This is a genomic window from Shewanella sp. DNRA4 (assembly GCF_012843185.1).
Lineage (GTDB): Bacteria > Pseudomonadota > Gammaproteobacteria > Enterobacterales > Shewanellaceae > Shewanella > Shewanella xiamenensis.
This window is the reverse complement of the sequence record NZ_JABAIP010000022.1, coordinates 1-57,671: the sequence shown is the minus strand read 5'-3', so window position 1 is coordinate 57,671 and position 57,671 is coordinate 1. Positions and strand designations below refer to the sequence as shown.

Sequence of the window (57,671 nt, the reverse complement as noted above, 5' to 3'; positions counted from 1 at the left end):
TTAGAAATCGATGATGATGTGCCCCGCACCCGAGGTTACGATAGAGGCGATTTTGGTAATAGTGAGTTTGCTTACACTGTAATGGGTAGCGTTGGTGTTGATTTAACGCCCAAATTAAACGTGAACTTAGCTGTGCAAACTTGGAACGATGGCGACCAATGGCTTGAAAATCAATATCGCTTCAGCATGAGTTACGATACGGATTACTGGGAGAAGGGGAGTCAGTGGTTACTGTATGTGGAACACACTGAATACAATCTAGACCACTATGCCAAGGAGAGTGTGCATTCACCTAATTACTTGCCTATTCTGCCTTGGGATAACGATACCTTAGTGCGTTTTAGCTTAGTCGTACCTTGGTAGACGGTTATTTTTGCGTTAAGTGCTTTTTAACTAACGCGATCATCGCCTGTGCCGCAAAGGACAATACTTGTTCTTTGCGCCAAAATAGCGATAACTCCCAGCGCAATTCGTCACTCGCCAGTGGAATATTGACCACCCCCGCCACACTATAACGCCGCGCGATTGAGCGCGGCAGTATCATCACGCCAGTTCCCGCAGCCACCAGTGCGATACCAAAGTCCGCTTGGCTAACACGGGTGATATTTTGAGGTGAGAATCCGGCTTGCTGACAGGCGTTGAGCACCAATTGATGCAGGGTGTATTCAGTCTCAAACATCACTTGTGGCTCATTGATTAAGTCATGGACTGAGAGTATTTCCCTGGTAGTGAGGGGATTTTCCTTGGGCAGCACTACCACCATGGGATCGTTAAACACTCGAATGCCGTCATAGCCATCATCAAGGTCGATTATGCCAGTGGCCAGTTCTATTTCGCCCTTTTGAATTGCCAGCGTTTGCTCAACGCCACCACGGACTAACAAGTGCATTTCGATTTGTGGGTACTGCTGGCGATACTTGGCAATAATAGGGGCAAAAATTTCAGCACTGCCGAGCGGCGCGAGACCGAGTTTTAATTCACCCGCAGTCAAACTGCGCTGGGCACTGAGTTCGGCCAGCATACGTTGGCGTCCGGCCAATAACTCCTTACCATGGCGATAAACCACTTCTCCTGCTTGGGTGAGTTTGACCTGAGTGCCACGTTTGCCGCGCTCGAGTAGTACCAAATCGAGTTCTTCCTCTAACTGGCGCAGCGCCTTGGAGAGGGCGGGTTGGGTGAGGTGAACTTTTTCGCTGGCCTTACCAAAACCGCCAGCATCGATGATCTCGATAAAATAGCGCAGCACTTTGAGATCCATTCTCGCCCCTATAATGCATTCTTAAAATTCATGGATTACATGCTTAATATTCATTTTTTTTATTTAATAGGCAAGCCTAAAATAATCCCATAGTAACTTTTGGTGTAAATCGAGAAACCGCATGTCTTTCCTACAAGCCGCAATACGTCGATGCCGTCATGGGGCTTTATTGTTAACTCAAATTGGCCTCTTTTGTTTATTGTCTTTTGCCTGCCATTGGTTTGCCTCTTGGGCGCATTCACCAGTGCCTGGTAGTGTATTAGGTTTAGGTCTGTTGCTGATTTTGTTAGCGACTAAGTTAATCCCTGAAAATGCCGTGCAGCTCGGCGCGGCTTGGCTTATCGGTGAGCTGCTGCTGTTTTTTATTCCGCCGGTCATCTCGGTCATTAAATATGAAGGCCTGTTTGAGCAATATGGGCTGAATATTCTCTTCACCTTAGTGATGGGCAGTGTGTGCGTGATGGTGGGTACGGGATTTGTGGTTGACAGAGTGTTTCGCTTCGAGCGTCAGCTCAATATCAAAAAGCATGCGCGTCGCCATGCTAAGGCCGTGTAATGTCGAGCGTTAGCTTAAGTCCTGCGGTTGTCTCTGAGTTAGTGTTTTCGCAGACGGGATTGGCACTTATCAGCTTGTTATTAACACTATTTTGTTATTTTGCGGCGAAGCGTTTGTATAAGCGCCACCGGGTATGGTGGTTAGCGCCGATTGTACTTGCGCCTGTAGTGATCACGCTCTTGGTGTTTAATCTCGATATTCCGCTGCCAACTTATTTTGAATATACCCATTGGTTAATGGCAATGCTTGCTCCGGCGACAATCGCATTTGCCTTGCCGATTTATCGGGAGCGTAAACTCATTCGCCAATATCCGCTGACCATTGCCCTTGGCGTGATGGCTGGACTGTTGCTGGGCATGGTGTCGAGCTGGCTATTAGTGAAATTTGTGCCTCTACCTGTGGAGCTTGCAAAGAGTTTGTTGGTGCGTTCGGTCTCTACGCCCTTTGCGATGGAGGCCACAAGCGCCTTTGGCGGTGTGCCAGAACTGACCGCCATGATGGTGCTCATCACCGGTATTATCGGCATGTTAGTGTGCGAGCCGCTGTTCAAGCTGATGCACATTCGTACGTCTTTAGGTAAAGGCGTGGCCTTGGGCGCTTCGGCCCACGGTGCGGGCGCTGCCAAAGCCAGTGAGTTAGGCCAGCAAGAGGGCGTCATTGCCAGTTTGACCATGATTTTTATCGGGATTGCTATGGTGCTGGGCGCGCCCGTATTTGCCGTGATCTTCAGTTAGTGTGAGTTAGTGATTTGCTGGGTTGCGTTAACCCTCCCCACCTTAATTGTGATTTTGTTTGTTTAAATGATGTTGTTTTGCCTCTTAGGGCGCTAACCTCTGCTTGGGTTATGCGCCCATTTTTTTAGCTGACGGCGAATGTCGAGATGTCATGATGATGAAATTGAATAGGGATATAGGATGGATCAGCAAACACGCGTATCGAATGTGACATTGAGACCCATAGAACAAGATGATCTGGAGTTGATCTTTACTCATCAGCAGGATCCGATTGCTTGCCAATTGGCGCAGTTCCCCTCGCGGGACCGTGAGGCGTTTTACCTTCATTGGCAGCAAAATATCCTTGGGCAGGCGTCGGTACTGGCACGGGGGATAGAAGTCGATGGCTTGCTGGTTGGCAATATTGGCCATTGGCATAGGGATGGTCAGGCGATGATTGGTTACTGGATTGACCGCGCATTTTGGGGGCGCGGGGTCGCAACCTTAACCTTGAGAACATTTTTACCGTTAGTGACCTCAAGGCCGCTCTTTGCCCATGTGGCACAGCATAATGTTGCATCCCAGCGGGTGTTGCTGCGCCATGGATTTGTAAAGACGGACAGACTCATTCAAGAGGAAGATGATACGGCGCCATTATTTGAATTTGTGCTGAGTTAAGGCTTAAACAAGCTATACAGCCAATAGCTGAAACATTTATAGAGAAGATTGGATTTATTTTTTACAGACAAATTATTTGAAAAATCTATTTAGATAAGCGAGTCTTATCGTAAATTCAGATTTATCAACCCGACTTTAGTCTAGTATGTGATGGCTTGATCTCATTGGCTAACTCAATGAAACTCTCTAGTTAATCACCTTCTACTAAAGTATGGATAGTTAAATAATGTTAATTTTCTTCTTATGTCTTGCGCTCTTAGTGCTGGCATACAAGTTTTATAGTCCGTTTGTTGAACGCCAAGCTGGGATTGATCCTAAAGCGCAAACACCCCAAGCAAGATTCGAAGATGGCGTGGACTATGTGCCCGTTCACCCCGCCAAAGCGTTTTTAATCCAATTTTTAAACGTTGCCGGTGTCGGGCCGATTTTTGGCCCTATTCTAGGGGCTTTATATGGCCCAGTGGCCTTACTCTGGATTGTGTTAGGCAACATTATCGGCGGCGCGGTGCACGATTATTTCTCTGGGGTGTTAAGCATAAAAGAAGATGGAAAGAGTCTGCCTGAAATCGCGGGCCACTATTTTAACATCTATTTTAAAGGCGTGATGCTGCTGTTTACTGCGATGTTACTCTTTTTCGTGGGCGTGGTGTTTATCATGAGCCCTGCAGGACTACTCAGTAATCTCGATTATTTTAAAGATACTATTTTTGGCAATAACACCTTCTGGGTATTAGTGATTTTGGCCTATTACTTCTTAGCCACTATGCTGCCAATCGATAAGATCATCACTAAGCTGTACCCCGCGTTTGGCCTATTAATGATCGTGATGACCACTTCGATTGCAGTGGCTCTCCTCATCAATGCACCGCAGTTACCCGAAATGGGCGATGTGTTCGCGTACTTCAACCACAGCCATTACAACAATGAGTTATTGGAACCTAACCCCGATGGTTTACCGATTTGGCCATTACTGTTTGTAACTATTACCTGTGGTGCTATTAGTGGTTTTCATTCAACTCAAGCACCTATCATGGCACGCTGCCTGACAAACGAGAAATACGTTCGCCCAGTTTACTACGGCGCTATGGTGGCTGAAGGTGTGGTGGCTTGTGTATGGGCGACTGCGGGGATTGCGGCCTTCCCGGGCGGATATGTTGAGCTTAAGAGCTTACTAGACCAAGGTGGCCCTGGCTTAGTGGTTAACCAAGTGGCTACGAGCTATCTTGGGGTATTAGGCGGCGTGATGGCAATTATTGCGGTCGCTGTATTTCCGATTACCTCGGGAGATACCGCGTTTAGATCGCTGCGTTTAACTATCATTGATGCCTTTAACATTCCCCAGAGTATGCGTAACCGTTTGCTGGTAGCGGCGCCTATTCTGACCATCGCTTACTTTATGACCAAGATCGACTTCTCCTTGATCTGGCGTTATTTTGCTTTCTCAAACATGCTGCTATCGACCAGTGTGCTATGGTTGGCGACAAAATATCTGTTCGATAGAGGCAGTTTTCACTGGATAGTAAGCTTGCCTGCGATTGCGGGCACCTGTGTGACAGTGTCTTACATTGTTACCGCAGGTATTGGTTTAGGTTTACCTCAATCCCTGAGTCAACCTGTGGGCATCGCAGTGGGGGTGGTGTGTTTAATCGCCTTGATTATTGCTCACAACAAACGCAAAACAGTAATAGATACAAAGTTATAACTTAATTGGGTTTATGACCATAAAGGGCTGCATTTTGCAGCCCTTTTTAATACTATTTTCATAAACTGGCGTCAGTATTGAATATTGTCACTGTGACATATTCCATTGCGTCGAAATTATGTTAGATTCTGGCGAACTGATGAAGATAGAGTTATTGTTATCACTGTCATCAACAGTTCTCCACAGGGCAGTCACTGCAATAATGCTTACTTTTGCAGAGAAGTGTCAGGAAGTTACACCAATTCAGAGTCTGCTTATGCAACCCAATTTATTTCCCGAACAAAGACATTTAAATCCTGAGCCGATGGTGATGCCATCGGTAGAAGCTCAGTCTACTCGTAGCCGCTTACAACGGATGGTTGGCAGCGTACTGCTCACCTGTAGTGTGTTGTTAAGCTTATCTGCTTGTGCAGCGGGTAAAGCCAGTGCGCCGCAGGAAGAAGAGTTTAGCTACGCTTGGTTAAAAGGCTATGCCCATACGCTGGCGACAGAGTCCTATGTAAGCCACAAGGGTGAGTTACCAAAAAGCTTACAGGGCATGAGCTGGGATGATTACCAGCAATTCCATTTCAAGAAAAAAGCCGCACTGTGGCATGAAGATGATTCGGAGTTTCGCGCCGAATTGTTCCACTTAGGTCTGTATTTCGATACACCAGTGCACATTTACCAATTGGAAAATGGCAAGGCTAAACTGATTGAATATTCTCCTTCTATGTTCGATTACGGTAAGTCGAAGGTAAAGGGTAGCCAGCTTCCTAAAGATTTAGGTTTTGCAGGCTTTAGAATGCAGTTCAACACTGACTGGCAACGTGACGTTGTCGCCTTCTTGGGCGCAAGCTATTTCCGCGCGGTCGGTCAGGAAATGCAATATGGTCTTTCTGCCCGTGGTTTGGCGGTTGATACTGCGTTGCCTAAGCCTGAAGAATTTCCGATGTTTACCCGTTTTTGGTTAGAGAAGCCGCAACCAGGTTCTAATATTGCGACTGTGTACGCTCTGTTAGATTCACCAAGTGTAACTGGTGCTTATCGTTTCGATATCGAGCCGGGTGAGCGTTTAAAAATGAAGGTTGATGCGGCGATTTATCCGCGTAAGGCTATCGAACGTTTAGGCGTTGCACCACTGACAAGTATGTTCATGGTCGGTGAGAACGATCGCCGTACAGGTTACGACTGGCGTCAAGAGATCCATGATTCAGATGGACTTGCCATGCATACTGGGTACGGTGAATGGATTTGGCGCCCACTGGGCAATCCAAGTAACTTGAGATTCAACGCCTATAGCGATGAGAATCCAAAGGGCTTTGGGTTAATGCAGCGCGACCGTAATTTCGATCACTACCAAGATGACGGCGTATTCTACGAGAAGCGCCCAAGTCTGTGGATTGAGCCAACAGGTAATTGGGGTAAAGGTTCGGTGCAGTTAGTTGAAATTCCAACACTGGATGAAACCTTCGACAATATCGTGGCTTTCTGGAATCCTGCAGAGCCCATTCAACCAGGCCAAGAGTTACTCTATAGCTACAACATGTACTGGGGCGGTACTCCACCTGTGCAGTCACCCCGTGCCCGCGTAGTGGATACCTTTACTGGTATTGGTGGCGTAGTTGGTCAAAAGCGTAAATACTATAGCAAGCGCTTCGTGATTGATTTTGCTGGTGGTTCTTTACCAATGCTGGGTAAAGATACTCAAGTGAAAGCGGTTATTTCAACTTCACAAGGCCGTGTGGAAATCGACTCTGCTCGCCCACAACATGCGATCAATGGTTACCGCGCTATGTTTGACCTCGTGCCGCCAGAGGATAGCGTTGAGCCGATTAACCTAAGAGTTTACTTAGAAGTAGATGGTCAACCTTTGTCTGAAACGTGGATGTACCAATGGACACCACCGCCGATGAACGAACGTGAACTGCATAACGCAGGTCATCTACAGTAAGCTATATGGGTGAATCAAAACGCCAGCCTCAGTGCTGGCGTTTTTGCATCAAGCGATTTGTTAATTGCAAGTTGGATTCAAAGTTATTGAGCACTAATTCACTTTTTGAAAATCTAAATAATTTTTCACTGTCAAATACCCAACCTTGGGCGTAATCTGTGGCGTCCTCGTCATAGGTTCGCGATTTATGTTTGAGATATTTACCTCTATCGGCTTTGGTTGGTCGGTGGCTTTAGTGCTGGCAGTGTTATTTGTGTTGGCCTACGAATTTATCAATGGCTTCCACGATACCGCCAATGCTGTTGCGACGGTGATCTATACCAAAGCTATGCCTGCAAATTTAGCGGTGGTTTCATCAGCCCTTTTTAACTTTGCGGGAGTGTTACTTGGCGGACTTGGCGTAGCCTATGCCATAGTACATCTTCTTCCCGTTGACTCCTTGTTGGAGATGGACTCTACCCAAGGGCTGTTGATGGTGTTTTCGCTATTATTTTCCGCGATTATTTGGAATTTAGGCACCTGGTACTTTGGCATTCCAGCCTCTAGCTCCCATACCTTAATTGGTTCGATTATGGGGGTTGGTGGCGCATTTGCTTGGATACATCACCAGCCTATATTGCATGGTATTAATCTCACTAAAGCCACGCAAATCATGTTATCTCTGATTATTTCGCCCACCCTTGGTTTTGTGCTGGCTGGAGCACTGCTATTGCTGATGAAGTTCATGTGGCAAAAGCATAAGATCCACCGTACGCCCGATGAACAATTTCAGATTAATGGTAAACGCCATCCACCATTTTGGGCGCGCGTCAGCCTGATAGCTTCGGCCATGGGGGTGAGTTTTGCCCACGGCTCGAATGATGGGCAGAAAGGCATAGGTTTAGTGATGCTGGTGCTTATCTGTATGGCCCCAGCGTATTTTGCCCTCGATATGAGCAGCCAGTCCTATGATTTGGCAAGGACGCAGGATGCAAACCGGCGGATTATGGCTATTTATAGCCGCAATCAAGCGATAATTAGCGATTTAGTTGATGTAAAAGCGCAGCTTGAGGCGAGTGATGAGCTGTTGAGTCATTGTTCGGCACAGACCGTGTTACCCGCGATGTCGTTGCTTGATCGCCGTTTGGATAAGGCGAATAGTTTTCAAGATATGACGGTAGAAGAGCGCCGTGAAGTGCGTAGGTTGTTGCTGTGTATCGATGATACCGCTCGTAAAGTGTCTAAATTAGACTTACCAGCCAAGGAGTTAAGCTCTTTAGCTAAATGGCGTAAGGATTTGACTAAATCGACCGAATACGCGCCGCTTTGGGTGATCGTGGCGATTGCGACTGCCTTGGGTTGTGGCACGCTTGTGGGCTGGCGGCGAATTGTTTATACCGTGGGAGAAAAAATAGGCTCGTCTGGAATGACCTATAGCCAAGGTATTGCTGCGCAGGTGACGGCTGCGGCTTCGATCGGGATTGCCAGCGTCACGGGGATGCCGGTTTCAACGACGCATATTCTGTCTTCGGCGGTTGCGGGTACTATGGTTGCCAATCGCTCTGGGCTGCAAAGCCAAACCATTAAGCAAATTCTATTGGCATGGGTACTCACGCTGCCTATTACGATGTTCTTGTCGGCATTGGTCTTTATTCTCGCTAACTCAATTTGGGGCTAAGCTGAAGTTGATATGCAGCCTCTACCAAGAGAGTTGCATTTGCGCGGTAGGATCTGCCAATGGTGGTGTGTGTAACTTGATTGTTGGTAAGCAAATCTCAGCGGCGATTTGCTGCTGTAACTGCTGATATAAACGAACTGCGAGCTCTGGAGCCGTTTGATTGTCGGGTGTATGGATAAAAAGATAGGGTTCTCGACCTTCTTTAATCCAGAGGGGAAGTTGCTGTAACCAATTTTTGAAAAAGCTATCGTTGTTTTTGATCTGTAACTTATCGTTATTGGCGGCTAAGGCTTCGATAGTGCCATCGGTTTGTCCGATAAAGCGAACCACTGGTGCATTTGCAGTTGCGATAGCATGTACGGGCAATTGTGGTTTTTTCTTATGGGCATCAATAATTGCTTCGCTAGCGGGCGGTAGGGCAAACAAGGGCCGACTGTCCATAATGATGCGATTTACCTGTTTATCCATCAGCAAGCGGTTTAGTGCTCGCTCAGCCTCGCCCTTCGCAAAAAAGGCTAAATGCCGTACTTCAACGCCATAGGTCAAGCCTTGGGGAAGCATTTCTAAAAAATGCGCCAAGGTTGTTAGTTGCTCCGGGCCAAAGTAGGCGGGAAGTTGGATCTTCCATAGCCCAGTTTTTTCAGCCAAGGGCGACATCACCCGAAAGAATTCCATTAGTTCCTGCTGACAATGTTGCAGCTGTCTTTGATGGGTGATGAGCTGCGGTAGTTTAAAGGTAAAGCGAAAGTCATCTGGTGTTGCGCTGTGCCAGTTCATCACTGTTTGTGTATTTGGCGTGGCGTAAAAACTGGTATTTCCTTCTACAGTGTTAAAAATGGTTGCGTAGCGGGCTAGGCGATCGGCTTGCTTAGTTGTTGCACCATAAACACTGCTTTGCCAATGCTGATGAGACCACATTGCAAGCCCTAGGCGAAAATGATTTGCTTGGTGTGAAGGTGACTTAAGCGCCGTCAAAATAACTCCAGATATAACCAACTAAATTTGAATTGGCTATTGTGCTCAAAGAGTTTTATCTCAGTCAAATACTAAGCATCTTGCGGATGCTGTTATTGGGTTAAGCTAATGTCCAATCCGGCTTTATGTATGGAATGTTGTAATAGTGGAACTGCCATGCTAATTAACCTACTCTAATAGTATGATATTATGTACTATTAACCTTAATCATCGAGTATTCGCGCGTTGGTTCTATACAGGGATGCAAAGCTTAGCTGCAATAGTCAGTTAGCTATTCTCGTTTTGTCTGCAGGCGTGGTGGGAGAGTCGTGTGAAAAACGAAGGTTATACTTCACTTGGTCGCTTTATTGATTTGCTATTAGATGCCATCTGTGTGGTGGATAAATCGGGGCGATTTGAATTTGTGAGTGCGGGTGCTGAACGTATTTTTGGTTACACGCCAGATGAAATGATTGGTATGCAGATGTTGGATTTGGTTTTACCAGAAGACCGTGAACGTACGCTTGCTGCGGCCAATGAAATTATGACAGATCACTATAAAATCGATTTTGAAAATCGTTATATACGCAAAGATGGCAGCATAGTGGATATTCTGTGGTCAGCCCGCTGGTCTGATGAATATCAACAACGCGTTGCGGTGGCTCGCGATATTACCAAAAATAAAAATGCTGAGCGTCGGCAAGCCGCGTTATACGAGATTTCTGAGGCGGTTCATGTGGCCGAGGATTTGTTATCCCTCTATAGTCATATCCACCAGATCATTGCAAAACTTTTACCCGCAGAAAATTTTGCTATCGCGCTTTATGACCAAGATTCAAATCAATTAGATTTTCCTTACCAGTTATCGGTGTCCGAGCAAAATATCGCATATATCAGTAATGCTAATTATTTTGCTGAGCAGATCATTCAAACGGGACAATCCTTACTCTTTTGTCCCATGTCGAATACGCTTTCATCGCCATTAGCAGTAACTTTTAAAGATTGCTGGCTCGGCGTGCCGTTGAGATTGCACAAAGGGGTGATTGGCGCGTTGATCATGCATAGCAACCCAGGTTCGAGAAGCTATACTACACAGGATTGTGAATTGGTGGAGTTTGTCTCGACTCAAATTGCGTTCGCCATCGAACGTCGTCAAATGTTGGCTCGCTTAGAGCAGATAGCACTCTACGACCAGTTGACTCATCTACCCAACAGAGAGTTATTTTACGATAGGTTTCAGAAGGCTTTATCTCGAGCGCATCGAGAGTCGAGTTATTTCTCTTTACTTTATCTAGACTTAGATAAATTTAAATGGGTTAACGATACCTACGGACATAGTGTGGGAGATTTGTTGTTACAAATTACCGCGCAGCGGCTTCTTAGCTGCGTGAGAGTTTCTGATACGGTCGCGCGTTTTGGTGGCGATGAATTTGTTATCTTACTGGAGCGAGTTGATTCTGCACACAATACCTTGCTCGTTGCTCAAAAAGTGCTGGATATATTGAATCAGCCTTTTGAACTTGTAGAGCAGCAAATTCATATTTTTCCAAGTATTGGTGTCGCTTTGTATCCTGAGCATGGTAAAGATGAACAGCAACTTATTTCCTGCGCCGATGCTGCCATGTATAAGGCTAAAAAGAATGGTGGTAATCGTATTGAGTTGGGGTATCAAGGTTTGAAGGGAAAGCACTTATAGGCCAGTGTTAAGACTCTAACTAAAACCCGCTGTAACGAAAATCGCTACAGCGGGCGTTTATATCAATGCAACAAGTGTATTTATAGTTTAAAACGTGACACTTCCTGTTGCAGTGAGGCGGCTAAGTGAGCCAACTCCTGTGACTGCACCATCGCACTTTGGGCCTCAATAGAGAGGTTTTCTGAGACTTCACGAATTGATTCGGTATTGCGATTAATTTCGCTAGTCACAGAGGTTTGTTCCTCTGCGGCCGTTGCAATTTGGCTTGCCATATCAGATATCTCATTAATTGCTTTGCTTATCTGCAGCAGGCTCTCACTGGCTGAGTTAGCATCAGCCACACTCGTTTCTGCCATATCATGGCTTTGAGTCATGGATTTTACGGCTTTGCCAGCTGTTTGTTGCAAGGTTTCAATCATTGCCTGAATTTCTTGGGTTGATGAGTGAGTGCGTTGCGATAATACGCGAACTTCATCGGCAACCACGGCGAAACCGCGACCTTGCTCACCTGCGCGAGCGGCTTCAATGGCTGCGTTTAACGCAAGCAAGTTGGTTTGTTCTGCAATCCCACTGATCGTTAATAGAATGCTATTAATTTTTTGTGAGTGCTCATTCAGCTCGCTGATAATACGTCCTGCGGTATCAACCTCATTTGCTAAGTTACGAATAGATTGCTGACTTTGCATCACTTGTTTTTGACCATGATTCGAGAGGCTCACGGCATTTTGCGCTGTTTGCGCTGTATGTTCGGCGTTGCTGGCAATCTCTTCTGTGGCGCTGGCCATTTCGGTGACTGCAGTGGCGACCATCGTCACTTCGTCCTGCTGAACCGCAATGCGTTGGCTGTTATCTGCCGCAGACGCACTGCTGCCCTTAGCTTGGTATTCAAGTTGGCCCGCAATATTGTGCATTCTTGAAATCATGCCGTGTAGACGTTCGACAAAGCGGTTAAAACCTGAGGCTAAGATCCCAATTTCATCATGGCTGTTTGCGGTATGAATTCTCACCGTCAGATCGCCATCGCCCTCTGCGATATCATTTAGTGCCAAAGCAACTCGTTCTAAGTCTTTGAATTGCATTTTGAAGATTGCGACTAATACTAAACCAAACATTACCAGTAACCCAGCGCCTACGGCGGACATCCACCAAGCGAGCGTAGTCGCTTGCGACATGATTTCTTGTTTGTTCATCACAAATATTAACGCCCAGTCGGTCGACGGAACGGTCGCTACATAGACTAACTGGGTCTCACCATCTAATTCACGCTCTTCCATAGTATTGGCATTGGCGCGTTGTGATAGCCAGGTGGGGGTAAAATCAGAGTCAATAGTAGTAAGTTGTTGATTATTTAACTTACTATTGGGGTGACTAATAATTAGTCCTGTGTTGTCAACCATCAGGGTGTAGCCATTACCGGGGACTTCAAGCCGCTGTACCGCATCGGTGAGTTGGTCAATGGTAAGGTTTGCCGCGGCGACACCGAAGAGTTGGCCCGCAACCATCACTGGCTCAGCGATAGTCACAACTTGTTTTTTAAGGGTGGCGCTGACATAGGGAGCAGTCATAACCATGCTATTAGCGGCTTTGGCATCCATATACCAAGGGCGGACACGTGGGTCATAGTTTGCGGTATTGAGCGCTGGATCTTGGCGGTACATGTTGCCTTGCTCATCACCAAAATAGGTGAGTGCAAACCCCATTGCATTATGTGCTTGTAATAAATAAGGGGTAATTTGTACACTCGGGTCAGCCTCTATGGTCTTTTTAAGGCTTGTAATGGCTGTTTTTCTATCTTTCATCCACAGTCCAATACCTTCGGCAAAAGTATTCGCTAGTTGATCAATCTCACCTTGGGTATTGCCTATAGCATGATTTCTAATGACGTAGCTTGAAATACTAACCAGTACTGCAACAGTGATGAATACGGCTAAGAGACTACTAAAAAGTAGGCGAGTTTTAAGTGTTGAACGCATATTCTATTCCTTTAAATTCCGCTAGCAACCTAACGTTAATAAAGTATAGCGGCTGAAATAGCTAAAGCATTAATGGTTGATCATTCAGATTTGATAAAGTTGTGGCAGCGAACCGTATTTTGTTTTGTATAAGTATTTCAACAGTTGCTTATATCATGGTGAACTTGTTTTATTGCACAGTTTTGAAAGACTTTTTAGCATAGTATTCCTTAAGTGTCATAAGCAAGTACACCCAAACATAAGTAAGAGAGTAATATAGATGAAATGGAATTTTCCTCGCTGGTGCTTTAATCCTTGGTTACATTCATGCTTAATCTTTCTTTTACCAATACTTTTAGCGAGTACAATTTATCCTTGGTTGACGGCCTATAGCATAGAAAAAAAGTTTAATCGTGATTTTGATGAAATAACACTTACTTTTGCAAATGGTGTTGATGATTTTAAGCAAAAAAATATTGAACGGGCATTTGCTAAATTATCTTTTACCTGCAATGAAGATGATATTGCGTTACTCAATAGTCAATCCTTGAGCCCAGCAATGGTTCGTTTTATCCAGCTAGAACTTGCCGATGGTAAAAAATGCTCCAATATCGGTCCGCCAGTCAATTATCATCTTGACCGATCTCGAAGTTTATTTGTTGGCTCACAACAGGTCGATATTGCGACAACGGTCGCGGCCACCGATCGTGCTCGTAGTCTTGCCTATGCTTTTCATTTAGGTGAGCAGAAGTTAGTCGTGCTGACTAATAGCTCTGTTTATAACGAAACCCTATCTAACCTTTGCCACGGTTGTTATCAATTACTCATCAGTTATCAAGGGCTTTCCCCATGGTTAGGGGGACAGAAAATCTTGATGAAAACCAAAGCGTTATCAAGGAATCTCGTTATATTAAAACGTTAGATGTCACCTTAACCTTAAAGGCGGGTGATGATCTCTACTGGCAAGAAGCTTATCGCATTGGTGTCGTACTCTTTATTGCAGCGTTAATTGCAGCATTTTTAGCTGTGATTTTTTATTGGAACTGGCAATCTGCCCGGGTGTCGCTTGGTATGTTGCTGCAAAAAGGAATGAGTCGAAAAGAATTTATTCCCTATTATCAGCCCATTATCGATTGCCGTTCAGGCAACGTTGTTGGGCAGGAGATGCTGGTACGTTGGCGTCGATTTGATGGTGTATTAGTCCAGCCCAATCAATTTATTCCCTATGCTGAGGATTCGGGGCTCATATTACCGATCACCGATTTATTGCTAGATCAGGTGTATCGCGATTTAGCTCAACTAAAAGGCTGGGTAAGCATCAATATTGTTGCGCAGCACTTAGAGTCTGGCTTGCTGAGTCAATGGTTCTCTTTAAACCGAGATCCCATGGTTAAGCGGATTGCATTTGAGCTGACGGAGCGCAAACCTATCACTCAATTTGAGCTAGCCTTAGCTGAAATAAAAGCCGTTTTACCATTGTGCCATGACTTTAAACTGGATGACTTTGGTACGGGTTTTGGCGGTTTTAGCTATTTACAGCGACTTGGAATTAATAGTATCAAAATTGATAAGATGTTTATCGATACCATTGGTACGAAAGATCTTAAAGGTGCGGTGCTCGATGCCATTATTGCCTTTGGACACGAGTCGAATATGGAGATGATTGCCGAAGGCGTGGAAACCCAAGAACAGGTAGATTATTTAGCGGCTAAAGGGGTGTATCAACATCAGGGCTATTTTTATTCTAAGCCACTACCATTGAAAGAGTTATTACATTTTTATCTACAGGTTTCCCATGTAAGGTAAAGATCAAGGCAAAAAGAAGAGGCTCATCAGAGCCTCTTCTTTTTCAACTCATTATCAGTGGGTCATTTTATTTTTGATTAGCACGCAACGCTGCTCTGCTTGACGCGTTTCTAATAAAGTACGACGGCTAAGATTAGATAAGCCTGTTTGGCTGTCTAATACTTTATCCAAGGCGGTAATACTATTGTAATTACAGTCGGTTGGGATCAGGTTACGGCTGTAGCTACGCATAAACACTGGGCCCTTTTTGTCCATATCGGCTAAGTTTGCGAGGCGCTCTTCGGCGGTGGCTGCGCTTAAGAGTTTTTGCTCAGCAGGATAAAGGTTTTCCATGATGATGCGCTGTTTAGCAAACGGTAGGGCATCGGCGTGGACTTTACTCAACCAGCGACGTTTTGCGGCAGCTTCAGGACGGATCACTTGAGCAGCTAATGCTGCTTTTTCCCCAGAATCTGAGTTATCGCGTGCTATTTCCCGTGTTATACGTTGCTGCGCATTCGGGAAGTCGTAGCGATTAAGCTGGATTATGATAGCCCAGCGCAGATCTTGATCTAAAGTTAGCCCTTTGATTTTAGTTGTGCCGTCTAGCAATTGCGCTAAATGACGTAAACTGTCACGATCGCTGGCTAATTGGATATAGGCATCGAACCAGCGGCGCTGGAAGTCATTGTCCCCTCGACTCTCCATGGTCTTACGAAGGCTCATTTGCGCTAAGCCTTTGACTGCATTTTCAGCATAGTTTTGCTGAATAGGCGCGATCTGCGCGAGGTATTCTTTACTGCGTAGCAAGCTAGAAATAATTTGGCCGACCACAGTGTAGTCATTCTCCGCTGGGGCGTTGACGAATACTGTGCTGAGGTATTGATCTAAACTCAGGTTGCCCTCACGTACACTGTCCCACAAGCTTTGCCATAACATTGAGCGCAATAGCGGATCTGTAACTCGGCTTAACTGTTGCTTGGCGGTATCGAAGGATTTTTCATCGAGTTGCACCTTCACAAAGCCCCAATCATCATAGTTGGGGTAAACCAGATCGGGGCAACGCTCACCGACTAATAGTTTCACCTCGGTACGCTCGCCCTTGTAGGTTACTGGTACTGTGGTCTCATGCCTTAAATCGAAACGTCCTTTAGTAAACAGTGCAATTTGGACTTTTTGCTCCCTCAGTGTCGGTAGTTCGCTGCTAGCGGGATATTGCAATAGGCTAAATTCGCTAATGCGGTTACCGTCGCAGCGGTATTCGGCTTTAATGGTGTTTACCCCAGCGCTGTATAGCCATTCCTGTGTCCATGCGCTTAAGTCTCTGCCCGCAGCTTTAGCGAGGCTATTGATAAAGTCATCCAGCTCGGCATTTTGGTAGCTGTATTGTTTGAGGTAGTTGCTCACGCCGCGGCGGAACACCAGATCACCAAGTAAATGGCGTAGCTGCTTGAGCGTCGAGGCGCCTTTTTGATAGGTAATAGCATCGATATTGTCGAAGGCATTTTGGGTGGTCGCTACAGGCACTTCAATCGGATGGGTAGTGACTAAGCTGTCTTGCTCATAGGCGCGCTGTTTGCCTTGAGCATAAAAACTGCGCCAAGCATTCGTAAATTCTGTGGCTTCTTGGGTCGCGAGTGTACCCATAAAAGAAGCAAAACTTTCGTTTAACCACAGGCCATTCCACCACTTCATCGTGACCAAATCGCCAAACCACTGGTGGGCCATTTCGTGCATAATAACACCCGCCAAGCTTTGTTTTTGCTCGGCGGTCATTTCTGCTTTGTGGAGGAAATGATCTTCGGCAAAGGTCACTGCTGCTGCGTTTTCCATTGCGCCATAGAGAAAGTCTGGCACGAGGATTTGGTCGTATTTTTTAAAGGGATAAGGAATACCAAAATAGGCATCAAAGAAGGTTAACCCCTGTTTTGTATAGGTAAACCAGTCCTGTGGGGGCACTTGGTGAGCAACGGATTGTCGTGCAAATAATCGCATAGGATAACGGCCGGAATTATCCTGCCACATATGGTACGGGCCAGCATGCATAGAGAAATTGTAAGGGCTTAACTTAGGCGTTTCAGGAAACTCCCAACGATTAATGGTCCCCGCAGGTGTGACAGAGGACTCGCGCATGGTACTGATCACTTGCCAATCCTTCGGCGCGGTCACACTGATTTTGTAATTGGCTTTTAAATCGGGTTGATCAAATACTGCAAACATCTGTTGCGCAGCGGCAGGCTCAAAGTGAGAGTAGAGGTAGACCTTGCCATCGACGGGATCTTGGAAGCGATGCAAGCCTTCGCCATTAGTGCTGTGCGCTCGGGTAAATTGCACTTCAACCGTGTTATCACCCGAGGTCAGTAAGCGGGTGTTTAAGCTGATATAGGCACCATTGTAATTGGGGTAAATGGCGGTTCCGTTAATCAAAAAACGCTTAATTTGTGCTTTGCTTAGATCCAAGCTCAGTTGCTTAGGAACCTCGCTAAGATTGAAGTGGATCTTCGTTGTTGCGCTGAATTGCGTGTCGCCCGTCAGTTGAAAATCCAACTCATAATGCACATCCGATATTACCTGTGAACGTAGGCTTGCCTGATACTGGCTGATATAGGGACTGGCGTCCCTTGGCCCTGTATTTAAAGGACTTTTAACGGCGCACGACATTAATGCAGAGCAGGTGAGGGCGACTAGGCTAGCTTTAAACAAATTCACTACTTAAATCCTTCAACGATTTACTTTATTTGTGGCGTAGATGCGGCGTCGTGGGTCAAGAGTCGGCCTGATTGTGTCGCGAACTCTTCTCCATACAAAAGCGGCATCATTGCTTAGTGTTTTGGGCGAGTACACTACCTTATTTAGCATGGATAACCAATGTTAAAAATGTAAAAAAAGCCAGCAAAAATGCTGGCTTTTTTTGGATGTTTCGGCATTAGCCTATTACTTTGAGCGGGATTACATGCCCAAGAAAGACTTAGATTTGGTCTTACGGATTTCTTTTTCGTCAGACCATTCGATAAGACCTGTTTCTAAGTCCATTAGACGCATAGTCATTTTGTAGTAAACGTCTTTGGTGCTGCCATCTTGCTTAACGATGCTAGATAGGTTGCCATACAGCATGTACTGGGCACCGATTTGACGACCAAACTTGATGGCGGTTGATGGGTCAACCATACCGGTATTGTTTTGGTAATCCAGTTGCTTACGAACTGAATCGACTTTAGTCATGTCGATGAAACGGAACTTGCCTGAGCGCAATAATTTGTTGCTGATAGAGTCGGTTACTGACTCAGTATCAATATGCTCAGAGGTTTTGTTTTTGATGCTATCGACAAACAAAATTGGGCGGTTGTTCGCTGTCATGGCCACAATCGGTGGGAAAGTCATCATGCTATCAACCATTTTAGCGGCAATGGCTTGCAGATCCGTTGAGCCAAAGTTTTCGTTAACGGTTTCAACCTCTGTGGCATCACCATACTCTACTTTAGATTGACATGCAGCCAGACCCATCACGGCAGCCAGCACAAAAATCAGTTTAAATTGTTTCATAGTCAGTTCCATTTTGTGATTGTAAAAACTTAATGACACTCGTTTTATTCAAACATTCACCGCTCGGTTAAATGATTATTGAATAAATTCGGGTGTAATTACCAGTATCAATTGCCCAGACCAAGGTGGTCTTGCCTGCGGCAACGTCAATTTTGGCCGGTGGTGCTTTATCCAATTGCAGTGTGTATTCGCCAGGATTGAGATAACGCCTGCCAATTTGTGCCTGTTTCGGCAGTGTTAACCAACTACGGCGATCCGCCTGTTCGGTAACAACGTTAAAAATCTGCATAGCAATACTGCCAATATCGGCGGCATTATTGCCGGGTTTACCACTTTTTTCGACTTGATAAGCCATTTCCGATTTGGCATAAACCCTTGCAACTTGGCGGACTAAGGTTCCGGGTAAATCTTCTTTCAAGGCGGTAATCGCTAAGGCATCAATATTGGCGATAGGTTCAGTTTTAAGCACTGTGCCTAAGCCCTGCACTTGAGTCTCTGGCACATAGCTATTGTTTGGCCCATAGGTCGCTAGAGACACGGTTTGCCAGTTGCCATGGATAGTGAAGGGCACTGTGAGCGCTTGTTTTTCGGGGACAAAGCCCTTTTCGACCATCAACACTACTTGGCCTTCACCTGCTTTTGGGAGCTTGGCATCGCCCCAGCGCTTTTTAAACTCATCGTATTGCGGCATGCCGAGTTGTTTGGCAAGGCGGACTAAATCCTGTTGCAGATACGTGTTATCAGGAGTGATTTGGGCTGCTTTACGGTAATCGATAAAGGCATCGTTTGGTTCACCAAGCACTTCGTGTAGTACGCCCGTCGTGTAATAGCTATAAGCATTTAGGAAGGAGCTGGTGACAGTGCCTGCCGCTTGCCCAAGTTTATTCACTTCGGCATCGATCGTACCATTAGCCATAGCTTGTACCGATTTTTGCGATTTTTGATAGCGTTCTTGCTCTGAACTTTGCAATTCGTTACTACGACGAACTTCCACTAGCGCGCCTTGATAGTCGCCGCTGAATAGGTAATTGAGCGCCTGATATTGGTGCAGCATAATGCGCTCAAAGCCCGGGCCGCGGTAGGGAATCGCATTGTCATTTAACACTAAGCTTGTCGCCGTCGCGCCGATATCGCTGGCGCTAATCTTGGCTTTATCATCAAAGGCGGTGTAGGCCGCCACCGCTTGCTCGTAGTATTTTTTACTGCTGGCAAAATCCCCCGCAACTTGAGCGATGCGCCCCGCTTCTTGAGCGTAAAGCAAACCGTCATTGCCTTGGATATTACTGGCTAATTTGTCGATATCCGCCATGGGCGTCGCGGTATTGAGATCTTGTTTGATTGGCGCGATTTGTGCCGGATAATTGATAAAAATACTGTTATAGGCACAGCCGCTCGAACCTAAGATGGCGGTGAGCATCAATGTGCTGATGGTGGGTCTGATAAAAGAGTGAATGAAGGTGGTGTTCATGCCTGTGGGTTACCTTCTTGTGCCATTAGTGTTTGCTGTGGCATTTGTGAACGCTCAAGCAAAGTGATCCCTTGAAGATGATCGAATTCATGTTGGAAAATACGTGCAATAAAACCCGTTAATTCGGCGTGTTGCCACTGTCCCGCTAGGTTTTGATAGCGCACAACTATACTGTGGTGACGCCAAATGGTAAACCGTTGTCCTGGGACAGATAAACAGCCTTCCTCACCTTTTTCGAGTTGTAAAGATGCCAACTCGATGTGTGGATTAACCACTACAACGGGCTCCATTAGCGGTGCATCGGGGTAACGCTCGTTTGGCCGTGATGCCATGATAAATAGCGCTAGCGGGCTGTGCACTTGTGGGGCAGCGATACCGACGCCTTTTGCCTCTACCATGCTTGCCACCATTTGCGATGCTAACTGACTGAGCGTTTCATCAAAGTCGCGTACTTCAATTGCCCGTTGTTTTAAAATGGCTTCCCCTACCAGGGCAATCGGTAGCGGCTGACAGGAGTGTTGTATCTCATTTTTAAACATCGCATTCCCTGGATATTTAGTCTTCATCGTTTGGCTGACGATTTTAGTTCGTTATTAATAATGGGGTGGCGGCGTTTCTTCAGCTTGGGTAGCAATATTGCTCGGCTCCATTGCCTGCAACTTGCCAACTAATAACTGGATCTGGTGCTGTTGATGGGCCACGAGTCGATTCAGCTTAATCACCTCTTGGTTTAATTCTTCGACAGTGAGTTCTTGAAAAGCTAATTTAGTTTGCAGCTCTTCAATTTGTTGTTGTACACCTTGCATGGCTAACCTCTATTGTTGCCAAGTCTCAACTAAGCCTTGGCTACTGATACTAACGACTTTATTGGTATCTCGAATTGCCACAGAGTATACAACGGCTCCTCGGTTTTGGCTGTTTTTCGTCAACGCAATTTGCCATTGTGCAATTGGTTTACCCGAACTGCGTTGCCAGAGTATGACTTCGCGGGCGGGAGTTCCCGTTAATAACTGCTTGTCTTGCTCAGTAAAACGTACTGCTGAAAAGGTCATTTGGCGACGATTAATTGCTAATTGATTTAAAAGTTTACCGGTTGAGTTGTCCCAAATTTTTGCTTCATTCGTACTGCCATTGGTAAAGCTTAAACTGCCACTGTCGTTCAGTGCCACCTTAGTCACCCGGCTACCAAGATCCCAAGTGTGGATTGGTTGTCCGGTTTGTGCCTGCCATAAAATGGCCTGCATATCATTTGACCCTGTGAGTGCGATGCGACCATCCGCCGACAGTGCAACCGTATTGACGCGTTCTTTATGGCCTAAGAATTTAATCAGTGCCGTTTTTGCCGCATTTAGAGACATTACACTGCCATCGTTTAAACCAATAAGCAAAACCCCATTGTTGGCTACCGCAACACTTTCTCCCGATGCGGGCAGTGACCACCAACCTACGGATTTTCCGTCGGCTATTGTCCATAGGGCAACTGAATCGCGGCTTAACGATGCGGCGAACTCACCATTAGGTGAAATGGCTGTGCTGGCTACGCCTGTATTAAGGTCGCCATGCACCCATTGGTATTTAAGGGTGTGCTGGGTTAAGTCCCAACATTGGACTCCTTGATTCTGAGTTGCGACAATTGCGAGAGTGCCATCACTCGAGAGACTTGCACTGTAAGAAGGGTCTTTTGAGAGCACGCGAATATCTTCGGCTTTAGGATAGCAAGCCGTCAAAAAAATCGTGCAAATTACCAGCAGTAGGGTTTTCTTCATGAACTTGCTCCTAAAGTTGGTGTCTCTAACTCGGTAGAGTGAAATTAATCACAGTTAACCCATAAAGAATCTAGTTGGTATAACCCAGATAACTAGTATAAAGTTGTCGCGCTTAGGTTATTGTAACCGCTTGAGGATGCTGAGGAAGCTTTAATGAAATCGATTTATAAATTATCGTTAGTTGCATTGGCTGTTATTGGCCTATCTGCTTGTAATCAAGAAGAAAAAGCAACAAATGCAAGCACAAATGTTGAATTAACGACAGAAGCACAAAAAGAAGCCTACAGTGTGGGTGCTTCAATCGGTCGTTATATGTCTGGTCATATTAAAGAGCAAGAAGAATTAGGCCTACCAGTTGACCGCACGCTGATCGTGACAGGTTTTACTAATGGTTTGAATGATCAGCTGAAGTTAACTGAAGAAGAAATGCAAACCATTCTTCAAAGTTTAGACAAAAAATTAAACGACAAGCGTACAGAACAAGCTAAAGCCATTGCGGCGAAAAATCTCGAGGATAGCAAAAAGTTCCTTGAAGAAAACAAAGCTAAGCCAGGCGTAGTCACAACTGAATCGGGCTTGCAATACGAAGTACTCACTCCTGGTTCAGGTGAAAAGCCAGCGGCTGAAGACACGGTTGAAGTAGATTACGTAGGTACTCTGATTGATGGCAAAGAGTTTGATAGCTCTTACAAACGTGGTGAAACGGCTAAATTTCCATTGAACCGTGTTATTCCTGGTTGGACCGAAGGCGTACAGTTAATGCCTGTTGGTGCTAAGTACAAGTTTGTTATCCCTGCAAACTTAGCTTACGGTGAACGTGATACTGGAACGATTCCACCAAACTCAACGCTGATTTTTGAAGTTGAGTTGAAATCAATTGAGAAAGCACAAGCTACACCTGCTGCTGAACCCGCTAAGAAGTAATTTTTAGTTACAGTATGCTTTTATAAAAATACCGCCTTTTGGCGGTATTTTTTTATGCTGTTAAATCCTACTTTTGTTTTAATTCATTAGCAAACCGAGTTATAACAGGCTATTTAGCTTTATTAGTGTTTTATTTTGTTATTTGAATAACAAGGTATTGCCGTATCAATATGTCATTATTTTAGAACGATGGAGACTGATTAAGTTTTAAATGAATAACGCATATTTAAAGCAACAAATTTAATACGCTTATTCAGAATGGCATGTTTAAAAATATCATAAAAATATCATATTTTTTTTGCGATTATTATTTGTTCACTTAGGTTAACTAGGGGGACTGGATGTCTTTTTCTTACTTATTGTTTTATCGCTGTTTAATAATTTTGTGTTACGGCACTGTTCTGAATGTAAGACAATTTACTCTGTAAAATTACATTTCCATCAATATGTTATGCATGCATAGTGAGATCTTGCCCCCTTTTTTTAGCCCTACAAGTCTGGAATAATCCGCCCGCACGTTAATAAAAATTAGCGGCAATATTATAATAATGGGGTTGTTGATATGGAAAATGTTAATAAGTTGACGGCTATTTCTTTAGCTGTAGCCGCGGCGTTGCCTATGATGGCAAGTGCTGATGTCATAATCACTGAGTATGTTGAAGGTAGCTCTAATAACAAAGCTATCGAATTGTATAACAGCGGTGATGCGGCAATTGATCTCACAGGTTATAAGCTCGTTCGTTATAAAGATGGCGCAACAGATGCGTCAGATATGCAAGTATTAGATGGCCAGAGCATTGCGCCTAAAGCCACTAAAGTGATTCTCAATTCAAGCGGTGTTATTACCCTGCCACAAGGCGTCGATAGTTTTTCTGGTAGCTTAAGCTTTAACGGTGGTGATGCTGTCGCTTTGGTTAAAGATGGCGCCGTGGTTGATATTATTGGTGATGTGCCAACGCCAGTCGGTTGGGGACTCGATGTTACCCTTAAGCGTAAACTAGACTCATTAGTCGCAAATACCGTCTTTAATGCTGCCCAGTGGGAACAATTACCTAAAGATACTTTCACTGGTCTTGGTTCTCTGAATACGCCAACCGCACCAGAAACACCTGTATTTAGTTGCAGTGGCGCGAAAATTGTTCCTATTTATCAAGTACAAGGTGCTGGCGAATCTAGCCCTTATGTTCCTCAAGGTGCATTTGAGTCTGAAAGTGAAGTGACGGTTCGCGGGGTGGTGACTGCCCGTGGCGAGAGTTTGTTCAAAGGTTTTTATTTGCAAGAAGTGAAGGGTGATAACTCGCCATATACTTCCGATGGTGTATTTGTCTTTTTAGGTGAAACACCGCCAGCAGCGATACAACCTGGGGTTGAAATCTGTGTTCAGGGTAAGGTCAAGGAATACTTCGGTCTAACCCAAATTGATATTAAAACCGATAAAAAATTTGAAGTGGGCGCGAAGGGGGAAGTTCCTGTCGCAGCGCCTTTCTATGTTGCCGAGGGAGAAACATTAGCGCAGGCTTTAGAGCGTTATGAAGGCATGAACGTGCTATTAGATGCGGGCAGTGATCTGAAGATCAGCCGCACCTTTAGCTTCGACTATGCGGGCAAGCGTAATAACATGTTGGTGTCTTACAAAGAACCCTTGATGAAGCCAACCCAGTTATACCCAGCGCTTTCTCCAGAGGCAACGGCATTAGTTAAATCTAACCTAGAAAATCAGCTGTTTATCGAATCCGATTACAAACCTGCTGATGGTGTAATTCCTTACTTCCCTGACTTTAATGCTGAAACAGGTTATATCCGCGTCGGTGATCAATTGACCAATCTGCAAGGGGTGATTGGTTATAGCTACGGGGCTTACCGTTTAGTGGCTACGAACACTATTACTGCTGGCGATTTTATCCGCGGCGATGATAGAACAGATGCACCAAGTGTGGCGACTAAAGGTGATATCCGTGTGGCCAGCTTTAACGTACTGAACTTCTTCAATGATGTTGTGGGTGGTGATACTAACCCATCGGGTGGCAACCGCGGCGCATTGACCGAAGAAGAAATGCTGTTACAACGAGCGAAAATCGTTAGTGCCATTACTGCCATGAATGCCGATATCGTTGGCTTGATGGAAATTGCTAACAACGGTTTTGGCGAAAAGAGCGCGATTAAGAACTTAGTCGATGCCTTAAACGAGAAGCAAACTGCTGAAAATGCTTACAGCTATATTGAAATTGCCGATGAAGATAAATACGACGGTAAGTACTTCGGTAGCGATGCGATTACCGTTGGTATGCTATACCGTGCGGGTAAAGTAAGCCTTGCAGGTGCTGCTCGTACTATTGATACCCCAGAGCAACATGCGAGTGCAGGCAGTGTGACTCGTATGAAAGAGGGTAAGACTGAGACTAACCCAGGTAACGATGCTTACCAACGCCACAGCTTAGCGCAAACCTTTAAGATCCATAATGAAAATCTAACCGTTGTTGTTAACCATCTTAAATCAAAAGGCTCAGGCTGTTTGGAGGATTGGGTTAACTTCGAAGAGTCTGTTGATCCTGCGGATCAACAGGGTAAGTGTAATGCTTTCCGCGTGTCAGCAGCTAAAGTGATCGGTGAAGCGTTGAAAGACGTAAAAGGCGATTTACTGGTTATCGGTGATATGAATGCCTACGGTATGGAAGATCCTATCCGTGTATTGACCGACTACGATGCGAGCAAGTCTGATCGTGCAATCATGACCGCCTCTTGGACAACCTTAAATGGCAAAGTGTTTGAACGCCAAGGCAGCAAGATTGAGAAAGGTTATGGTCTTATCAATCTCAATACTAAAGCTCACGGTACTGGCACTTACTCATACAGCTACAATGGTGAGTTAGGCAACCTAGACCATGCCTTGGCAAACACAAGTCTCGCCAAGCGTTTAGTGGATATTGAAGATTGGCATATCAACTCTGTGGAGTCTACCCTGTTCGAATACGGCAAAAAATTCTCAGGTAATCTCGTAAAATCTGAAAATGCGTTTTCTGCTTCAGACCATGATCCTGTGATAGTTGCATTAAGCTATCCAGCGCCTGTTGAGCCACCAAAACCTGAGCCAAAGCCTAAGGATGATGGTGGTGCGCTAGGTTACTTAGGCTTAGCCTTGTTATCACTATTTGGATTACAACGCCGTCGCCGTTAAATACGTGTTAATACGCTCACAACTTATTTTGTGAGCTAAACTCAGAGCTAAGGGATGGTTTTACCATCCCTTTTTATTGAGCTGGTTTTATCGTGTTTTCATCGTATTTCATGGGAATGAGTCTTGAGCCCAACGGAGAAAAAGATGGTTGTGAGTGCACCCCTGCATTCCATTGGTGTTACTAAGGCGCCATTGTGGTTTTACGTTATCGCAGTCGTTAGTTTGCTTTGGAACATCATGGGATTATTGGCCTTTGTTATCCAAATGACCATGACACCTGAAGCGATGACGCAGATGAGTCCTGATCAGATTAAGCTCTATGAATCTACACCCGCTTGGCTCGACTTTGTGTTTGGTTTTGCGGTGGTTTCTGGCGTTATCGGTTGCCTGTTGTTACTCATTAAAAAAGCCTTCTTTTATAAAGTGTTGCTCGCGTCACTGGTCGCGGTATTGGTGCAGATGGGTTATGTATTTGGGATTCAGCAGGCGGCAGCGGTATTGGGCACTGATGCTCTTGTGATGCCAAGTGTAGTGATCCTTTGGGGGATTTTCTTAGTTTGGTTTAGCCGTTTGGCTGTCACAAAACATTGGTTAACTTAGTCGTAGCGTTTCCTTGCCGTACAGAACTGGTTAAGCGATACCTTATGTGTTGAACTTCAGTCACTTCTTAGTAAACTGCTAGCTGGTTTTCTTTACTAGGATGTTGAAATGAGTATTTGGTTTAGACCGGTAAGCTTAGAGGATTGTGCCCGTTTAGATGCTGGTATGGGGGGCAAAGGCACCTTGATGCAGACCCTAGGGATTGAGATCAGCGAGATTGGCGATGACTATATGAAGGCGACTATGCCTGCCACGCCCGCCGTACATAATCCCTTAGGCATTGTCCATGGGGGCGCGAACGTTGCCTTAGCGGAAACGGTTGCCAGTTATGCGGCAAACTTTGCGGTGGATTTCGAGCAATATTATTGTGTTGGACAAGAGATTAACGCCAACCATTTACGTGCTTCACGTAATGGCGTGCTAACCGCAACGGCAAAACCCATTCATCTGGGGAAACGCAGCTCGGTATGGGAAATCTTAATCCATAATAGTGCAGGGGAGTTGACCTGTATCTCACGGATGACAGCAGCGGTAGTTAAACGCTAATGCAGATTAACCAACCTGTTTCAATGTATAAATCGATAAATAAGGTTTTAATATGGATAGTGCAATGATTTGGGAATGGGTTGGTTATTTGGCGTCTGTGGTAGTAGCTATCTCTTTGATGATGTCAAACATCAAGAAGTTACGTTGGTTGAATTTGCTTGGGGCGGCACTGTTTGTTGCTTATGGGATGGCGATACAGGCTTATCCTGTTGCAGCGGTTAACTTTTTTATTGTACTCATCGATGCTTATTATCTTGTTGTTATCTACCGTGAGCAGCTAAGCCAAAAGTAAGTTTGGAGGTTGGTTTCGATGCAAGTCCTAACCAATCTGCTTATTTTTCATACCTTTAATTTTAGTCCTCAGTGTAAAAACTCATATCTTCCATCAGTCGGGGATACCCTTTAATGGGTTTTACTCTCCAGATATTAAACAATAATACTGTCTGCACTTAAGTGATGACAGTGAGTATTTCTTAGTCTTAATCTTTAAAATAGATTATTTAAATCTGTATTAATCGTTTTATTAGATTTCATCTTTTCTCTATTCTAGCTCCATCGACAACACGTCGCCTGCCAAGGAGATAAGCCATGGCTACTATTTTCGATTTAATTGAATCTTGGATTCACACTAAAAAAGACTAAGGAGCAAGATATGAGTCAACAGTATTTAACCAGCCAGAGCGGTTCCCCTATTGCAGACGATCAAAACTCGTTGTCAGCGGGTGAGCGTGGTCCGTTACTCCTACAAGATTGGCATTTAATTGAAAAGCTTGCTCATTTTAACCGTGAGCGTATTCCTGAGCGTGTGGTACATGCTAAAGGGACTGGTGTATACGGGACTTTCACTCTGACCAAAGACTTGAGTGATTACACCATTGCTGACCATTTCAATGGTGTGGGTAAGCAAACTGAAACCTTCGTGCGTTTCTCAACCGTTGGTGGTGAAATGGGCTCTGCCGATGCCGAGCGTGACCCACGTGGTTTTGGTCTGCGCTTCTATACCGCTCGTGGTAATCACGACATTGTGGGTAACAACACGCCGACTTTCTTCCTGCGTGATGGCATTAAGTTCCCGGATTTTATCCATACTCAAAAGCGCAACCCATTGACTAACCTTAAAGATCCACAAGCGATGTGGGACTTCTGGTCATTAAACCCTGAAGCCATGCATCAGGTGACGATTTTGATGTCAGACCGTGGTATTCCGGCAAACTATCGCCAAATGCACGGCTATGGCTCGCATACTTTCTCGTTCTGGAATGCTAAAGGCGAGCGTTTCTGGGTGAAGTTTCACTTTAAATCGCAGCAAGGCGTAGTGAACTTAACCAACGAACAGGCTGATAAGTTAAAAGGGATTGACCCTGATTCATCGCAACGCGATATGGTGGTGGCGATCACCGATGGCAATTTCCCGCGTTGGACAGTGAATGTGCAGATTATGCCTGAACCTGATGCCAACACTTACCATATCAACCCATTTGATTTAACTAAGGTTTGGCCACATGGTGATTACCCATTAATTGAAATCGGTGTGTTAGAGCTAAACCGTTTACCGCAAAACTACTTTGCGGAAGTCGAGCAAGTAGCCTTAGCACCGAGTAACTTAGTGCCTGGTGTAGGCGCATCACCAGATAAAATGTTACAGGCACGTTTGTTCGCCTATGCTGATGCCCAGCGTTACCGTATTGGGGCGAACTACAACCAGTTACCGGTAAACTGCCCACATGCGGCTAAAGCCAATCATCATCAACGTGCTGGCGCAATGGCGGGAACTCAATGTCCTTACCATGGCAGTCAAACAGGTGGCGATGCTTCAGCAAACTATGGCCCTAATAGCACTGCGGGCGCCTTGGTAGAACCAGCAAACTTTGCTGAGCCACCACTGCGTTTAGATGGCGAAGCGGCGCGTTACAGCCGATACAATCAGGATGATTACACCCAAGCCGGTAATTTGTACCGCATCTTCAGCGAAGATGAAAAAGCCCGCTTAGTGGAAACCATTTCAGGCTCACTGCGTCAAGCGAGTTTAGATGTACAGCAACGTATGCTGGCACATTTCCAAAAAGCTGATGCTGATTACGGTCAACGGATCCAAACCGCATTAGGGCTATAAGTTAATCTACTAACCCATAGCAAAGGCCTGTGATATCACAGGCCTTTTAATTATTTAAAATTCAATTGATTAGTTGAATTAATAGATTAAGGTTGCGACCCCAAGTAGGGCAAACAAAATCGCGCAGCCCCTGTGGATCCACTTCATCGGTAATTTTTCGGCACTAAAATGCCCCGCAATCACCACTGGTACGTTCGCCAGCAACATACCCAAAGTGGTACCTGCAACCACCATGGCTAAGGCATCGTATTTCGCGGCTAACACGACAGTCGCGATCTGGGTTTTATCGCCCATTTCGGCAATAAAGAACAGAATAAAGGTTGCGACAAAGGGACCCATTTTATAGAAACGGCTTTCTTCAGCGTCCACTTTATCGGGGATTAACACCCAAAGGGCAATCGCGAAGAAGGAGGCGGCAACCAAGTAACGCGCTACATCAGGACTCACCCAGTTAATGGCCCATTGTCCAAGCCATGCGGCGGCAAAATGGTTAAACAGGGTTGAGAGTAAAATCCCCATAATGATCGCGGTTTTATTTTTAAATCTTGCAGCGAGTAAGAGGGCAAGCAGTTGAGTTTTATCGCCAATCTCGGCGATAGCAACCGTAAAGGTTGAGGCGAGTAACGCTTCCAAGTGTGATCCTTTTAGGGGTGGTTTTTGACATAAGCACAATAGACCGTCCACCCCTAGGTGCGGTTATTGTGCTCAGGTCTTGCAAGACAAATCGATGATTTGCTGTGAACACCATGGCATGTGGCCAAGTATGTTGATGCTCACCCTAGATATTGATGACTCAAAATCCAGTTAGCTACTCCCCCGAAGCGAGGTGGGCATTATACCCAAGTCGCGATCCGTTTCAAGGTTAAACTTATCAAGATTAAAAGCATAAAATCTGGCAGGTGCCAAAAAAATACCGATTCACATTCTGTAATTCATTGAATTGTAATAATTTAATTTTTGACAACGTTGTCTTTTGTTGTTAGTTTAGCCGCATCTCAGTCTTTGAGTTACATCCTGTTAACTTAATCAATTGAGATCCACCGTATTGGGCAAACTAATTGAAAAATTAGGACGCAAAGCCTCCGGTCTAAGGTTGTAAAAGGATGTTAACTAAGATAGCGGGGTTGCTGTAGAATTCAGCGAATATATTGAATTCTTTAAAAAATAAACGGCTTTGCTTAATGCTGTTTTGCCTAAATACCACTTTTATACCAATGCCAATCTTTTATTGAATGGCCCCTACGGAGTACATTAAAGTGGAACATCTGACTGCTTTTTCTCAATCAACTGTCCCTAAATTTGCAATTCCTAAGCTTACTCAGTTAAGCCTAGTTGCATTAGCCTTGACTGCCGGAAGTTCGTTGCTGAGCCAAACGGCATCGGCTCATGGTTATGTTATATCACCAGAGTCTCGCTCCTACGCCTGTAAAACGGGCAGCAACGTCAACTGTGGCGCCATTCAGTGGGAGCCGCAAAGTGTTGAAGGTCCTTCTGGATTCCCTGAGTCTGGCCCTGCTGACGGTAAAATTGCTAGTGCGGCAAATGGGGCATTTTCTCCTTTGGATGAACAGAGCCCAAGTCGTTGGTCTAAGCGCGATATCAAAGCGGGTTGGAATGACTTTTCTTGGCAGTTTACTGCTAACCACGTTACCCGCAATTGGCGTTACTATTTAACTCGTCAAGGCTGGGATCAAAATCAAGCTCTGAGCCGCGCAAGCTTTGACTTAGCCCCCTTCTGTGTGATCGACGGTGGCATGGTGCAACCGCCAAAGCTAGTGACTCATAATTGTTATGTGCCTGAAGATAGAACGGGTTATCACGTTATCTTGGCCGTGTGGGAAGTGGGTGACACCACCAACAGCTTCTACAATGCCATCGATGTAAACTTGAGCTCAGGCGCTGTGGTGCCGGGCGAGTGGACCGATATTGGTGATATTAATCCGTCACTCGATCTTAAGGCGGGTGATAAGGTAATGACACGGGTGTTTGATGCTAATGGTGAACAAAGTGCTAAGCAAACCCAAATTACTATTGCCGATGCCACCCAAGGTGCTAAGCAAAATTGGCCATTCCTTTTAGCTAGCGCGATTAATGCTCAGCAGCCACAACTTAAAGCTGGGCAGAAGAATGCGGCTGGTGTGATTTCACCTGTATATGGCAAAAATGAGATTTTTGCCGCGCCTAAGTCGGGCTTAGAGCGAGTGGAAGTGAGCTTTGATATTGCGCCAGCACCGGGAAATCAGCTTAATGTCACCTCCTTGGCCGATGATTACACCATTGTTGATGGTGCGGCACAGGTCAGTTTTGATGTGAGCACCAATGCGGATATGCAGGTTTCGGCCTATTTATTTAGCCACGATGGCACCGCAGCAGGTTATGTGACGCAGGCGGTAAACAATACCAGCGCGAGTTTTGTGTTGGATGTCGTTGCCCCTAAGGCAGGACATTATCATTTACAAGTGAAAGCCGAGCCTAAACAAGGTGAAGTTATCCAGCAAAACTTTGATCTTTTCCTAAAAGATCAAGCCACTGCACCGGATGCTGACTTTATCTTCCCTGAGGGGATAAAAAGCTATGCTGCGGGCACTAAAGTGCTACAACCTAAAACTGGTAAAGTCTATCAATGTAAACCTTGGCCCTACAGTGGCTATTGTGTGCAATGGTCACCAACTGCAACGGGTTTTGAACCAGGCGTAGGTAGCTCTTGGACCATGGCTTGGACTGAGCTGTAATTTAACATTTTGAGTGATTGTTAAATTCAACGGAATGGACTTAAGCATATGGAAGGTGTTTAAGTCCATTATCAGCGCGTTTGTGATGTTGCAAAGGCCAAATTAACCTTACGATGATTTTAATCGCGCATTTGGCGTATTTTCACAAAGGTAGCGATTTTGTTGGTTTGTATGTTTTCGTTTATCACTGCGCTATTGAGTTGTTACCATTAGGCGCGCCTTCTATCTTTGTTCACAACTGGCTTGCCCACTGGGATTGGCTCTGTTAATGTCCCTAGCTATCTTCTATTACGCGCGTTGTCGCTGTTTTGCTAAGGCAATCACGGTTGAAATTAATGTCACTTTTCTGCAAACGATTTAGTTAGCCTCAATGGCTACTGGGTTGAAATATTCAAAAGCTATTGGGGCCAATTGATCTGCTCTATTGAGATCGGATTGGATGCTTTAAGTTTAGTGACGCTTTTCGTTTGAGATTGCTGTTGGCTTAATCACAGAGTGCGCAAGGCTTTATCCTTCAAATCTACTCAAAAACCTTAAAAAAATAATTAATACTTGAACAGGATAATTGTGTGAATTCAAAAATGTTAGGCTCGATAGCCATCGTCGCGGGAACCGCCATTGGCGCGGGAATGTTAGCCTTACCCTTAGCCACGGCTGCGTTAGGTATGATCCCCGCTATTTTATTGATGGTGGTTATTTGGGGGCTGTCAGCCTATACCTCATTGTTAATGCTTGAGATTAACCTTCGTTCTGGTGTGGGCGATAATGTCCATGCGATTACTGGCAAATTACTCGGTAAGAAAGGCCAAATGGTGCAAGGCGCATCGTTCCTTAGCTTACTCTTTGCCTTAACGGCGGCGTATCTAACAGGAGGCTCATCGCTATTAGTGCTCAAAGCGCAAAATATGTTTGATATCGTGTTAGATAACCAACTTGCGGTGGTGTTATTCACCTTAGTACTGGGCGGGTTTGCGGCATTAGGCGTGGCTTGGGTCGATAAAGTGTCGCGCTTTTTGTTTTCATTGATGATTTTATTGCTGATTGTTGTCGTGCTGTTTTTATTACCTGAAGTCAGTATTTCCAGTATGGCAACCAATGCGATAGCGCAATCCTTGACCAGCAGTTGGATGGCTGCGATCCCTGTGGTATTTACCTCCTTTGGTTTTCACGTGTGTATTGCAACCTTAGTGCGTTATTTAGACGGTGATGCCGCCTCGCTGCGTAAGGTATTGTTAATAGGTTCAACGATTCCGCTTGCCTGTTATATCTTTTGGTTGTTGGTGACCTTAGGCACTGTGGGGGGCAATGAAATCAGTGGCTTTAATGGTTCTTTGCCTGCGCTTATCAGTGCGTTACAAGAGATTGCACACACGCCTTGGATCAGTAAATGTATTTCGCTATTCGCGGATTTAGCTTTAATTACCTCTTTCCTCGGGGTGACCTTAAGTTTGTATGATTTTGTGGCAGAACTCACCCGCGCTAAGAAAACCTTCTTTGGGCGGACGCAAACTTGGTTATTAACCTTTGTGCCGCCATTGTTATGCGCGCTCTATGTGCCCGAAGGCTTTGTTGCCGTATTAGGCTTTGCTGCGGTGCCGTTGGTGGTGATGATTATTTTTCTGCCGATTGTGATGGCGCTACGTCAACGTCAAGCCGTGCCCCAAGGATACCAAGTGTCAGGCGGAACATTTGCCCTTGGACTTGCTGGTCTGTTGGGAGCAATCATTATTGGTGCTCAGCTATTTGTCGCACTTTAAACTGCGGCAATTGAGTGCATTTAAACTTGTAGTGCTTAGTTAATGTATTTGCTTTGTAAGCGAATTTTTCTGAGTCTGTTATAAAGTGCGTACGATATGCTAAAGTCAGGCTCTGTGCCTGACTTTTTACTTTCTGGCTGTCGGGTAAGTGATTCACATCATACGTAGAAATAGCCTCGCAAGCGCACGGCTTTCTTTATCAAAACGGACTTAAGACAATGAAAAAATGGTTACTCTCAGTTGCTGTGGCGGCGAGTTTTGCTTCCCATGCTGACGAAGGTATGTGGCAGCCCCATCAATTGCCCGCAATGGCCGATGAACTCAAAGCGAAAGGCTTAGAAATTGATGCTAAATCAATCTCTAAACTTACCGAATTCCCGATGAATGCCGTGATAAGCCTTGGTGGCTGTACGGCATCTTTTGTATCACCCAAAGGCTTAGTGGTGACTAACCATCACTGTGCCTATGGTTCGATTCAATACAATTCCACTCCTGAGAAAAATCTCCTTCAGGACGGTTTTTTAGCTAAAACCTTTGCCGATGAATTACCCGCAGCCCCAGGCTCACGGGTATATGTGACTGAAGATGTGACTAATGTTACTGAGCGCGTTAAAGCTGGGCTAGAAAACAAAACGGGCCGTGAGTTTTATCAAGGGATTGAAAACCAAGAGAAAGCTCTCGTTGCCGAGTGTGAAAAAGACGAAGGCTATCGTTGCCAGGTGTATAGCTTCCACGGTGGCTTGGAATACTATCTGGTTAAACAGCTAGAAATCCGCGACGTGCGTTTAGTCTACAATCCTGCGGGCAGCGTTGGTAAATACGGTGGCGATATCGATAACTGGATGTGGCCACGTCATACGGGCGACTATTCTTTCTACCGCGCCTATGTGTCTAAAAATGGTAAACCCGCAGAGTTTAGCGCTGACAACGTGCCCTACGAGCCAAAGAGCTTCTTAAAAGTCTCTGCTAAAGGCGTGAGTGAAGGTGACTTTGTGATGGTAGCGGGTTACCCCGGCCGCACAAATCGTTATCGCACCGCGACTGAAGTTCAAAATGAGTTTGAGTGGGCTTATCCCGAAGGCAAAATGCTGCGTGAGCGCTTTATTGAAATCATTAAAGCAACTGCGCCAGAGGGCAGTGACGAGCGGATTAAGTATGAGAGCCAAATTGCGGGCTTAGCAAACTATGCTAAAAACTTCACTTCGATGATCGAGTTCTACGGCAAATCGACTATGTTGGCCGACCGTAAAGCCCTTGAAGCTAAACTGGCTGAGTGGATCGCTAAAGACAGCAGCCGTGAGGCTAAATACGGTAAAACCTTAGCCGAATTAGATGCCTTGATTGCTAAGAGCAAAGCGCACCAAGAACGGGATATGATTTTAAGCTACATCAGTAGCACCACTATGTTACCAACGGCGACGAATCTGTACCGTTTAGCCCATGAAAAGCAACTGCCTGATATGCAGCGTGAACCAGGCTTCCAAGACCGTGATATGACTCGCTTTAAGGCAAGCATGGAACGTATTGATCGCCGTTATGCCGCGAGTGTCGATAAGGCCGTACTCTTAGATATGCTAAAACGTTATGCCGCGTTACCTGAAGCGCAGCGTTTACCTGCGATGGATAAAGCCTTTGGTATCGATAACAAGGTTAACGAAGCTAAGCTTGCTAAAACCTTAGATAAAATGTACGCCAAAACCGAACTCGGTAATAAAGATGTGCGTTTAGCTTGGATGGAAAAATCCGTCGACGATTTTAAAGCCTCTAAGGATCCTTTTATTCAATTTGCGGTGGCCATGTATGACACCAATATGAGCGAAGAGAAGAAAGAAAAAGAATTAGACGGCGAGATGATGAAAATACGTCCGCAATATATGGATGCCATCATTGCCTATAACCTTGAGCAGGGTAAGCCCGTTTACGCCGATGCGAACTCTAGCCTGCGTGTTACGGTTGGCCATGTAAAAGGTTATTCGCCAAAAGATGGTTTAGTGGCTGTGCCATTCACTCGCCTCGAAGGCATAGTGCAAAAGGACACGGGTATTGATCCATTCGATGCACCGAAAAAGCAGTTAGAGCTTATTAAACAGAAGCAATACGGTGATTTCTATATGAAATCCATCGATTCTGTGCCTGTAAACTTCCTGTCGACCTTAGATACCACCGGTGGTAACTCAGGTTCTCCTACCTTAAACGGCCGTGCCGAATTAGTGGGTCTGCTGTTCGATGGTGTATATGAAAGCATTATCGGTGGTTGGGCATTTGATAATGAAATTAACCGCTCTATTCATGTCGATAGCCGTTATATGTTGTGGGTAATGAAATATTTGGATGGTGCCGACAATCTCTTGGCTGAGATGGAAATCGTTAAATAATCCATTGCCGGATTAGCGTCACTGCGGTCAAAGCAAGACAATAAAAAGCGATAAACCCATAGGGCTTATCGCTTTTTCATTTTGAGATGATAAAACGACCCAATGCCTGCGTATGGTCAAAAGCGGTTTGGGATCGATATTCATTAGGTTGAGTTGCACACGCCCTAGTGCTCGCTAAATATCAAGCCATACTGGCTTTCGTTGCATTCACTCAACGAGACAGTAAATAGAAACTAAAATTGATACTGGCTTAGGGTTTCTATTAGGGACTAATTCAGCAGTATCCTGTTTGAATTTAGCCCTAAATGTCTTGTGGTGTAGCGCTGATGTATTCACCTAAAGTGATCTATAAGATAAGAAGACCTCTGCAGCTTTGGTGGCACAAAAAATAGTGTGCCACTTCACCCTTAGCAGATTATCAGTTCTTAAAGATTTGGACAGAATCATCTATCTCTGCGGGTTCTTCCTGCATAACGGGTGGGTTGGCGATATGGTCGTCTAAATTATCACTCAGCATTTCACGGTATTCTGCGCTAAACCAGTCGAGTGCATTGTCTTTTTCTGCACCTAAATCGGCTGATTTAATCGCCGCTTCAAAAGCATTAAAACGGGCCGCCGCAAAACGCAGGGCGGTACCTACTTTGCCTACATCACCTTCTTGCTGGCTTAGCTGATTGGCTAAGGCAATAAATTGATCGGCAAGTTCAAAAATAGTGGTGTTGCTCGTGTCTGTCATAGCGCTTACTCAAAATAATTTATTGGTGGGCGATTCTATCCTAATTTCTATGGGAAAGAATCGCTAACTCTTAACTATTGGGATCTAAGTCTGTTGTGACGGTTCCCGTTCTTGAATCGTAATAAATGGATAATTTATCGTTAGCCCGATAAAAATATCGGCATTGATTAGGGTTGAGATAACTGGCTTTATAGTCTGTTTCGGTGGCATCAATATTGAGTCTTGAGACGCTCGGCTGCGCATTTTGGAATAACACTTCCCATACAGAGACACAGTCTTCCACATTATCTAATGAAGGTGATGCCTCATTGCCGTAAATATAGTGCTGGGCAGGCCAACCGTTAGCATTAAAGTCCACTTGTTCAGATTGTGCAGTGCCAAATACGGGCAAATCTTCCTTGGGGCCTGAACCCACTTTCACTGCCCAAACTGAACGCGCTAAATTTAAACCGGATTTAAATCCTGCGCCTGCGGCTTTGACTGTAGCTATCTGCGCATCTTGCTGCACATTGATAAACTTGGGCAAAGCCACAACGGCTAAAATTCCAAGCACAATAATCACTACAACGAGTTCAATTAAGGTAAAGCCTGCGGATTGTGGACTTGAGCCTTGTAAGCGGTCGCGGATCATTTATCTGAATGAATAGGGGATAAGTGCCGACACTATAGCACTTAATTGGTGGCATTTTAACTTGAACTATCAGCAGTTCTGGCGAATTAATCGCACAGTGAGCTTGTCATGGTTGCTTATCACTTTTAAGCTAACAGCATTGTAACTTAAGTAAGAGAAACTGATTTTGGCGACTTGGCAAGCATTTATCGACCATCAACGTACGCAGCCTTACTATCAACAGCTGATCGCATTTGTGAATCAACAGCGAGAAGCGGGCAAAGTGATTTATCCTCCGAAAGAGGATGTGTTTAATGCATTCAAAACAACGCCGCTCGAGCAAGTGCGTGTAGTGTTAATTGGTCAAGATCCCTACCATGGCCCCAATCAAGCCCATGGTTTATGTTTCTCAGTGAAACGAGGGGTTAAACCGCCGCCTTCGCTTGCCAATATGTATAAAGAATTGGTTAACGATATTCCGGGATTCCATATTCCCAACCATGGAGATTTAACGGCCTGGGCTGAACAGGGGATTTTGATGCTTAATACTGTCCTCACGGTAGAACAGGGGCAAGCGCACTCCCATGCCAATGCGGGCTGGGAAATTTTTACGACGGAAGCGTTAAAGCTGCTTAATGCGCAGCAACGTCCAATTATCTTCGTGCTGTGGGGGAGCCATGCCATCAAAAAAGGTGCAGTGATTAACGCGCCACAACACCAAATTCTATCGGGACCACATCCATCACCTTTATCGGCGTATCGTGGTTTTTTTGGTTGTGGGCATTTTTCAAAAGTGAATCAACTACTGATGGCTCGGGGCGAAGTGCCGATTCAATGGCAGGTTTAAGTTCCATGTTGTAAAGAACGTTAAAAATAAAAAGGCCTTGCTAAGCAAGGCCTTTTTATTGGTTTATCGCTGCCAATTAGTGGTTGCGGTCAACGGAGATTTTTGCCAGCGAAATTAATGCGGTTTTGAAATCACTATCGGGTAATACCGCCAATGCTGCAATCGCCTTATTGGATTCCTCAATGGCCTTTTGCTGGGTATAAGTGAGCGCGCCGCAATGATGCAGAGCGGCAACTATCTTCTCAATAGCATGGGTGCCATCACCTTGCTCAATCGCTTGACGAATGAGTTGCTGCTCTTCTTCTGTGCCATGGGCAATGGCATAGATCAGCGGTAAGGTCGGCTTGCCTTCGGCGAGGTCATCACCGATGTTTTTACCTAACTCTTCACTGTCGGCGGTGTAGTCGAGCAAATCGTCGGTCAATTGGAAGGCTGTGCCTAAATACTTACCATAATCGCCCAACGCCGTTTCTTGTTCAGGTGTGGCGCCCGCTAATACAGCGGCAAGTAAGGTTGCGGCTTCGAATAGCTTTGCAGTCTTACAGTAAATCACCCGCATATAGCTTTCTTCGGTAGTATCTGGGTCATTACAGTTCATTAGCTGTAATACTTCGCCCTCAGCTAATACGTTGGTGGTATCGGCTAGTACCCGTAATACTCGCATGTTGTCGAGTTCAGTCATCATTTGGAATGAACGGGTATAAAGGAAGTCACCCACTAATACACTGGCGCTATTACCAAACAGCGCGTTGGCGGTTTCGCGGCCGCGTCTGAGGGTCGATTCATCGACCACATCATCGTGCAGTAATGAAGCGGTATGAATAAATTCAATAATCGCGGCAAGCTTAAGGTGGGCTTCACCTTGATAGTCGACGGCGCGAGCGGCGAGGACGGACAGTAAAGGACGAAGACGTTTACCACCACCATTGATAATGTAGAAACCTAGCTGGTTGATCAGGGCGACATCTGACTCCAGCTGTTTATAGATCAGCTGATTGACTGCTTGCATATCAGTGTCAGCCAGTTGACGAATAGCGTTTAAATCCATAATAGACTCTGGTTGTGGGGCCATTACGTACCCGGCCTGTATTTTAGGCTCACGTGTTATATAGAATGAATTTTACCTAAAATTCTGACATATGACAGTACTCACACTACTAATGTGCGAGTTATTCCGGCCTTTTTTTATTCTTTCCTAATTAGGGCTTGCCAGATAAGGATTCTTCGCGTAAACTCCGCGCCCATTGTCAATAAAGTTTTTGTAGCATCCTGCCCCCAAGAATGTGGGCCAGCATGTTAGGAATATCGGAGTAAAATAGCTATGTACGCTGTTTTTCAAAGTGGTGGTAAACAACACCGTGTAGCCCCTGGCCACACAGTTCGTTTAGAAAAATTAGAAGTTGCTACTGGTTCAACTGTTGAATTCGATCAAGTTTTACTGATCGCTGACGGTGAAAAAGTGCACGTTGGTGCTCCTTTAGTGGCTGGCGGTAAAGTCGTTGCTGAAGTAGTAAGTCATGGTCGTGGCGAGAAAGTAACTATTGTTAAGTTCCGTCGTCGTAAGCACCACGACAAGAAGTTGGGCCACCGTCAGTGGTTCACCGAAGTTAAAATTACTGCTATCAACGCATAATAGGAGTCTAACTCATGGCACATAAAAAAGCTGGCGGTTCTACTCGTAACGGCCGTGATTCAGAAAGTAAACGTCTAGGTGTTAAGCGCTTTGGCGGTGAATCAGTTCTAGCTGGTAACATTATCGTTCGTCAACGTGGTACTAAATTCCACGCTGGTGTAAACGTGGGTATTGGTCGCGACCACACTCTGTTTGCTCTGACCGACGGTAAAGTAAAATTCGAAGTTAAAGGTCCTAATAACCGTAAGTTTATTAGCATCGAAGCTTAATTTTCGAGTCTAGCTTATACTGTAAAGCCCCGCCTTTGGTGGGGCTTTCTGTTTTTTGTGCTTCTACTTACCTACGTTTCTGGAGCGATTTGATAAATCTTTATCAAATTAAGGGCGTTGACTGGTAAGATTGGGAGCAAGTATCTCGAGTTTTTTGGCGACCGATGAAGTTAAACGGTATAATTCCTTCATTCAGTGATGCCAGGAGTAAGTATGAAGTTTGTCGATGAGGCAGTAATTAGGGTCGAAGCAGGCGACGGCGGTAGCGGTTGCGTGAGTTTCAGACGCGAAAAATATATCCCTGATGGTGGTCCTGATGGTGGTGATGGTGGTGACGGCGGCAGTGTGTATCTGGAGGCCGACGAAAACTTCAACACCTTGATTGAATATCGTTTTGAACGTTTCCACATGGCTGAACGCGGTGAAAACGGTCGTGGCCGTGATTGTACCGGCCATAGCGGTAAAGATTTGATTTTAAAAGTACCTGTGGGTACTCGTGCTATTGATCATGACACCGAGGAAGTGCTTGGTGATTTAACTACCCATGGCCAGAAGTTATTAGTGGCAAAAGGTGGTTTCCATGGTTTAGGCAATACTCGCTTTAAGAGCAGTACAAACCGTGCGCCACGCCAGAAAACCTTAGGTACACCGGGTGAAGTGCGTAGCTTAAAATTAGAACTGCTATTGTTAGCCGATGTTGGCTTGCTTGGTATGCCTAATGCGGGTAAATCGACCTTTATTCGTGCAGTGTCTCGTGCGACACCTAAGGTTGCGGATTATCCCTTTACGACATTAGTGCCTAACCTCGGTGTGGTTAACCCACGTCCAGGCCAAAGCTATGTGATCGCAGATATTCCTGGTTTGATCGAAGGCGCGGCAGAAGGTGCGGGTCTGGGTATTCGCTTCTTAAAGCATTTAGAACGTTGCCGTATTCTGTTACATATCATCGATATCGAGCCAATTGATGGCACAGATCCTGTCGACTCTGCCCGTGCAATCGTCGGTGAGCTTGAAAAGTATTCGCCAAAACTGGCAAGCAAACCTCGTTGGTTAGTCTTCAATAAGGCCGATCTACTGCTCGAAGACGAGCTAAAAGAAAAGGTTGACAGAGTTGTTAAAGAGCTTGGTTGGGAAGGTGAGGTTTACACTATTTCCGCCTATGGCCGCGATGGTACTAAGGAATTAGCGACTAAGCTGTGGGATTTCATCCAAAGTCTTCCTCCTGAAGATAAAGATGCAAATCCAGACGATGAAGTCGAATTCAAGTGGGATAATTATCATCAAGCTAACATTGAGTCCGTCAATGAAGATTATGATGATGACTTCGACGATGACTTTGATGATGATGACTACGATGTTGAAGTCATCTACCAAAGATAATATCCATATCTAAGTTTTGAGAGTTTCGTGTACGCAGATACTCAAAATGATATTACTCGGCAAGTTGTGCGGGTTGCACAACTCTTGCTGGCCTACGGTGCTGAATCTGATTTAGTTGAAGAAATCAGCCAGCGCCTAGGTCAGGCCTTAGGCTTAGCAAGTATCGAGCTTTCTATTTCCTCCAATTCCCTCGTGTTAACGAGTTTAGTTCATGGTCGCTGTATCACGACAACGCGTCGGATCCGTGAGCATGGCATTAACATGACCATAGTGTGTGAGTTACAACGTATTTGTTTACTTGCAGAAAAAGGCCTCTATGGCCCCAATGAAGTGCGCAAACGTTTAGCCCGCATCGAGCCTAAGACCTATCCTCCTTATCTTGTTATATTGATGATAGGCTTATCCTGCGCGAGTTTTTGTCACCTCTTTAATGGTGATGTCGCGGCTTCAATCATTACCTTTTTCGCCTCTGCGGTGGGAATGTCGGTGCGCCTTGCGATTGCAAAGCGGCATTTTAATTTGCTGGTGAATTTTGCGGTGACGGCATTTGTCACTAGCATGTTGGCGCAGACGGGTTATGTATTCAACTTGAGTGAGACTCCGCAGGCGGCTATGGCGGCCAGTGTATTAATGCTGGTGCCGGGATTCCCAATGATCAATGCGATTTCTGATATGGTTAAGGGGCATATGAACGTGGGCATTTCCCGTTGGGGACATGCAACATTACTGACGGTTTCTTCGGTCATTGGGATTACAATCGCAATGCAACTTGGTGGTATTTTTCTGTGATGGAATTACTGACTATTTTGCTACACGATGCCTTTTTCTCAGCGATCCCTGCCATCGGCTTTGCCATGGTATTTAATGTACCTAAACGCTTTTTAGTCTACTGTGCATTAGCTGGCGCAATTGGTCATAGCTCTCGCACACTTATGCTGCAATTTGGCTTACCCATTGAGTGGGCGACCTTTGCCGCGGCGGCCTTAGTGGGCACTATTACTATCGGGTTTGCAAAGCGTCATTTAGCGCCGCCGTTGATGTATGCAGTTGCTGCCATTATCCCCATGATCCCAGGTACTTATGCATTCAATACTGTGATTGCCTTAGTGCAACTCACGGCACAATCGCAGGTAAGCCAAGAGCTGACAGGCCAAGTGATTAGTAATGGGTTAAAAACAGTCTTTATTCTAGGGGCACTATCGGTTGGTTTAGCCTTGCCGAGTTTGTTGTACTTTAGAACCCGTCCAGTTATTAAATAAAAACAATTCCACAGGAGTGACCATGCGCATTGCTATGATAGCCGCGATGGCAAACAATCGAGTCATCGGAAAAGACAATAAAATGCCATGGCATCTACCCGAAGATTTACGCCATTTTAAAGCCATGACCTTAGGTAAGCCAGTTGTGATGGGCCGTAAAACCTTTGAATCAATCGGTCGACCTTTACCTGGGCGTCATAATATTGTGATTTCTCGCCAAGCGGATTTATTGATCGAGGGTGTAACCTGTGTCACATCATTTGAAGCTGCCAAAGAGGCGGCTGGCGATTGTGAAGAGTTGGTGGTCATTGGCGGTGGACAATTGTATCAACAGCTATTACCCCAAGCCGATAGGCTCTATCTAACTCAAATTAACTTAGACGTTGAAGGTGATACCTTTTTCCCTGCTTGGAAAAATGATGAGTGGCAAGAAACCGAATCCGTAGCGGCTATAAATGCTGATGGGCTGGAATATCGCTTTATCAATTTGGCAAAAAAATGTTAAATTATGTCGTTATGTTGTGTACCCTGTGCGTATGGATTGTCAATATGTCGAAGGTATTATACCGGTTAGGCGCCAGTAGGCTGAGATAACTGTGTTATCGAGAGCTATCTGAACCTGAGAGGTTAATTATCGTTAGAGATAGACGCAGACCATACAAACCATAAAAAAATTATAAGAAAGTATTAAGGAGTATCGGATGCGTCTAATGCCTGTAGCCTTGGCTGCACTAATCGGATTTAGCTATGTTTCTGTGCCAACCTCGGCTAAAGCGACTGAAGCAGATCCGCTTGTTGCGAGTATTTGTGATTACGTTAAAGCAAACGATAAAAACCGCTTACGTAAAAAATTAAAAGAAAGTCGTGTTAAATTGCGCCAAGTTTACAGCGGAATTAGTTGTGACGGCCAAAGCTTACTACGTACCGCCTATGCCGTGAATGCGAATGATGCGGGTGAGTTTGTTGCTAAGCGGTTATCCGCCAACGAGCTAAGCGTACCAGAAGCGGATGGCATGACTATCCAAGCTTGGGCTGAGGCAAATGGTCATAGTGCCAGTCCTATCACTGCAGCGGTTAAAGAGCGTTTAGGTGCAGGCGCTGGCGGTGAAGAAGAGTAATAGCCTGTTTGATCATTTTCTCGCGTGCTTTTACATAGGCAAAGAATAACCCATAAAAAATGCCGAACTCAGTTCGGCATTTTTTATGGGTGTCGTTTAGGCCGTTTTTACCGAATATTGAGCTGAGTTCCGAAATTGCATTTATAGCATTTGGCTGCGGTATAGCCTGATAACCGAGTACAAGGGAAAGCGCAAGCCAAAGAAAAGGGCCGCGACAGCGACCCTATTTATACCTGAGTGTTTGCTTACACTCTAAATTCACCGACAGAAGCTTGTAGCTCTTCGGCAAGCTTAGCCACCTGGTGGCTTGATTGGGCGGTTTGATCTGCGCCAATCGCGGTCTCTTCCGAAATTGCTGCAATATGTTCTAGTTTTTCAGACACTTGTTGGCTTACTAAATTTTGTTCCTGCGCGGCGTGGGCAATATGAGTGCCTGCATCATAGGCTTTATGCACCGACTGGCTGATGGTCTCTAGGGCAAGGTTGGCTTGTTCTGTTTTTGCTACGCAGGCATTGGCTTGGGCACGGCCCATATCCATCGCAGCCACTGCTTGCTGTGCCCCTTGCTGTAGTACCTCAATCATTTGTTGAATTTCACGGGTCGAGACTTGGGTTCTTGATGCTAGGCTTCTTACTTCGTCGGCGACGACCGCAAAGCCACGGCCTTGTTCACCCGCCCGCGCGGCTTCAATGGCCGCGTTCAATGCCAATAGGTTCGTCTGTTCGGCAATGCCGCGGATCACATCCAAAATCGAGCCAATTGAGGCGCTATCCGATTGGACCTTGTTAATCACTTGGCCCGCTTTAGCCACTTCTTCCGCTAAGGCCAGAATAGTGTGTTTATTTTCCTCGGCAATAGCACGCATATGCTTAGCTTCTTGATCAGCTTGTTTAATTTGTGCGAGTGCATCATCGGCACTCATCGACACTTGTTGCGCGCTGGAGCTTAATTCTGTCGTTGCAGTAGCCACTTGATCGACTTGATTCTTTTGTTCTTGGATACCCGTGGTGGTTTGTGCGGTGATTGCAGAGGTCTGTTCAGCTGCGGCGGCAAGCTGGTTTGAACGATCTAAAATACCCGCAATTAAGCCGCGTAAACTATCGACCAAGCGATTACAGTTTTTGGCAAGTTCAGCAAACTCATCGTGACCTGAATCATCTAATTTATGGGTTAAATTACCTGAAGCGAGCACATTCAGCGCATTGTTTACTTGGTTCAGCGAGCGTTTTAGGGGCGTGACTACGGCAAAGCTGATAATAACGGCGACAACAATTGCGATAAGCACCACAATCATAGTGCGGATACTGGCTGCATCAATTTGAGCAATGGTTTCTTGGCTGATTTGTGCCGCAACCGCTTCGATATTATTGCTCACTTCTTCCATGTTACGATCGATGATTTTAGCGTCTTTCTCAATAATGCTGAGTTGATTCGATGCTGCCAGTGCGTGGTTCAGCTGGCTCGCTTTGAGTTGCACCATAGAATCTGAGCCTTCGAGGAGTGCCAGTACTTTTTTAATATCTTGGTTAATCGATTCTAAGGTATCAGCTTCAATAATACCCTGCGCATGGCGGTTAACGTATTCGAGCTTATTTTTGCTTTCGCTAAGAATGTAATCAAGTTCCTTGGAAATGAGTTCGTGTTTACTCATTTCTTCGTTTGTCACCAAATCAGCAATGGTGGTGATGATATTCCCCATGCTGCTATCAATTGCACTGGCTGAAGCTGCAAGACTCTGGGCATCAGGGTTTTGGCTATTTTCTAAATCGATAATATCGAGCAGTACCGATGAGGCATCATCAGCGGCATTTTCGAGTTTCTTTTTTAAATTGATAAGCTGTTCTTGTTTGCTTAACGCGGCTTCTCGCTCGGTAAGCATGGCCAAACTATCCCGCTCAAAGGTAGAAAAGCTTGTATTTAATTGAGAAATCAATGATGACAAGTTGTTTTGCTTTTGAACAAGCTGGTTGAGATTGCTGATCTCATTTTTAAACTGGGCGCTATGGTCGTTAAATACTTTACGGATATCGGGAATGAGCCGGGATTTTGGGGCATGGTAAGCGATTAATACTTGACGCTGTTGCTCACTCAGGGACTCGGTTAAATGATTGGTCGATTTTAGGGCTGGCAGGCTGAGTTCTTGCATCATCGCCGAACTATCTTTGAGGCTAATGTTTGTCAGGTAAGAGGTAAATCCTAACAACACAAGTAAAAGCGTGACTATGCTAAACCCGCCAATGACTCGGGTGGCTACATTAACTTTCATAGGATACTCCGGTTATTATTATATTATTCCGAATGAAAAGATTATTAAATTCAGGGCTTAGACGCACTGTCGTTTATCGACCAAAGTTAAGGTTAGTTTAACTCTTTTTTAACTTTTTTTGGGTAATTTTTTGGTCTTTTTCAAGATGCCATAGGGTGAGGTGTTCTCCCCAGCAACAGCCTGTATCGAGTGCTTTTAACTTAGGATCTTTCACTTTTCCCATCAATGCAGCCCAATGTCCAAACACTAATGTGTGACTTTGGCGTAACGCCGACGTAAATTCAAACCACGGGCGAAGCTGTGGATTACTGCAATTTTCTGGTGGCTGTTTACAATCAAAATCCAAATGACCATCGATATACAAATAACGCATGCGGGTCAACGCATTAATACAAAATCGCAGCCGATTTATACCAATAGCACTTGGGTCCCAACGTTCTGCGGTGTCGGTATACATTTGGCGAATGAGTGCATCGAGATAGTCATTTTGCTGTAGGGCTTGGCTAACTAGTTGGGATTCTTGCTTTAATTGTTCTAACGACCACTGCGGCGGTACGCCAGCATGGGTCATGATGACGTTATGTTCTGGCAACTCCCGCATTAAGGGTTGCTGCCTAAGCCAGTCGATAAGGCTCGAAATATCCGGTGCGTTTAATAGTGGTGTGAGGTTATCACTGGGTTTATCCCGCTTAAGTTTGCCATGCAGGGCCAGTAAATGCAGATCGTGGTTTCCGAGAACCGTTTTACCCGCATCACCTAGAGATTGAAAAAAGCGCAGTGTCGCTAATGAATCTGGGCCTCTAGCGACAAGATCACCCACCGCCCACAGTTCATCGCGGGATGGATTAAAGTCGACCTTAGCAAGTAATTTTTGGAGTTCGGCAAAACAGCCTTGGACATCACCAACAAAATAATGGGCCACAGTATCCTTTCTTAAATTAAATCAGTGTAATAAACCAGGGGTCGCTAAACGGAAGGGCTTAATGGTTGCCTTAAAACGTTCGCCAGATTCGCTGACCATACCATAAGTTCCATACATAATGCCAAGAGGCGTATCGAGTACTGTGCCACTGGTATATTGGTAGGCGGTATTGGGTGGAATGCTTGGGGTTTCGCCGACTACTCCTGCACCTTGTACTTCAGTCATTTTGCCGTTCGCATCGGTAATGATCCAGTGACGGGTTTCGAGTTTTGCGGTCTGCTCACCGAGGTTGATAATGGTGATAGTGTAGCTAAAGAGGTATTTCTGCTCCTCTGGCGAGGATTGTTGTTCAATATACTCGGTTTTGACTTCGACTCGGATAGAGTTATCCAATACGCTCATGTGAGTTCCTACAATGATATTGGGCACCTAGGTGCCCATCAAACTTAACTGCTTAAGCCTGCTTATCACATACCATATTCGCCATTGCAACATATTGTTCAACGGAGATTTGTTCTGGACGCAGGTTGTGATCGATACCTAACTGTTCGAACTCTTCATCAATTAACACTTGTTTGAGGTTATTACGCAGTGTTTTGCGGCGCATATTGAATGCCGTGGTACATAGCTGGCGTAGCACATTCACATCTTTACAGGGGAAGGGTTTTTCAGCATAGGGCAAAAGGCGCACTACGGCAGAATCCACTTTCGGTGGCGGCGCAAAGCTATGGGGTGGTACTTCGAGTACGGGGACCACTTGGCAAAAATATTGTGCCATAACCGTTAATCTGCCATAGGCTTTCGTGCCTGGACTTGCAGATAAACGCAGTACTACTTCCTTCTGCAACATAAAGTGCATGGTTTCAATCAGTTCGGCAAACTCGAACAGATGGAACATTAACGGAGTTGAAATATTGTAAGGTAAGTTACCAAAAACTTTGAGTTTTTTACCTGGGACAACCAACTGACTAAAATCAAACTGCAATGCATCGCCCTGATGAATGGTGAGCTTATCCTTAAGTACTGGGTGATGCTGCAAGCGCTCAACCAAATCGCGGTCTAACTCCACTACGGTGAGATTGTCTATCGAGGAGGCGACTGGCTCCGTTAAAGCGCCAAGGCCTGGGCCGATCTCTACCATCACATGGTCGTTATCGGGGGCGATCGCACCCACAATGCGGTTAATCACATTGTTATCAGTTAAGAAGTTTTGTCCGAAACGCTTTCTGGCCGTGTGGCCTAAATGTACTTTGCTACTCATTAATATCTAATCGTTTAGTTTTTTGAGGATAACTCAATGGCTTTATTCAAGGCGCAGACAAAACTGCCGATATCGGCTTTGCCAGTTCCCGCAAGATCGAGCGCCGTACCATGGTCAACCGAGGTACGGATATAAGGTAAACCTAAGGTAATGTTTACCGATTTGCCAAATCCTTGTGACTTTAGAACGGGTAAGCCTTGGTCATGGTACATGGCCAGTACGACATCCGCGTCCTGTAAATATTTAGGTTGGAACAGGGTATCGGCAGGGAGGGGGCCGACAATGTTCATTTGATATTCTTCACGCAGTTCATTCAGTGCCGGAATAATCACATCGATTTCTTCCCGGCCAAGATGGCCGTCTTCACCCGCATGGGGATTTAAGCCACAGACATAAATCTTAGGCGAAGCAATGGCAAACTTGCTGATAAGGTCAGCGTGTAAAATCTTGATAATATGATGTAAGCGTTGGCGTGTAATGGCTTTAGCAACATAAGCCAGTGGAATATGAGTGGTCACCAGTGCCACTTGTAAACCTTGAGTTGCTAACATCATCACTACATCGGGGCAGTTAGCCTGATGGGCAAAAAACTCGGTATGACCACTAAAGGAAATCCCTGCTTGATTGATGATCCCCTTATGCACTGGGCCGGTGACAACGGCATCAAACTCGCCACTCATGTTTTTTTCACCTGCGTAACGCAGAGTCTCAACCACATAGGTACTATTTTGCTCATCAAGTTGCCCACAAACGGCTTCAGTGACGAGCTTGAAGGGGGCGATTGTCAGCGTACCTGCTGCTTGAGGTTTTGGGGTCTGATCAGGCAAATAGGGGCGAAAGGTAACATGAAGGCCAAGTCGTTTAGCCCGGCTGGCTAATAATTCAGGATCCGCACAAACGACTAACTCAGCAGGCCAAGCCTGCTGAGCTAGTTGCACGACTAAATCGGGGCCGATACCCGCAGGTTCTCCGGGGGTAACGGCAATACGTTTAGTGGTCAATTTACCTTAACCTCGATTAGACTCAGGCTGAAAGACTTCAATGTATGCGTCGGCACGCATTTCGTCTAGCCAGTTTTGCAGTTCTTCGTTAAATTTGCGACGGAAAATCAGTTGGTGCGCACGGTTAGTATTAAATTGATCCGTGGCATCGGTTTTTCTACGCTCTTCTAACTGAGTGATATGCCAGCCGTGGGTAGTACGGAAAGGCTCACTGATCTGATCTGGGCTTAAACTATTAAGTGTCTGCGCAAATTCTGGCACATAAATACCTGGCTCTGCCCAACCTAACTCGCCCCCCTTAGTTGCTGAACCCGGATCTTCAGAGTATTGACGGGCTAAATCTTCAAATTTAGCTTCACCTGAACGAATTTGCTTCAGGAACTGTTCTAACATGGCCTTAGCGCGATCTTCCGACAGAATTGGCGATGGCTTGAGCAGGATATGACGCGCTCTCACTTCTTCAATTTCTTTGGTTTGCAAACCACGAGCATCCATAATCTTGATGATATGGAAGCCAGCACCGCTTTTAATTGGGCCGATAATATCGCCTTTTTTGGCGCCATTAATGACTTCTGCAAACAGGGTTGGCATCTCGTTGATGTTCATGTAATCCCAAATACCGCCTTCAAGTGCTTTAGGGCCAGATGAAGAGGCGATAGCGGTACGGCGGAAATCCTCACCACTCTTTAAACGTTCAAGCACGGCATTGGCGCGTTTGCTTGACGCTTCGAGTTGTTCACTGGTGGGATTATTGGGTACATCAATAAGGATATGGCCGATTTGGTATTCGACGTCCTTCATGCCTTGCTCTTGGATCAGTTTCACTAGGCCAGTGATTTCCTGTGGTGAAACTTGGATACGGCGTTGTACTTGAATACGTTGGATTTCACCTAAGGTGATTTCTTCACGTAGTTGCTCACGGTATTGGCCGAAGCTTAAGCCTTCGCTCTCAATTTTTTGCTGCATTTGCGCCACGGTCATTTTTTGTTCGCGCGCAATGTTTTCAATTGCTTGGTCTAACTGTAGGTCACCAATATGTAGACCAATGCGATCCGCCATTTGTAATTGCAGACGAGTCAAAATTAATCGCTCGATAACCTGGGTGCGCAGTGCACTGTCGGAGGGTAACGATTGATTCGCGGCCTTAGCATTGGCTTTAACCGTGTCAATCATATTGGTGATTTCACTTTCGAGCACAATACCGTCGTTGATTTGAACGGCAACACGGTCGAGTGGCTGGGGAGCTGCCATGGTTGGCTGGCTGATAGCGAGTGCAAATAAAGCAAAAATCAGATGTTTACTGGGTTTCATCCACAAAATCCTTGGCACGTTCTAAGGTCAGATTCGACGGCTTATTTAAGTTAACTTTACCATTTATATCGAAATTACAGTGAGTTGCCTAAATGTTCTTTTGTTGGTAACTCTTAAAAGATGCGTCACTCAATTCAGTTATTGGGTGAACGCACAGCTTTCATTAACTTGTTTGGACTCTCAGTCCTTGTTGAGGTTCAGCAATCTACCACAATTCTTTGCTAATTCCTCAGATAAAGCGGTTTTCTGTAGTTAAACAGACCATCATTGAGCATATCCGTTACACCTAATGGACCAGAACCACCGAGCCCTTTGATGACTAAGTTGAGGTACACACCACGCTCAAATTGCTCACGCTCATCGATAATGGCTGAGCCGATGTTGTCATCGTAGTTGGTTTTAATGCGATAGTGATAACTGAGGCGGATTGCATAACAGCATGATTCATATTGGAAACCTGTATAGGTTTCTATGCTACGACTCTCGTTGAGGTCATAGTACCAGTTGCCAACAAAATAGAGGCTGTCATTGATAGGCCAAGCTCCGCGAACACCTGCTTGGGAGATATTAACCAAATCGTTAGTGTTGGAGTTCAGTAGATCGGGTACATAACGATAGCTTAATTGCAGTAGTTTGTTGGCTTCAGGACGGAAGTCTAAGGTGACTTCGGTCTTCTTATTGTCACTGGTGTTGGTATCGTACTGAATGGCCGCGCCCAAATACCAGTCTTGGCTTAAACGAGTATCTAACTCGGCTGCCAAAACTGAAGTTGATTGATTTTGCTCAAAAATATTATCTTCATAGCCTAGCTTACTGTCTTGAAGATAGAAGATTTGTCCGAGACTGAATTTGGTCGCTTCTTGGTTATGGTCATCGAAGAAACGAGTTGTAATACCAAGGGTCACTTGGTTGGCATCGGCGATACGGTCAAGGCCAGAGAAGCGGCGATCCCGGAATAGACCAAAGTAGTCGTCCTGCAATTGGGCGGTATCGTAAATACCAATGCCCCGTTGATCCTCATAACCTACATACAGATACTGGAATTGAGGTTCGAGTGTTTGGCGATAATTTTGCTCAAATAGCTCGGTAAAACGTTCAAAGTTGATTTGTCCGTTGATACGCACCTGAGGAATGGTACGACTTACAGTGTCATCTAAGGTATCAAATTTAGTGTTATTTTTGTCCTGCCAATAGTTAGTTTGCATTAACTTTAATTGGCTCGTCAGTGAGCCTGAAGGACCATGGATTGGCAGTGTTAGGCTGGGTGCCATATGCAAACGGGTTGCTGTGTTTACATCGTCATCTTGGTGGGCAAAATTGGTCAGTTCTGAGTTAAAACCAAAGTCCAAGTTGTTCCAAAAGTCGGCGGCACGGTAGTTAAAGTTAACCTGTGGCATGACTTGGTATGGCTTTTCATCTTCGCCCAGAACTTTAATATCCTGCACCCGAGTGCTGATATCCCAATCACGTTCGAAGTAACTTACTTCGCCAATCCGTGATAATTGGTTATCGGTCGCACGGTTAACATCAGACTTTAAGTCGTTGAAATAGTTGTTATCTGAAACTTCAGTAAAGTTAGTCAATACTCGCCAGTTTTTATCGATAGCTCCCTGGTGTTGCCAGTTATACAGGTAACGATTTGGGCTGCCGCCGATCATTCGATCACTGCCTAGATATTCAAAATTCAAACGGCCATTTTGAGCTTCACCCGCGAGATAACGAAACTCAGTTTTAGTGAATAACCCGCGGTTAGTCATATAGTTTGGCGTAAATGTCAGGTCGTATTCCGGTGCAATATTCCAATAGTAGGGCGATGACACCTCAAAACCGTTGGTGGTGCTGGTGCTAAAGCTTGGATAGAGGAAGCCTGTTTTACGTTTGTCTGAAACCGGAACCGTCATATAAGGGATGTAGAACACCGGAATATCGGCCACTCGCAGCTTGGCATTCCAGATCTCGCCCCATTCTTCTTCGCTGTTGATCTTAATTTTTTCGGCTTCAAGCAACCAAGAGACGTTGTCAGGCGGACAGGTGGTAAAGTTCGTATTGGTTAAAATCAGGTTGTTGTTTATGGTGATTTGCAGTTTTTCTGCATCACCATGCACCTGTTGCCCGTGCAGCCAATACTGTGCGCCTTTGAGGGTGGCACGATTGCTGCGCATTTGTGCCTGCAGCGAGTCTGCGGTAACGGTAAAATTGCTGTCTTGGAAGACTAAGTTGCCATTAGCATCAAATTGTTCTGTGGCTTGATCGAGGATGGCTTCATCGGCAGCGATGTGTCTATCGCCTTGGCTGAAGACCACATCACCGGTAAAAATCGCTTGCTTACCCATTTCAGCTTTTGAGCGGTCTGAAGCTATTCGAATTTTTGCTTGTTCAGCCGCACTCAACCCCGGTTGAGATACGATACGAGGTACTGGCGGTTCGATTAGGCATTGTGATGCTGAGGTTGCGGGAGATTCGTCTGCCAGGACTAATTTAGGTAACAGGCTCAAGGCCAGAAGGTAACGGATCTGCATCTTAGGTCAATAATAATGATTTCTTAGTCTGGACAAGTATCGACGGGGAAAGTTGCAAACTACAAGTGCAACGCAGCAAATAAATCTCTCAATTTCTTAGCTGTTTCCAAATTATATGCCAGCTATAATAAAGCAATTTTTCTATAAGAGCCATGAAATGACTTTATCCGATCCGAGATTTATTTCCCTTAATCAGTGGCTGAACCGTTATTTTTCCTATGATGTGACCCCGATATTGATTTCGGGTGATGCTAGTTTTAGACGCTATTTTCGCGTCGTTGCGCGTGATGCTAGCTATATTGTCGCCGATTCTCCGCCCGCCTTAGTGCCTATCTCGCCTTTTATCGCCCTCGCTAGTAGCTATGCTGCGGCGGGACTGACAGTTCCAAAAGTGATTACTTCCGATGCCGAGCAAGGTTTTATGCTTCTGAGCGATCTGGGGGATACCCAGTTATTGTCTGTACTTACGGACGATAATGTCGCCGATTATTACCGCCGCGCATTGGCATTATTGCCTCAAGTCGCCTCAGTGGTTGAGAGCTTTGATCCTGTCACAGGCAACACGCAGCCCTTGCCTTTATATGATGAGGCGTTTGTGCGTCGCGAGCTGGGGATCTTTACTGAGTGGCTGTTAGAGAGGCATTTACAGCTCGAACTTAGCCATGTGGAACGCTCGCTTATAGAAGAAAGCTTTGACCTATTAGTGGAAAATGCCCTCGCTCAGCCAAAGGTGGGGATGCACCGGGATTTCCATAGCCGTAACTTGATGCTTAAAGATGGCGAGTTGTGCGTAATTGATTTTCAAGATGCGGTGCTAGGGCCTGTGACCTACGACGCTGTGTCTTTACTGCGGGATTGCTATATCCGTTGGCCGCAAACCATGGTGCTGGAGTTAATGCAGCAGCATTATCAGCAAGTGCTTGAGTTAGGGCAAATTCCGGCGCAGACATCCTTTACCCAGTACCAAACTTGGTTTGATTTAATGGGGCTGCAGCGCCATATCAAAGCTGCGGGTATTTTTGCCCGTTTACACTATCGTGATAACAAGCCCGCCTATATGGCCGATATTCCGTTAACCTTGTCCTACATTGTGGATATTGCCAGTGTTTATCCTGAGTTGGCACCATTTTCCGCTTGGGTGCAATCGCGCGTTGTGCCTGCGTTTGCGGCCAAGGAAAGGGATACTCAGCAGGGAGACAAGCAATGAAGGCGATGATCCTGGCAGCAGGCAGGGGAGAGCGTTTACGCCCATTGACTGACTCTTTACCAAAACCTCTAGTACCTGTGTTAGGTAAGCCGCTGATTGTGTACCATATCGAGAAGTTAGCGGCGGCGGGTATCGTGGATATCGTGATAAATCACGCTTGGCTTGGGCATAAGCTGGTCGAAACCTTAGGCGATGGTCACGACTTTGGGGTCAAGATCCAATATAGCGCCGAAGCATCGGCACTCGAGACCGGTGGCGGAATTAAACAAGCCTTGCCTCTGCTGATGACGGATGGCGACTCGGATGCACCGTTTTTAGTGCTCAATGGTGATGTGTTTATCGATGCTTTGCCGACGATTGTCCCCCTAGCGGATACAGCTCTGGCGCATTTGTGGTTGGTGCCGAATCCCGAGCAACATCCTAACGGCGACTTTGCCTTGGAACAGGGCCAAGTACGTGAACAGGGTGAGCAAAAATACACTTTCTCTGGCATGGGCTTATATCGCCCATCATTATTTGACGGCACGCCGGATGGTGCCTTTGCCCTTGGGCCTTTGCTGCGGGCTAAAATGGCCGATGGCCTGATCACCGGAGCACACTTTAATGGACTCTGGTGCGATGTTGGGACGATTGCGCGTCTGCAAGCATTGGAGTCAGCGCTAGCGTAATGGCATATCGACTAACGTTTAGCGCCCTGAGTGAACGGTTTCACTCGCAATGTCGATTGAGTGACTGAATAAATTATCAAATTGGGAATTAAGATGCGCCTTTGGGGTAAGTTTTTTGGATTTGTTATCGGGTTTATGTTTGGCCGTATTTTCGGTGCGCTACTGGGCTTATGGCTTGGGCATCTCTACGACAAGCGCGCTGGTGGTGGCGCCAGTTTTAGTCAGATCTTAGGTCAAGCCAAGAATCGACAGGGGATATTCTTTAACACCACCTTCGCCGTGATGGGCCATGTGGCCAAGGCGTCGGGTCGAGTGACTGAGACCGATATTCGTATCGCGACTATGTTGATGGACCAGATGCGCTTAACGGGTGAAGCCCGTAAAGAGGCGCAGCAGGCGTTCCGTGAGGGTAAAGAGCCCGACTTTGACCTGCGTAGCAGCCTGCAAGCCTTTCGCGCCGTGACCCAAGGCCGCCAAGAACTGGTGCAAATGTTTATCGAGATCCAAATTCAAACCGCCCTATCAGACGGTGAGCTCGATGCCGCAGAACATGCAATTCTGATGACGGTGGCCCAAGAGTTAGGTTATGGTCGTGGGCAACTCGATGAATTACTTAAACGTTGGCAAGCGGAATACCGTTTCCACCAAACCTCTAATGGAAATAAAACCTCGATTACCGACGCCTATCATTTGCTCGGCATTAATGCCGAGGCAACGGATCAAGAGGTCAAGCGGGCTTATCGTAAGTTGATGAACGAACATCATCCCGATAAATTGGTTGCTAAGGGGTTACCACCCGAGATGATGGAAATTGCCAATCGTAAGGCGCAGGATATCCAAGCTGCGTACGACAGAGTGAAATCGGAGCGCGGCATGCGCTAATGCTTCGGTTAACGTTGTCTACGCAAGGAATAATAACGATAGATAAGGGATTAAGATGAAATACGTTAACCGATTAAGTGTGATTGCAGGTTTATTACCTCTAACCTTCGCATTACCAACCTATGCCGAACCCGAGCTGTTTGTCGCCCCCTACGGTGGTTACAGCTTTGGCGGCAGCTCGTTCGATATCAATGAACTCGATGCTAACAACGCTGAAACCAATAATAAGCAGAGTGTGGGTATCGAAGAGGCGAGCCATTACGGCCTCATGTTAGGGATTGGCACTAACGATCCCGGCAATATTTACCTGCTTTACAGTCGCCAATCCTCCGAGCTGAAAAGCGGTGGCCTGTTTACCCCAGACTTAGTCGCCTCCTTAGATGTGGACTATATCCACCTTGGCGGCACTTTATTCTTCCCAAGTGGCGATTTTCAGCCCTACATTACCGCCAGTGCCGGGGTGACTCGGATGATGCCCGATGATTGGTCAACGGAAACCCGTTTCTCTATGGGCATTGGTGGCGGCGTCGAATATCGTATGATGCAAAACTTTGCGTTGTTTGCGGATCTGCGTGGCTACGCGACCTTTATTGACAGTGACACCTCACTTTTTTGTAATGAAGACCAATGCTTATGGCATGTCACATCGGATGTAATGTGGCAAGTGCAAGCCAATCTTGGGGTCAAACTCAGTTTTTAATTTTCCTGCTTTATGGGCAAGGCGCAAACGCAGTTAAGAGGTAAAGATGAAAATAGTCGTACTCGATGGTGAAACCTTAAATCCAGGGGATTTAACCTGGCAAGCGGTCAGCGCATTAGGGGAATTTAGCTGTTTTGCCCGCACGCCCTCGGCGGAGATTATCCCCCGCGCTCAGGATGCCGAAATTGTGCTCACCAACAAGACGCCCCTCGATGCTAACACCTTAGCCCAACTGCCTAAGCTTAAATATATCGGCGTGCTCGCCACGGGCACTAACGTGGTGGATCTTGCCGTCGCAAAAGCGTTAGGCATAGTGGTCACCAACGTGCCAGCCTATGGTCCTGATGCCGTTGCACAAATGGTATTTGCCCATATTTTGCATCACACGCAAGCGGTTGCGGCGCACCATCAAGCCGTTACCGCAGGGCAATGGAGTAATTGCAGTGACTTTTGTTTTACTTTAATGCCGCTGCAATCCCTTAAAGGTAAAACCTTAGGCTTGATTGGTTATAGGGATATTGGCCAGCAGGTGGCTAAACTCGCCTTAGCCTTCGGTATGAAGGTGTTAGTCAATACCCGCACCGAACCCAGCAATTTACCCCAAGGTGTGAGTTGGACATCCCGTGATACGGTATTTAAAGAGTCCGATATTCTCTCGCTTCATTGTCCTCTCACTCCTGAAACGACCGAGCTAATTAATACTCAAACCCTCGAATTAATGAAGCCGCAGGCGCTACTGATCAACACCGCGCGCGGCGGCTTAATCGATGAGGCTGCGCTGGCGGCGGCATTAGCGCAGGGCAAAGTCTTTGCCGGCGTCGATGTTCTCTCAACCGAACCACCGAGTGCGGATAATCCGCTACTAACAGCGCCCAATATCAGTATCAGCCCACACAATGCTTGGGCGACCAAAGAAGCGCGGCAGAACCTACTCAATATCGCAACGGCAAATCTCTGCGCCTATTTAGCTGGCGATAAAGTGAATTGGGTAAATCCCTAAGGCTTATGGGTTAGCTTGTTCCTGTTTAAAGGGAATAGGCTGCTACTCCAGCGTAAATTATGCAGGGATCGTAGGTAGTTAAAAATGTTGGCACCAACTGATAGGTGCGCCATGGCATTCGCTCACCGACACGCAGCGAGTCCGTCCGTGGATGCTCGACCGCCCCGTCTGATGTGAATGGATTCACGAATGCCGCGG

Annotated in this window: 52 protein-coding genes and 1 riboswitch (1 of these 53 running past the window's edge); of the genes, 32 read left to right on the top strand and 20 right to left on the bottom strand. The window is 45.7% G+C overall.

Annotated elements, in window-relative coordinates; genetic code table 11:
* Positions 1-363, top strand: partial view of a hypothetical protein gene (locus HG547_RS19605; protein ID WP_169548774.1) — the final stretch only. 462 nt of this gene lie to the left of the window's left edge; the window shows 363 of its 825 coding nt (coding positions 463-825); its start codon lies off the left edge, out of view; the stop codon is at positions 361-363.
* Positions 364-367: 4 nt separating this feature from the next.
* Here HG547_RS19605 and HG547_RS19600 read toward each other — a convergent pair whose 3' ends face one another.
* Entirely contained in the window at positions 368-1,258 is an 891-nt protein-coding gene (locus HG547_RS19600; RefSeq protein ID WP_047535402.1) for a LysR family transcriptional regulator, read from the bottom strand.
* Positions 1,259-1,379: 121 nt separating this feature from the next.
* On the opposite strand from HG547_RS19600, the gene HG547_RS19595 reads away from it, so the two are divergent.
* The 6 genes from HG547_RS19595 (at position 1,380) to HG547_RS19570 (ending at position 8,497) form a co-directional block, all read left to right on the top strand.
* A complete protein-coding gene (locus HG547_RS19595; protein WP_037414933.1) occupies positions 1,380-1,814 on the top strand; it encodes a CidA/LrgA family protein in 435 nt (144 codons plus the stop codon).
* Positions 1,814-2,548 carry an LrgB family protein gene (locus HG547_RS19590; protein ID WP_055646799.1) on the top strand — a complete coding sequence of 245 codons (735 nt, stop codon included), beginning with the start codon at positions 1,814-1,816 and terminating at the stop codon, positions 2,546-2,548. Before HG547_RS19595 ends, HG547_RS19590 begins: the two co-directional genes overlap by 1 nt.
* A gap of 180 nt (positions 2,549-2,728) precedes the next feature.
* The gene (locus HG547_RS19585; protein WP_144376419.1) at positions 2,729-3,205 is read left to right on the top strand and encodes a GNAT family N-acetyltransferase; all 477 of its coding nucleotides are present in this window, start codon (positions 2,729-2,731) and stop codon (positions 3,203-3,205) included.
* Positions 3,206-3,431: 226 nt separating this feature from the next.
* Positions 3,432-4,907: a carbon starvation CstA family protein gene (locus HG547_RS19580; RefSeq protein ID WP_037426128.1), complete on the top strand. Its 1,476-nt coding sequence runs from the start codon at positions 3,432-3,434 to the stop codon at positions 4,905-4,907.
* Between the two features lie 256 nt (positions 4,908-5,163).
* The gene (locus HG547_RS19575; RefSeq protein WP_169548773.1) at positions 5,164-6,840 is read left to right on the top strand and encodes a glucan biosynthesis protein D; all 1,677 of its coding nucleotides are present in this window, start codon (positions 5,164-5,166) and stop codon (positions 6,838-6,840) included.
* Positions 6,841-7,027: 187 nt separating this feature from the next.
* Complete coding sequence (locus HG547_RS19570) at positions 7,028-8,497, top strand: inorganic phosphate transporter (protein ID WP_169548772.1); 1,470 nt, start codon at positions 7,028-7,030, stop codon at positions 8,495-8,497.
* A 21-nt stretch (positions 8,498-8,518) separates the two neighbouring features.
* On the opposite strand, the gene HG547_RS19565 is transcribed toward HG547_RS19570, so the two are convergent.
* On the bottom strand, positions 8,519-9,415 hold the full coding sequence (locus HG547_RS19565) for a DUF72 domain-containing protein (protein WP_169548771.1): 897 nt from the start codon (positions 9,413-9,415) through the stop codon (positions 8,519-8,521).
* Positions 9,416-9,782: 367 nt separating this feature from the next.
* On the opposite strand from HG547_RS19565, the gene HG547_RS19560 reads away from it, so the two are divergent.
* On the top strand, positions 9,783-11,147 hold the full coding sequence (locus HG547_RS19560; RefSeq protein WP_037414912.1) for a diguanylate cyclase: 1,365 nt from the start codon (positions 9,783-9,785) through the stop codon (positions 11,145-11,147).
* 80 nt (positions 11,148-11,227) lie between these two features.
* Here the strand turns inward: HG547_RS19560 and HG547_RS19555 are convergent, their stop codons facing one another.
* A complete protein-coding gene (locus HG547_RS19555) occupies positions 11,228-13,120 on the bottom strand; it encodes a methyl-accepting chemotaxis protein (RefSeq protein WP_169548770.1) in 1,893 nt (630 codons plus the stop codon).
* 259 nt (positions 13,121-13,379) lie between these two features.
* Here HG547_RS19555 and HG547_RS20870 point away from each other — a divergent pair, with 259 nt between their 5' ends.
* Both HG547_RS20870 and HG547_RS20865 read left to right on the top strand, forming a co-directional pair.
* Positions 13,380-14,021: a hypothetical protein gene (locus HG547_RS20870; RefSeq protein WP_248278770.1), complete on the top strand. Its 642-nt coding sequence runs from the start codon at positions 13,380-13,382 to the stop codon at positions 14,019-14,021.
* Complete coding sequence (locus HG547_RS20865; protein WP_248278769.1) at positions 13,949-14,905, top strand: EAL domain-containing protein; 957 nt, start codon at positions 13,949-13,951, stop codon at positions 14,903-14,905. Before HG547_RS20870 ends, HG547_RS20865 begins: the two co-directional genes overlap by 73 nt.
* 54 nt (positions 14,906-14,959) lie before the next feature.
* On the opposite strand, the gene pepN is transcribed toward HG547_RS20865, so the two are convergent.
* The 6 genes from pepN to HG547_RS19520 all read right to left on the bottom strand — a co-directional run bounded on the left by pepN (position 14,960) and on the right by HG547_RS19520 (position 21,661).
* A complete protein-coding gene (gene pepN, locus HG547_RS19545) occupies positions 14,960-17,593 on the bottom strand; it encodes an aminopeptidase N (protein ID WP_169548769.1) in 2,634 nt (877 codons plus the stop codon).
* A 240-nt stretch (positions 17,594-17,833) separates the two neighbouring features.
* Positions 17,834-18,427 (bottom strand): penicillin-binding protein activator LpoB, encoded by a 594-nt coding sequence (lpoB, locus tag HG547_RS19540; RefSeq protein ID WP_007645693.1) that lies wholly within the window; start codon positions 18,425-18,427, stop codon positions 17,834-17,836.
* 67 nt (positions 18,428-18,494) lie between these two features.
* Complete coding sequence (locus tag HG547_RS19535; RefSeq protein WP_047535444.1) at positions 18,495-19,895, bottom strand: hypothetical protein; 1,401 nt, start codon at positions 19,893-19,895, stop codon at positions 18,495-18,497.
* The gene (def, locus tag HG547_RS19530; RefSeq protein ID WP_169548768.1) at positions 19,892-20,434 is read right to left on the bottom strand and encodes a peptide deformylase; all 543 of its coding nucleotides are present in this window, start codon (positions 20,432-20,434) and stop codon (positions 19,892-19,894) included. The genes HG547_RS19535 and def overlap by 4 nt, the downstream gene beginning before the upstream one ends.
* 54 nt (positions 20,435-20,488) lie before the next feature.
* On the bottom strand, positions 20,489-20,701 hold the full coding sequence (locus HG547_RS19525; protein WP_037414894.1) for a SlyX family protein: 213 nt from the start codon (positions 20,699-20,701) through the stop codon (positions 20,489-20,491).
* A gap of 9 nt (positions 20,702-20,710) precedes the next feature.
* Entirely contained in the window at positions 20,711-21,661 is a 951-nt protein-coding gene (locus HG547_RS19520; protein WP_047535450.1) for a hypothetical protein, read from the bottom strand.
* Between the two features lie 153 nt (positions 21,662-21,814).
* Here HG547_RS19520 and fkpA point away from each other — a divergent pair, with 153 nt between their 5' ends.
* The 6 genes from fkpA (at position 21,815) to katB (ending at position 29,019) form a co-directional block, all read left to right on the top strand.
* Positions 21,815-22,585, top strand: a complete 771-nt coding sequence (gene fkpA, locus HG547_RS19515; protein ID WP_037426153.1) for an FKBP-type peptidyl-prolyl cis-trans isomerase — start codon at positions 21,815-21,817, stop codon at positions 22,583-22,585.
* 562 nt (positions 22,586-23,147) lie between these two features.
* On the top strand, positions 23,148-25,760 hold the full coding sequence (exeM, locus tag HG547_RS19510) for an extracellular exonuclease ExeM (protein ID WP_169548767.1): 2,613 nt from the start codon (positions 23,148-23,150) through the stop codon (positions 25,758-25,760).
* 144 nt (positions 25,761-25,904) lie between these two features.
* Positions 25,905-26,360 carry a hypothetical protein gene (locus tag HG547_RS19505; protein ID WP_169548766.1) on the top strand — a complete coding sequence of 152 codons (456 nt, stop codon included), beginning with the start codon at positions 25,905-25,907 and terminating at the stop codon, positions 26,358-26,360.
* Positions 26,361-26,468: 108 nt separating this feature from the next.
* A complete protein-coding gene (locus HG547_RS19500) occupies positions 26,469-26,906 on the top strand; it encodes a PaaI family thioesterase (RefSeq protein ID WP_037414875.1) in 438 nt (145 codons plus the stop codon).
* A 52-nt stretch (positions 26,907-26,958) separates the two neighbouring features.
* Entirely contained in the window at positions 26,959-27,198 is a 240-nt protein-coding gene (locus tag HG547_RS19495; protein WP_037414872.1) for a YgjV family protein, read from the top strand.
* A 360-nt stretch (positions 27,199-27,558) separates the two neighbouring features.
* Positions 27,559-29,019, top strand: a complete 1,461-nt coding sequence (katB, locus tag HG547_RS19490; protein ID WP_169548765.1) for a catalase KatB — start codon at positions 27,559-27,561, stop codon at positions 29,017-29,019.
* A 78-nt stretch (positions 29,020-29,097) separates the two neighbouring features.
* Here the strand turns inward: katB and HG547_RS19485 are convergent, their stop codons facing one another.
* On the bottom strand, positions 29,098-29,652 hold the full coding sequence (locus tag HG547_RS19485) for a TMEM165/GDT1 family protein (RefSeq protein WP_037414866.1): 555 nt from the start codon (positions 29,650-29,652) through the stop codon (positions 29,098-29,100).
* 405 nt (positions 29,653-30,057) lie between these two features.
* Positions 30,058-30,151: riboswitch (cyclic di-GMP riboswitch) on the top strand.
* Between the two features lie 124 nt (positions 30,152-30,275).
* Between HG547_RS19485 and gbpA the strand changes: the two genes are divergently transcribed.
* The 3 genes from gbpA to HG547_RS19470 all read left to right on the top strand — a co-directional run bounded on the left by gbpA (position 30,276) and on the right by HG547_RS19470 (position 35,883).
* A complete protein-coding gene (gene gbpA / locus HG547_RS19480; RefSeq protein ID WP_069454373.1) occupies positions 30,276-31,751 on the top strand; it encodes an N-acetylglucosamine-binding protein GbpA in 1,476 nt (491 codons plus the stop codon).
* Positions 31,752-32,332: 581 nt separating this feature from the next.
* On the top strand, positions 32,333-33,508 hold the full coding sequence (locus HG547_RS19475) for an aromatic amino acid transport family protein (RefSeq protein WP_169548777.1): 1,176 nt from the start codon (positions 32,333-32,335) through the stop codon (positions 33,506-33,508).
* A gap of 218 nt (positions 33,509-33,726) precedes the next feature.
* A complete protein-coding gene (locus HG547_RS19470; protein WP_169548764.1) occupies positions 33,727-35,883 on the top strand; it encodes a S46 family peptidase in 2,157 nt (718 codons plus the stop codon).
* Between the two features lie 418 nt (positions 35,884-36,301).
* Here HG547_RS19470 and HG547_RS19465 read toward each other — a convergent pair whose 3' ends face one another.
* Both HG547_RS19465 and HG547_RS19460 read right to left on the bottom strand, forming a co-directional pair.
* Positions 36,302-36,619, bottom strand: coding sequence for a DUF3144 domain-containing protein (locus tag HG547_RS19465; RefSeq protein ID WP_037421448.1), 318 nt, complete (start codon positions 36,617-36,619; stop codon positions 36,302-36,304).
* A gap of 70 nt (positions 36,620-36,689) precedes the next feature.
* Positions 36,690-37,250, bottom strand: a complete 561-nt coding sequence (locus tag HG547_RS19460) for a prepilin-type N-terminal cleavage/methylation domain-containing protein (RefSeq protein WP_037421445.1) — start codon at positions 37,248-37,250, stop codon at positions 36,690-36,692.
* A 160-nt stretch (positions 37,251-37,410) separates the two neighbouring features.
* Here HG547_RS19460 and ung point away from each other — a divergent pair, with 160 nt between their 5' ends.
* Positions 37,411-38,076: a uracil-DNA glycosylase gene (gene ung, locus HG547_RS19455; protein WP_088586790.1), complete on the top strand. Its 666-nt coding sequence runs from the start codon at positions 37,411-37,413 to the stop codon at positions 38,074-38,076.
* Between the two features lie 76 nt (positions 38,077-38,152).
* Here ung and ispB read toward each other — a convergent pair whose 3' ends face one another.
* On the bottom strand, positions 38,153-39,124 hold the full coding sequence (gene ispB / locus HG547_RS19450; protein WP_169548776.1) for an octaprenyl diphosphate synthase: 972 nt from the start codon (positions 39,122-39,124) through the stop codon (positions 38,153-38,155).
* Between the two features lie 273 nt (positions 39,125-39,397).
* Between ispB and rplU the strand changes: the two genes are divergently transcribed.
* The 7 genes from rplU (at position 39,398) to HG547_RS19415 (ending at position 43,735) form a co-directional block, all read left to right on the top strand.
* Positions 39,398-39,709 (top strand): 50S ribosomal protein L21, encoded by a 312-nt coding sequence (rplU, locus tag HG547_RS19445; protein ID WP_011073451.1) that lies wholly within the window; start codon positions 39,398-39,400, stop codon positions 39,707-39,709.
* Between the two features lie 14 nt (positions 39,710-39,723).
* A complete protein-coding gene (gene rpmA, locus HG547_RS19440) occupies positions 39,724-39,978 on the top strand; it encodes a 50S ribosomal protein L27 (RefSeq protein ID WP_007650346.1) in 255 nt (84 codons plus the stop codon).
* 213 nt (positions 39,979-40,191) lie between these two features.
* A complete protein-coding gene (gene cgtA / locus HG547_RS19435; RefSeq protein ID WP_037421441.1) occupies positions 40,192-41,358 on the top strand; it encodes an Obg family GTPase CgtA in 1,167 nt (388 codons plus the stop codon).
* Between the two features lie 27 nt (positions 41,359-41,385).
* Complete coding sequence (locus HG547_RS19430) at positions 41,386-42,147, top strand: threonine/serine exporter family protein (RefSeq protein ID WP_037421437.1); 762 nt, start codon at positions 41,386-41,388, stop codon at positions 42,145-42,147.
* A complete protein-coding gene (locus HG547_RS19425) occupies positions 42,144-42,617 on the top strand; it encodes a threonine/serine exporter family protein (RefSeq protein ID WP_037421434.1) in 474 nt (157 codons plus the stop codon). The genes HG547_RS19430 and HG547_RS19425 overlap by 4 nt, the downstream gene beginning before the upstream one ends.
* Positions 42,618-42,639: 22 nt before the next feature.
* Positions 42,640-43,122: a type 3 dihydrofolate reductase gene (folA, locus tag HG547_RS19420; protein ID WP_037421431.1), complete on the top strand. Its 483-nt coding sequence runs from the start codon at positions 42,640-42,642 to the stop codon at positions 43,120-43,122.
* 196 nt (positions 43,123-43,318) lie between these two features.
* On the top strand, positions 43,319-43,735 hold the full coding sequence (locus HG547_RS19415; protein WP_037421428.1) for a DUF3718 domain-containing protein: 417 nt from the start codon (positions 43,319-43,321) through the stop codon (positions 43,733-43,735).
* A 245-nt stretch (positions 43,736-43,980) separates the two neighbouring features.
* On the opposite strand, the gene HG547_RS19410 is transcribed toward HG547_RS19415, so the two are convergent.
* The 7 genes from HG547_RS19410 to lptD all read right to left on the bottom strand — a co-directional run bounded on the left by HG547_RS19410 (position 43,981) and on the right by lptD (position 53,016).
* Complete coding sequence (locus HG547_RS19410; protein WP_169548763.1) at positions 43,981-46,002, bottom strand: methyl-accepting chemotaxis protein; 2,022 nt, start codon at positions 46,000-46,002, stop codon at positions 43,981-43,983.
* 97 nt (positions 46,003-46,099) lie between these two features.
* A complete protein-coding gene (locus HG547_RS19405) occupies positions 46,100-46,924 on the bottom strand; it encodes a symmetrical bis(5'-nucleosyl)-tetraphosphatase (protein ID WP_047535502.1) in 825 nt (274 codons plus the stop codon).
* Positions 46,925-46,945: 21 nt separating this feature from the next.
* The gene (gene apaG / locus HG547_RS19400; protein WP_069454377.1) at positions 46,946-47,326 is read right to left on the bottom strand and encodes a Co2+/Mg2+ efflux protein ApaG; all 381 of its coding nucleotides are present in this window, start codon (positions 47,324-47,326) and stop codon (positions 46,946-46,948) included.
* 52 nt (positions 47,327-47,378) lie between these two features.
* On the bottom strand, positions 47,379-48,185 hold the full coding sequence (rsmA, locus tag HG547_RS19395; RefSeq protein WP_169548762.1) for a 16S rRNA (adenine(1518)-N(6)/adenine(1519)-N(6))-dimethyltransferase RsmA: 807 nt from the start codon (positions 48,183-48,185) through the stop codon (positions 47,379-47,381).
* A gap of 14 nt (positions 48,186-48,199) precedes the next feature.
* Positions 48,200-49,186 carry a 4-hydroxythreonine-4-phosphate dehydrogenase PdxA gene (gene pdxA, locus HG547_RS19390; protein WP_169548761.1) on the bottom strand — a complete coding sequence of 329 codons (987 nt, stop codon included), beginning with the start codon at positions 49,184-49,186 and terminating at the stop codon, positions 48,200-48,202.
* 6 nt (positions 49,187-49,192) lie between these two features.
* The gene (surA, locus tag HG547_RS19385) at positions 49,193-50,497 is read right to left on the bottom strand and encodes a peptidylprolyl isomerase SurA (protein ID WP_037421411.1); all 1,305 of its coding nucleotides are present in this window, start codon (positions 50,495-50,497) and stop codon (positions 49,193-49,195) included.
* A gap of 221 nt (positions 50,498-50,718) precedes the next feature.
* Positions 50,719-53,016, bottom strand: coding sequence for an LPS assembly protein LptD (lptD, locus tag HG547_RS19375; protein WP_169548760.1), 2,298 nt, complete (start codon positions 53,014-53,016; stop codon positions 50,719-50,721).
* Positions 53,017-53,131: 115 nt separating this feature from the next.
* Here lptD and HG547_RS19370 point away from each other — a divergent pair, with 115 nt between their 5' ends.
* From HG547_RS19370 to HG547_RS19350, 5 genes are all read left to right on the top strand, one after another.
* Positions 53,132-54,223, top strand: coding sequence for a phosphotransferase (locus tag HG547_RS19370; RefSeq protein ID WP_169548759.1), 1,092 nt, complete (start codon positions 53,132-53,134; stop codon positions 54,221-54,223).
* Positions 54,220-54,891 (top strand): N-acetylmuramate alpha-1-phosphate uridylyltransferase MurU, encoded by a 672-nt coding sequence (gene murU / locus HG547_RS19365; RefSeq protein ID WP_169548758.1) that lies wholly within the window; start codon positions 54,220-54,222, stop codon positions 54,889-54,891. Before HG547_RS19370 ends, murU begins: the two co-directional genes overlap by 4 nt.
* A gap of 93 nt (positions 54,892-54,984) precedes the next feature.
* The gene (gene djlA, locus HG547_RS19360) at positions 54,985-55,773 is read left to right on the top strand and encodes a co-chaperone DjlA (protein ID WP_011718024.1); all 789 of its coding nucleotides are present in this window, start codon (positions 54,985-54,987) and stop codon (positions 55,771-55,773) included.
* Positions 55,774-55,828: 55 nt separating this feature from the next.
* A complete protein-coding gene (locus HG547_RS19355; RefSeq protein ID WP_169548757.1) occupies positions 55,829-56,473 on the top strand; it encodes an outer membrane beta-barrel protein in 645 nt (214 codons plus the stop codon).
* A gap of 46 nt (positions 56,474-56,519) precedes the next feature.
* On the top strand, positions 56,520-57,473 hold the full coding sequence (locus tag HG547_RS19350; protein WP_169548756.1) for a D-2-hydroxyacid dehydrogenase: 954 nt from the start codon (positions 56,520-56,522) through the stop codon (positions 57,471-57,473).
* Positions 57,474-57,671 lie beyond the last annotated feature (198 nt).

What these genes read in the sequence shown, in the direction of transcription:
- HG547_RS19600 (WP_047535402.1), bottom strand. Translation starts at nt 1,258, where the DNA reads ATGGATCTCAAAGTGCTGCGCTATTTTATCGAGATCATCGATGCTGGC.
- HG547_RS19595 (WP_037414933.1), top strand. Translation starts at nt 1,380, where the DNA reads ATGTCTTTCCTACAAGCCGCAATACGTCGATGCCGTCATGGGGCTTTA.
- HG547_RS19590 (WP_055646799.1), top strand. Translation starts at nt 1,814, where the DNA reads ATGTCGAGCGTTAGCTTAAGTCCTGCGGTTGTCTCTGAGTTAGTGTTT.
- HG547_RS19585 (WP_144376419.1), top strand. Translation starts at nt 2,729, where the DNA reads ATGGATCAGCAAACACGCGTATCGAATGTGACATTGAGACCCATAGAA.
- HG547_RS19580 (WP_037426128.1), top strand. Translation starts at nt 3,432, where the DNA reads ATGTTAATTTTCTTCTTATGTCTTGCGCTCTTAGTGCTGGCATACAAG.
- HG547_RS19575 (WP_169548773.1), top strand. Translation starts at nt 5,164, where the DNA reads ATGCAACCCAATTTATTTCCCGAACAAAGACATTTAAATCCTGAGCCG.
- HG547_RS19570 (WP_169548772.1), top strand. Translation starts at nt 7,028, where the DNA reads ATGTTTGAGATATTTACCTCTATCGGCTTTGGTTGGTCGGTGGCTTTA.
- HG547_RS19565 (WP_169548771.1), bottom strand. Translation starts at nt 9,415, where the DNA reads ATGTGGTCTCATCAGCATTGGCAAAGCAGTGTTTATGGTGCAACAACT.
- HG547_RS19555 (WP_169548770.1), bottom strand. Translation starts at nt 13,120, where the DNA reads ATGCGTTCAACACTTAAAACTCGCCTACTTTTTAGTAGTCTCTTAGCC.
- HG547_RS20870 (WP_248278770.1), top strand. Translation starts at nt 13,380, where the DNA reads ATGAAATGGAATTTTCCTCGCTGGTGCTTTAATCCTTGGTTACATTCA.
- HG547_RS20865 (WP_248278769.1), top strand. Translation starts at nt 13,949, where the DNA reads ATGGTTAGGGGGACAGAAAATCTTGATGAAAACCAAAGCGTTATCAAG.
- lpoB (WP_007645693.1), bottom strand. Translation starts at nt 18,427, where the DNA reads ATGAAACAATTTAAACTGATTTTTGTGCTGGCTGCCGTGATGGGTCTG.
- HG547_RS19535 (WP_047535444.1), bottom strand. Translation starts at nt 19,895, where the DNA reads ATGAACACCACCTTCATTCACTCTTTTATCAGACCCACCATCAGCACA.
- def (WP_169548768.1), bottom strand. Translation starts at nt 20,434, where the DNA reads ATGTTTAAAAATGAGATACAACACTCCTGTCAGCCGCTACCGATTGCC.
- HG547_RS19525 (WP_037414894.1), bottom strand. Translation starts at nt 20,701, where the DNA reads ATGCAAGGTGTACAACAACAAATTGAAGAGCTGCAAACTAAATTAGCT.
- HG547_RS19520 (WP_047535450.1), bottom strand. Translation starts at nt 21,661, where the DNA reads ATGAAGAAAACCCTACTGCTGGTAATTTGCACGATTTTTTTGACGGCT.
- fkpA (WP_037426153.1), top strand. Translation starts at nt 21,815, where the DNA reads ATGAAATCGATTTATAAATTATCGTTAGTTGCATTGGCTGTTATTGGC.
- exeM (WP_169548767.1), top strand. Translation starts at nt 23,148, where the DNA reads ATGGAAAATGTTAATAAGTTGACGGCTATTTCTTTAGCTGTAGCCGCG.
- HG547_RS19505 (WP_169548766.1), top strand. Translation starts at nt 25,905, where the DNA reads ATGGTTGTGAGTGCACCCCTGCATTCCATTGGTGTTACTAAGGCGCCA.
- HG547_RS19500 (WP_037414875.1), top strand. Translation starts at nt 26,469, where the DNA reads ATGAGTATTTGGTTTAGACCGGTAAGCTTAGAGGATTGTGCCCGTTTA.
- HG547_RS19495 (WP_037414872.1), top strand. Translation starts at nt 26,959, where the DNA reads ATGGATAGTGCAATGATTTGGGAATGGGTTGGTTATTTGGCGTCTGTG.
- katB (WP_169548765.1), top strand. Translation starts at nt 27,559, where the DNA reads ATGAGTCAACAGTATTTAACCAGCCAGAGCGGTTCCCCTATTGCAGAC.
- HG547_RS19475 (WP_169548777.1), top strand. Translation starts at nt 32,333, where the DNA reads ATGTTAGGCTCGATAGCCATCGTCGCGGGAACCGCCATTGGCGCGGGA.
- HG547_RS19470 (WP_169548764.1), top strand. Translation starts at nt 33,727, where the DNA reads ATGAAAAAATGGTTACTCTCAGTTGCTGTGGCGGCGAGTTTTGCTTCC.
- HG547_RS19465 (WP_037421448.1), bottom strand. Translation starts at nt 36,619, where the DNA reads ATGACAGACACGAGCAACACCACTATTTTTGAACTTGCCGATCAATTT.
- HG547_RS19460 (WP_037421445.1), bottom strand. Translation starts at nt 37,250, where the DNA reads ATGATCCGCGACCGCTTACAAGGCTCAAGTCCACAATCCGCAGGCTTT.
- ispB (WP_169548776.1), bottom strand. Translation starts at nt 39,124, where the DNA reads ATGGATTTAAACGCTATTCGTCAACTGGCTGACACTGATATGCAAGCA.
- rplU (WP_011073451.1), top strand. Translation starts at nt 39,398, where the DNA reads ATGTACGCTGTTTTTCAAAGTGGTGGTAAACAACACCGTGTAGCCCCT.
- rpmA (WP_007650346.1), top strand. Translation starts at nt 39,724, where the DNA reads ATGGCACATAAAAAAGCTGGCGGTTCTACTCGTAACGGCCGTGATTCA.
- cgtA (WP_037421441.1), top strand. Translation starts at nt 40,192, where the DNA reads ATGAAGTTTGTCGATGAGGCAGTAATTAGGGTCGAAGCAGGCGACGGC.
- folA (WP_037421431.1), top strand. Translation starts at nt 42,640, where the DNA reads ATGCGCATTGCTATGATAGCCGCGATGGCAAACAATCGAGTCATCGGA.
- HG547_RS19415 (WP_037421428.1), top strand. Translation starts at nt 43,319, where the DNA reads ATGCGTCTAATGCCTGTAGCCTTGGCTGCACTAATCGGATTTAGCTAT.
- HG547_RS19410 (WP_169548763.1), bottom strand. Translation starts at nt 46,002, where the DNA reads ATGAAAGTTAATGTAGCCACCCGAGTCATTGGCGGGTTTAGCATAGTC.
- apaG (WP_069454377.1), bottom strand. Translation starts at nt 47,326, where the DNA reads ATGAGCGTATTGGATAACTCTATCCGAGTCGAAGTCAAAACCGAGTAT.
- rsmA (WP_169548762.1), bottom strand. Translation starts at nt 48,185, where the DNA reads ATGAGTAGCAAAGTACATTTAGGCCACACGGCCAGAAAGCGTTTCGGA.
- surA (WP_037421411.1), bottom strand. Translation starts at nt 50,497, where the DNA reads ATGAAACCCAGTAAACATCTGATTTTTGCTTTATTTGCACTCGCTATC.
- lptD (WP_169548760.1), bottom strand. Translation starts at nt 53,016, where the DNA reads ATGCAGATCCGTTACCTTCTGGCCTTGAGCCTGTTACCTAAATTAGTC.
- HG547_RS19370 (WP_169548759.1), top strand. Translation starts at nt 53,132, where the DNA reads ATGCCAGCTATAATAAAGCAATTTTTCTATAAGAGCCATGAAATGACT.
- murU (WP_169548758.1), top strand. Translation starts at nt 54,220, where the DNA reads ATGAAGGCGATGATCCTGGCAGCAGGCAGGGGAGAGCGTTTACGCCCA.
- djlA (WP_011718024.1), top strand. Translation starts at nt 54,985, where the DNA reads ATGCGCCTTTGGGGTAAGTTTTTTGGATTTGTTATCGGGTTTATGTTT.
- HG547_RS19355 (WP_169548757.1), top strand. Translation starts at nt 55,829, where the DNA reads ATGAAATACGTTAACCGATTAAGTGTGATTGCAGGTTTATTACCTCTA.
- HG547_RS19350 (WP_169548756.1), top strand. Translation starts at nt 56,520, where the DNA reads ATGAAAATAGTCGTACTCGATGGTGAAACCTTAAATCCAGGGGATTTA.